Source organism: Shewanella sp. 10N.286.48.B5, from assembly GCF_002874355.2.
In the GTDB taxonomy this organism is placed as follows: Bacteria; Pseudomonadota; Gammaproteobacteria; order Enterobacterales; family Shewanellaceae; genus Shewanella.
The window spans coordinates 403,701-446,023 of sequence record NZ_MCVG02000003.1 but is presented as its reverse complement, the minus strand read 5'-3'; the positions used below and the strand labels follow the sequence as shown (position 1 = coordinate 446,023).

The 42,323-nt window shown below is 43.6% G+C and carries 33 protein-coding genes, 3 rRNA genes and 1 pseudogene (1 of these 37 only partly in view); 15 read left to right on the top strand and 22 right to left on the bottom strand.

All coding sequences use genetic code 11. From position 1 onward, the window contains the following. Window positions 1-419: 419 nt before the first annotated feature. The 3 genes from rrf to BCU57_RS18935 all read right to left on the bottom strand — a co-directional run bounded on the left by rrf (window position 420) and on the right by BCU57_RS18935 (window position 5,505). A 5S ribosomal RNA gene (rrf, locus tag BCU57_RS18945) occupies window positions 420-535 on the bottom strand. Window positions 536-693: 158 nt separating this feature from the next. After that, window positions 694-3,585: ribosomal RNA gene (locus tag BCU57_RS18940) — 23S ribosomal RNA — on the bottom strand. 377 nt (window positions 3,586-3,962) lie between these two features. Further along, a 16S ribosomal RNA gene (locus BCU57_RS18935) occupies window positions 3,963-5,505 on the bottom strand. The 16S, 23S and 5S rRNA genes sit together here, the layout of an rRNA operon. 617 nt (window positions 5,506-6,122) lie before the next feature. On the opposite strand from BCU57_RS18935, the gene BCU57_RS18930 reads away from it, so the two are divergent. Next, the gene (locus BCU57_RS18930) at window positions 6,123-6,674 is read left to right on the top strand and encodes a gamma carbonic anhydrase family protein (RefSeq protein WP_102436278.1); all 552 of its coding nucleotides are present in this window, start codon (window positions 6,123-6,125) and stop codon (window positions 6,672-6,674) included. Between the two features lie 74 nt (window positions 6,675-6,748). Here BCU57_RS18930 and BCU57_RS18925 read toward each other — a convergent pair whose 3' ends face one another. The 4 genes from BCU57_RS18925 to BCU57_RS18910 are packed head-to-tail and all read right to left on the bottom strand — an operon-like array spanning window position 6,749 to window position 10,577. Further along, complete coding sequence (locus BCU57_RS18925; protein WP_102436280.1) at window positions 6,749-7,027, bottom strand: DUF1488 domain-containing protein; 279 nt, start codon at window positions 7,025-7,027, stop codon at window positions 6,749-6,751. Between the two features lie 25 nt (window positions 7,028-7,052). After that, window positions 7,053-7,868, bottom strand: a complete 816-nt coding sequence (aroE, locus tag BCU57_RS18920) for a shikimate dehydrogenase (RefSeq protein WP_102436282.1) — start codon at window positions 7,866-7,868, stop codon at window positions 7,053-7,055. A gap of 46 nt (window positions 7,869-7,914) precedes the next feature. Further along, a complete protein-coding gene (locus BCU57_RS18915; RefSeq protein WP_102436284.1) occupies window positions 7,915-9,183 on the bottom strand; it encodes an amidohydrolase family protein in 1,269 nt (422 codons plus the stop codon). Window positions 9,184-9,194: 11 nt separating this feature from the next. Beyond that, complete coding sequence (locus BCU57_RS18910) at window positions 9,195-10,577, bottom strand: amidohydrolase (protein ID WP_102436286.1); 1,383 nt, start codon at window positions 10,575-10,577, stop codon at window positions 9,195-9,197. 186 nt (window positions 10,578-10,763) lie between these two features. On the opposite strand from BCU57_RS18910, the gene BCU57_RS18905 reads away from it, so the two are divergent. Then, window positions 10,764-11,201 carry a group II truncated hemoglobin gene (locus tag BCU57_RS18905; RefSeq protein ID WP_102436288.1) on the top strand — a complete coding sequence of 146 codons (438 nt, stop codon included), beginning with the start codon at window positions 10,764-10,766 and terminating at the stop codon, window positions 11,199-11,201. 177 nt (window positions 11,202-11,378) lie between these two features. Here BCU57_RS18905 and BCU57_RS18900 read toward each other — a convergent pair. From BCU57_RS18900 to BCU57_RS18870, 7 genes and pseudogenes are all read right to left on the bottom strand, one after another. Beyond that, a pseudogene (locus tag BCU57_RS18900) lies at window positions 11,379-11,539 on the bottom strand (coproporphyrinogen III oxidase); the annotation flags it as partial. A 198-nt stretch (window positions 11,540-11,737) separates the two neighbouring features. Further along, window positions 11,738-12,658, bottom strand: coding sequence for an oxygen-dependent coproporphyrinogen oxidase (gene hemF, locus BCU57_RS18895; protein WP_102475877.1), 921 nt, complete (start codon window positions 12,656-12,658; stop codon window positions 11,738-11,740). Window positions 12,659-12,697: 39 nt separating this feature from the next. Further along, window positions 12,698-13,264, bottom strand: a complete 567-nt coding sequence (locus tag BCU57_RS18890) for an L-threonylcarbamoyladenylate synthase (protein WP_102436458.1) — start codon at window positions 13,262-13,264, stop codon at window positions 12,698-12,700. Between the two features lie 93 nt (window positions 13,265-13,357). Further along, on the bottom strand, window positions 13,358-13,921 hold the full coding sequence (locus BCU57_RS18885; protein WP_102436456.1) for a type I DNA topoisomerase: 564 nt from the start codon (window positions 13,919-13,921) through the stop codon (window positions 13,358-13,360). Between the two features lie 132 nt (window positions 13,922-14,053). Continuing rightward, window positions 14,054-14,527, bottom strand: a complete 474-nt coding sequence (locus tag BCU57_RS18880) for a DUF494 family protein (RefSeq protein ID WP_076541718.1) — start codon at window positions 14,525-14,527, stop codon at window positions 14,054-14,056. A gap of 2 nt (window positions 14,528-14,529) precedes the next feature. Next, the gene (gene dprA / locus BCU57_RS18875; RefSeq protein ID WP_102436454.1) at window positions 14,530-15,543 is read right to left on the bottom strand and encodes a DNA-processing protein DprA; all 1,014 of its coding nucleotides are present in this window, start codon (window positions 15,541-15,543) and stop codon (window positions 14,530-14,532) included. 83 nt (window positions 15,544-15,626) lie between these two features. Continuing rightward, a complete protein-coding gene (locus tag BCU57_RS18870; protein WP_198589321.1) occupies window positions 15,627-16,730 on the bottom strand; it encodes a LysM peptidoglycan-binding domain-containing protein in 1,104 nt (367 codons plus the stop codon). 135 nt (window positions 16,731-16,865) lie between these two features. On the opposite strand from BCU57_RS18870, the gene def reads away from it, so the two are divergent. From def to BCU57_RS18845, 5 genes are read left to right on the top strand one after another with little or no spacing between them, the layout of a single operon-like run. After that, window positions 16,866-17,378 carry a peptide deformylase gene (gene def, locus BCU57_RS18865; RefSeq protein WP_206747546.1) on the top strand — a complete coding sequence of 171 codons (513 nt, stop codon included), beginning with the start codon at window positions 16,866-16,868 and terminating at the stop codon, window positions 17,376-17,378. An 8-nt stretch (window positions 17,379-17,386) separates the two neighbouring features. Continuing rightward, entirely contained in the window at window positions 17,387-18,367 is a 981-nt protein-coding gene (gene fmt / locus BCU57_RS18860) for a methionyl-tRNA formyltransferase (RefSeq protein ID WP_102436450.1), read from the top strand. Then, on the top strand, window positions 18,367-19,650 hold the full coding sequence (gene rsmB / locus BCU57_RS18855; protein ID WP_102436448.1) for a 16S rRNA (cytosine(967)-C(5))-methyltransferase RsmB: 1,284 nt from the start codon (window positions 18,367-18,369) through the stop codon (window positions 19,648-19,650). The genes fmt and rsmB overlap by 1 nt, the downstream gene beginning before the upstream one ends. A gap of 29 nt (window positions 19,651-19,679) precedes the next feature. Beyond that, window positions 19,680-21,089, top strand: coding sequence for a Trk system potassium transporter TrkA (gene trkA, locus BCU57_RS18850; protein ID WP_076541730.1), 1,410 nt, complete (start codon window positions 19,680-19,682; stop codon window positions 21,087-21,089). Window positions 21,090-21,108: 19 nt separating this feature from the next. Beyond that, window positions 21,109-22,551, top strand: a complete 1,443-nt coding sequence (locus tag BCU57_RS18845) for a TrkH family potassium uptake protein (protein ID WP_102436446.1) — start codon at window positions 21,109-21,111, stop codon at window positions 22,549-22,551. A 48-nt stretch (window positions 22,552-22,599) separates the two neighbouring features. On the opposite strand, the gene hemG (BCU57_RS18840) is transcribed toward BCU57_RS18845, so the two are convergent. After that, a complete protein-coding gene (hemG, locus tag BCU57_RS18840) occupies window positions 22,600-23,154 on the bottom strand; it encodes a menaquinone-dependent protoporphyrinogen IX dehydrogenase (RefSeq protein WP_102436444.1) in 555 nt (184 codons plus the stop codon). 172 nt (window positions 23,155-23,326) lie between these two features. Here hemG (BCU57_RS18840) and BCU57_RS18835 point away from each other — a divergent pair, with 172 nt between their 5' ends. After that, window positions 23,327-23,635, top strand: a complete 309-nt coding sequence (locus tag BCU57_RS18835; RefSeq protein ID WP_076541734.1) for an ArsR/SmtB family transcription factor — start codon at window positions 23,327-23,329, stop codon at window positions 23,633-23,635. A 6-nt stretch (window positions 23,636-23,641) separates the two neighbouring features. On the opposite strand, the gene hemG (BCU57_RS18830) is transcribed toward BCU57_RS18835, so the two are convergent. From hemG (BCU57_RS18830) to pepQ, 4 genes are all read right to left on the bottom strand, one after another. After that, entirely contained in the window at window positions 23,642-24,178 is a 537-nt protein-coding gene (gene hemG / locus BCU57_RS18830) for a menaquinone-dependent protoporphyrinogen IX dehydrogenase (protein ID WP_102436442.1), read from the bottom strand. Window positions 24,179-24,289: 111 nt separating this feature from the next. After that, a complete protein-coding gene (locus BCU57_RS18825) occupies window positions 24,290-25,747 on the bottom strand; it encodes a TrkH family potassium uptake protein (protein WP_102436440.1) in 1,458 nt (485 codons plus the stop codon). 183 nt (window positions 25,748-25,930) lie between these two features. Next, window positions 25,931-26,545, bottom strand: a complete 615-nt coding sequence (locus BCU57_RS18820; protein ID WP_102436438.1) for a YigZ family protein — start codon at window positions 26,543-26,545, stop codon at window positions 25,931-25,933. Further along, the gene (gene pepQ, locus BCU57_RS18815) at window positions 26,538-27,860 is read right to left on the bottom strand and encodes a Xaa-Pro dipeptidase (RefSeq protein ID WP_102436436.1); all 1,323 of its coding nucleotides are present in this window, start codon (window positions 27,858-27,860) and stop codon (window positions 26,538-26,540) included. Before pepQ ends, BCU57_RS18820 begins: the two co-directional genes overlap by 8 nt. 247 nt (window positions 27,861-28,107) lie before the next feature. Between pepQ and fadB the strand changes: the two genes are divergently transcribed. The 5 genes from fadB (at window position 28,108) to BCU57_RS18790 (ending at window position 35,968) form a co-directional block, all read left to right on the top strand. Next, the gene (gene fadB / locus BCU57_RS18810; protein WP_102436434.1) at window positions 28,108-30,258 is read left to right on the top strand and encodes a fatty acid oxidation complex subunit alpha FadB; all 2,151 of its coding nucleotides are present in this window, start codon (window positions 28,108-28,110) and stop codon (window positions 30,256-30,258) included. A gap of 22 nt (window positions 30,259-30,280) precedes the next feature. Beyond that, window positions 30,281-31,450, top strand: a complete 1,170-nt coding sequence (gene fadA, locus BCU57_RS18805) for an acetyl-CoA C-acyltransferase FadA (protein ID WP_102436432.1) — start codon at window positions 30,281-30,283, stop codon at window positions 31,448-31,450. A gap of 217 nt (window positions 31,451-31,667) precedes the next feature. After that, a complete protein-coding gene (gene tusA, locus BCU57_RS18800; RefSeq protein WP_102436430.1) occupies window positions 31,668-31,913 on the top strand; it encodes a sulfurtransferase TusA in 246 nt (81 codons plus the stop codon). 2 nt (window positions 31,914-31,915) lie between these two features. Further along, window positions 31,916-32,362: an MOSC domain-containing protein gene (locus BCU57_RS18795; RefSeq protein WP_102436428.1), complete on the top strand. Its 447-nt coding sequence runs from the start codon at window positions 31,916-31,918 to the stop codon at window positions 32,360-32,362. 408 nt (window positions 32,363-32,770) lie between these two features. After that, window positions 32,771-35,968: an amidohydrolase family protein gene (locus BCU57_RS18790; RefSeq protein ID WP_102436426.1), complete on the top strand. Its 3,198-nt coding sequence runs from the start codon at window positions 32,771-32,773 to the stop codon at window positions 35,966-35,968. Window positions 35,969-36,068: 100 nt separating this feature from the next. Here BCU57_RS18790 and BCU57_RS18785 read toward each other — a convergent pair whose 3' ends face one another. Further along, window positions 36,069-36,638, bottom strand: a complete 570-nt coding sequence (locus BCU57_RS18785; protein WP_102436424.1) for a DNA-3-methyladenine glycosylase I — start codon at window positions 36,636-36,638, stop codon at window positions 36,069-36,071. Window positions 36,639-36,757: 119 nt separating this feature from the next. Between BCU57_RS18785 and glyQ the strand changes: the two genes are divergently transcribed. After that, the gene (gene glyQ, locus BCU57_RS18780; RefSeq protein WP_102436422.1) at window positions 36,758-37,663 is read left to right on the top strand and encodes a glycine--tRNA ligase subunit alpha; all 906 of its coding nucleotides are present in this window, start codon (window positions 36,758-36,760) and stop codon (window positions 37,661-37,663) included. 11 nt (window positions 37,664-37,674) lie between these two features. Beyond that, complete coding sequence (gene glyS / locus BCU57_RS18775) at window positions 37,675-39,744, top strand: glycine--tRNA ligase subunit beta (protein ID WP_102436420.1); 2,070 nt, start codon at window positions 37,675-37,677, stop codon at window positions 39,742-39,744. Between the two features lie 117 nt (window positions 39,745-39,861). Here glyS and BCU57_RS18770 read toward each other — a convergent pair whose 3' ends face one another. Continuing rightward, window positions 39,862-40,965: an HDOD domain-containing protein gene (locus BCU57_RS18770; protein ID WP_102436418.1), complete on the bottom strand. Its 1,104-nt coding sequence runs from the start codon at window positions 40,963-40,965 to the stop codon at window positions 39,862-39,864. 114 nt (window positions 40,966-41,079) lie between these two features. After that, window positions 41,080-42,323, bottom strand: partial view of a DNA topoisomerase (ATP-hydrolyzing) subunit B gene (gene gyrB / locus BCU57_RS18765; RefSeq protein WP_102436416.1) — the 3' portion only. The gene runs 1,174 nt beyond the window's last position; 1,244 of the gene's 2,418 nt are visible here — the last part of the coding sequence; the start codon falls outside the window, past its right edge — the gene reads right to left on this strand; its stop codon occupies window positions 41,080-41,082.

Here is a 42,323-nt window from a genome sequence, read left to right as displayed (position 1 = left end):
CCAACTACGAAAAAAACCCTGACTGTTAAGTCAGGCCTTTATCGACTCTCTTACGAGAGATATTAGGCGCTTGGCAATGACCTACTTTCACATGGGCATTCGTCCACACTCACCGCTCACGCTGATATGTTGCAGCTAATAACTCAAATTATCAGCGTTAGGATTTATTCTTTTCCCCCAAACGAAAAAAGCCCTGACTGTTAAGTCAGGGCTTTATCGACTCTCTTATGAGAGATATTAGGCGCTTGGCGATGACCTACTTTCACATGGGCATTCTTCCACACTCATCGCTCACGCTGATATGTTGCAGCTAATGACTCAAGTTATCAGCGTTAGGATTTATTCTTTTTGCCCGAAACGAAAAAAGCCCTGACTGTTAAGTCAGGGCTTTATCGACTCTCTTACGAGAGATATTAGGCGCTTGGCGATGACCTACTTTCACATGGGGAGACCCCACACTATCATCGGCGCGATTGCGTTTCACTACTGAGTTCGGGATGGGATCAGGTGGTACCACAATGCTATTGTCACCAAGCAAATTCTTGCTTTATCTACCGCTATTGCAGTAAATAATAATTCGGAAATCTGATAACTCTTTCGAGATTTTTTTGAGTTCGCACTTCATTAAGCGCTATATATTCTTTCACTAAGTCTGTAATCACAGCTTGTATACAAAACCCATTAGGGGGTTGTATGGTTAAGCCTCACGAGTCATTAGTACAGGTTAGCTCAACGCCTCACAACGCTTACACACCCTGCCTATCAACGTCCTAGTCTCGAACGGCTCTTTAGAGAGATTAAATCTCTAGGGATGACTCATCTTAGGACTCGCTTCCCGCTTAGATGCTTTCAGCGGTTATCGATTCCGAACGTAGCTACCGGGCAATGCTATTGGCATAACAACCCGAACACCAGCGGTTCGTCCACTCCGGTCCTCTCGTACTAGGAGCAGCTTCCTTCAATCATCCAACGCCCACGGCAGATAGGGACCGAACTGTCTCACGACGTTCTGAACCCAGCTCGCGTACCACTTTAAATGGCGAACAGCCATACCCTTGGGACCGACTTCAGCCCCAGGATGTGATGAGCCGACATCGAGGTGCCAAACACCGCCGTCGATATGAACTCTTGGGCGGTATCAGCCTGTTATCCCCGGAGTACCTTTTATCCGTTGAGCGATGGCCCTTCCATACAGAACCACCGGATCACTATGACCTACTTTCGTACCTGCTCGACGTGTATGTCTCGCAGTTAAGCTGGCTTATGCCATTGCACTAACCGTACGATGTCCGACCGTACTTAGCCAACCTTCGTGCTCCTCCGTTACTCTTTGGGAGGAGACCGCCCCAGTCAAACTACCCACCAGGCACTGTCCCGAACCCCGATAAGGGGCCGCGGTTAGAACATCAAAACTACAAGGGTGGTATTTCAAGATTGACTCCACTCCATCTAGCGACGAAGCTTCAAAGTCTCCCACCTATCCTACACATGTAGGTTCAATGTTCAGTGCCAAGCTATAGTAAAGGTTCACGGGGTCTTTCCGTCTAGCCGCGGGTATACGGCATCTTCACCGCAATTTCAACTTCACTGAGTCTCGGCTGGAGACAGCGTGGCCATCATTACGCCATTCGTGCAGGTCGGAACTTACCCGACAAGGAATTTCGCTACCTTAGGACCGTTATAGTTACGGCCGCCGTTTACTTGGGCTTCGATCATGAGCTTCTCCGAAGATAACCCAATCAATTAACCTTCAAGCACCGGGCAGGCGTCATACCGTATACGTCATCTTGCGATTTTGCACAGTACTGTGTTTTTGATAAACAGTTGCAGCCACCTGGTATCTGCGACTGCCGTCAGCTTAGGGAGCAAGTCCCATCACCAACAGCAGCGTACCTTCTCCCGAAGTTACGGTACCATTTTGCCTAGTTCCTTCAGCCGAGTTCTCTCAAGCGCCTTGGTATTCTCTACCCGACCACCTGTGTCGGTTTGGGGTACGATTCCTACTAACCTGAAGCTTAGAAGATTTTCCTGGAAGCATGGCATCAACTACTTCATCACCTTAGTGACTCGTCATCAGCTCTCAGCCTAATGTAAACCCGGATTTGCCTAAGTTTACAGCCTACAACCTTAAACGCGGACTACCAACGCCGCGCTAGCCTAGCCTTCTCCGTCTCTCCATCGCAGTTAGCAGAAGTACGGGAATATTGACCCGTTTCCCATCGACTACGCCTTTCGGCCTCGCCTTAGGGGTCGACTCACCCTGCCCCGATTAACGTTGGACAGGAACCCTTGGTCTTTCGGCGAGGGAGTTTTTCACTCCCTTTATCGTTACTCATGTCAGCATTCGCACTTCTGATACGTCCAGTGTGGGTTACCCCTTCACCTTCAACCGCTTACAGAACGCTCCTCTACCGCTTGCTCATAAGAGCAAACCCATAGCTTCGGTGTATTGCTTAGCCCCGTTAAATCTTCCGCGCAGGCCGACTCGACTAGTGAGCTATTACGCTTTCTTTAAATGATGGCTGCTTCTAAGCCAACATCCTAGCTGTCTAAGCCTTCCCACATCGTTTCCCACTTAGCAATAACTTTGGGACCTTAGCTGATGGTCTGGGTTGTTTCCCTTTTGACGACGGACGTTAGCACCCGCCGTCTGTCTCCCGAGTAGTACTCACTGGTATTCGGAGTTTGCAAAGGGTTGGTAAGTCGGGATGACCCCCTAGCCTTAACAGTGCTCTACCCCCAGTGGTATTCGCTCGAGGCGCTACCTAAATAGCTTTCGAGGAGAACCAGATATCTCCGAGTTTGATTGGCCTTTCACCCCCAGCCACAAGTCATCCGCTAATTTTTCAACATTAGTCGGTTCGGTCCTCCAGTTGATGTTACTCAACCTTCAACCTGCCCATGGCTAGATCACTCGGTTTCGGGTCTACGCCTTGCAACTAAACGCGCAGTTAACACTCGGTTTCCCTACGGCTCCGCTATTCGCTTAACCTCGCTACAAAACGTAAGTCGCTGACCCATTATACAAAAGGTACGCAGTCACGGTCTCAAGAACCGCTCCCACTGCTTGTACGTACACGGTTTCAGGTTCTATTTCACTCCCCTCACAGGGGTTCTTTTCGCCTTTCCCTCACGGTACTGGTTCACTATCGGTCAGTCAGGAGTATTTAGCCTTGGAGGATGGTCCCCCCATATTCAAACAGGATGTCACGTGTCCCGCCTTACTCGTTTTCATCTATGGTTAGTTTTCATGTACGGGACTATCACCCTGTACCGTTAAGCTTTCCAACTTATTCCACTAACACCCCATAGACTTAAGGGCTAATCCCCGTTCGCTCGCCGCTACTAGGGGAATCTCGGTTGATTTCTTTTCCTCTGGGTACTTAGATGTTTCAGTTCCCCAGGTTCGCCTCATAACGCTATGTATTCACGTTATGATGACCACTTATGTGGCCGGGTTTCCCCATTCGGACATCGTTAGCTCAAATGCTTGTTACTAGCTCGCCAACGCTTTTCGCAAGTTACTACGTCCTTCATCGCCTCTGACTGCCAAGGCATCCACCGTATACGCTTAGTCACTTAACCATACAACCCAAATGAGTTTCACAAGGAAACTTAATCGTTGTTAGAGCGGGTAGCCCTAACAGCTGTATCGTAACTAGCTGGTTTATTACATAATTTGCATCTCTTGCGAGTACACAAATTCGCCTTAGTTTTTAGAATATTCAAGACACTTAATAAAGTGTTTTGAGAACTCAATGTATTATCAGAAAAGGATTAATTTCCCAATAATACGATTTGTAATTAATACAACGACAGACATCATCGTATTAAATACTATCAGCTTTCCAAATTGTTAAAGAACAATGCTAACCGGCCAGCGGCGCATTTCGCTCAACTTCCGAAGAAGTTAACAAGCAATCTGTGTGAACACTCAACAAACATTAAGTTAGTCGTATAGGTAAGGAGGTGATCCAGCCCCAGGTTCCCCTAGGGCTACCTTGTTACGACTTCACCCCAGTCATGAACCACACCGTGGTAAACGTCCTCCCGAAGGTTAGACTATCTACTTCTGGTGCAGCCCACTCCCATGGTGTGACGGGCGGTGTGTACAAGGCCCGGGAACGTATTCACCGTAGCATTCTGATCTACGATTACTAGCGATTCCGACTTCATGGAGTCGAGTTGCAGACTCCAATCCGGACTACGACGTACTTTGTGAGATTAGCTAGACCTTGCGGCTTTGCAACCCTCTGTATACGCCATTGTAGCACGTGTGTAGCCCTACTCGTAAGGGCCATGATGACTTGACGTCGTCCCCACCTTCCTCCGGTTTATCACCGGCAGTCTCCCTAGAGTTCCCGCCATTACGCGCTGGCAAATAAGGATAGGGGTTGCGCTCGTTGCGGGACTTAACCCAACATTTCACAACACGAGCTGACGACAGCCATGCAGCACCTGTCTCAGAGTTCCCGAAGGCACTAAGCTATCTCTAGCGAATTCTCTGGATGTCAAGAGTAGGTAAGGTTCTTCGCGTTGCATCGAATTAAACCACATGCTCCACCGCTTGTGCGGGCCCCCGTCAATTCATTTGAGTTTTAACCTTGCGGCCGTACTCCCCAGGCGGTCTACTTAATGCGTTAGCTTGGGAGCCCAGTGCTCAAGGCACCAAACTCCGAGTAGACATCGTTTACGGCGTGGACTACCAGGGTATCTAATCCTGTTTGCTCCCCACGCTTTCGTACATGAGCGTCAGTCTTTGTCCAGGGGGCCGCCTTCGCCACCGGTATTCCTTCAGATCTCTACGCATTTCACCGCTACACCTGAAATTCTACCCCCCTCTACAAGACTCTAGTTCACCAGTTCCAAATGCAATTCCCAGGTTGAGCCCGGGGATTTCACATCTGGCTTAATGAACCGCCTGCGTACGCTTTACGCCCAGTAATTCCGATTAACGCTTGGACCCCTCGTATTACCGCGGCTGCTGGCACGAAGTTAGCCGGTCCTTCTTCTGTAGGTAACGTCACAGCTAACGGTTATTAACCGTTAACCTTTCCTCCCTACTGAAAGTGCTTTACAACCCGAAGGCCTTCTTCACACACGCGGCATGGCTGCATCAGGCTTTCGCCCATTGTGCAATATTCCCCACTGCTGCCTCCCGTAGGAGTCTGGGCCGTGTCTCAGTCCCAGTGTGGCTGATCATCCTCTCAGAACAGCTAGGGATCGTCGCCTTGGTGAGCCATTACCTCACCAACTAGCTAATCCCACCTAGGTTCATCCAATCGCGAAAGGCCCGAAGGTCCCCTCCTTTCCCCCGTAGGGCGTATGCGGTATTAGCAGTCGTTTCCAACTGTTATCCCCCTCGACTGGGCAGATCCCTAGGCATTACTCACCCGTCCGCCGCTCGTCAGCGAATTAGCAAGCTAATTCCTGTTACCGCTCGACTTGCATGTGTTAGGCCTGCCGCCAGCGTTCAATCTGAGCCATGATCAAACTCTTCAATTAAAGTTTTGTTGAAACATTCGAAAATGTTTCGGCTCAATGAATTCTGATTTCGATTTAAAGACTCGTAAGAATCTCTAAAACGTTTGTTACATATTGCTATGAACACTCATCGTTACATTGATAATAATTTTGATTGCTTCACTCTTTACGAGAAAGAATGAGCAATTTCGATTAACTCAACACCTGTGAGTGTCCACACAGATTTCTTGTTTGATTTGTTAAAGAGCGTTGCTAATTATGTAAGAAATAATCTTTCATATCAGCGGCCATTTGACGCTAGGTCGTTGGCTTAGGGATGCGTATTCTACACTTCCCGTTGTTGGCGTCAAGTCATTTTTAACGTTAATTTAAAATGCTTTTCAACCGGTTAATTATGACGCTTTAAAAGCAGCTTAATTAACGCTAACACCTTGAGGCTATTGGCCTGTCGCCGTGTCAGTGGATGCGCATTATAGGCAAGTTAAGATTTAGCGCAAGGGCTTTTATGCATAAAAATGCCTTTACCTGTTTGCTTGCTGGGATTTTAAACTAATCAGCTAGTTTTTATGCATTTTTAGCCCCCAACAGCGACTTTTTGGCTTTATACTGGGTGCAATTAAACAAATCAGGGATTTTATATGTTTAGCTCTATTCGTTGTTATCAAGGTATTCATCCTCAATTGGCAGATAATGTCTATGTAGATAGTACAGCTGTTTTAGTGGGTGATATCGCCCTAGACCATGATGCGAGTATTTGGCCTATGGTCGCTGCCCGTGGTGACGTGAACATTATTCGTATTGGCAAGCGCAGTAATGTGCAGGATGGTTCAGTTCTTCATGTGACCCGCAAGTCTCCATCAAAGCCTGAGGGTAATCCGCTGATCATTGGTGATGATGTCACTATTGGTCATAAAGCTATGCTGCACGGTTGCACGGTTGGTAATCGGGTCTTGGTTGGCATGGGAGCCATTTTATTGGATGGCGCGATTGTTGAGGATGATGTGATTATCGGCGCAGGTTCTTTAGTGCCACCAGGGAAAGTACTGCAAAGTGGTTTTCTTTATGTAGGAAGCCCTTGTAAACAGGTTCGCCCCTTAACTGATAATGAAATAGCTTTCTTACCACAATCAGCTGATAACTATGTCAGATTGAAAAATGAATACTTAGTAGATCTGCAGACTACAAGATAATTATAATTGTGCCCTACTGTTATGATAGAAATAGCTAGTAGGGCTATAATTGATTGTGTAAAGCGATAAGACTCTTATATAGTAATGTTTCCCTGCGGATCAAATTCTTCTGCTTCTATCATCTCTTCGGCTATATCTTCTAGATCAAAACGTACTCGTTCGAATATTGCTAATGCCTGTTCTGCTTGCATAGGTTGTTCAGCTGCAGTTTGTTCACTGCTTATTAGCTGTAACAACTTTTCCTTGCTAACAATGCAATTGATATTCATGCCTTGCACTTGAGCACTAAACAGCATTGTTTGTTGTTGAGTATTCCATTCAACGAGATCGGTAAATATTACACTTTGGTTCATCTTGAGTACTCGGTGTTTTATTGGTTTATTTAAGTTGTGCTCTTAGCGTTTGATGAATAGCCTGAGTAGCCGGTTTAACACCGCGCCAAATATAAAAGCTTTGTGCAGCTTGTCCCACCAGCATTCCTAAACCATCGGCAACGGATTGCGCGCCGTTTGCTAAAGCCCATTGGTTAAATAAGGTAGTGTCAGCACCATATGACATGTCATAGCAGTTGGTGTGACTTGCTATGATCTGTTCAGGTAATTTAATCAACTCACCGGCTAATCCGGCTGAAGTCGAATTAATCACAATATCAAAGCTGTTATTGAGCTCATCGATGGGAGTTGCCTGCACACGTCCATACTCAGCGAAAATAGCTTGCAAGGTTTGTGCTTTAGCAAAAGTCCGATTACATATGGTTACTTGAGCCTGTGATTCTAGTAATGGTTTAAGGCAACCCCGTGCTGCGCCACCCGCTCCGATTAACAATACACGCTTACCCTTTAAAGCACCAAAGTGCTGCATGACATCGTTTACTAAGCCAATACCATCGGTATTGTCACCACGAATTCGTCCATCAGCTAAATAGATAAGGGTATTCACGGCTCCTGCCAGTTTTGCAAGATCACTTAACTCATCACAAATGGCATAAGCTTGCTCTTTAAAAGGCGCGGTTACATTGGCGCCTTTGCCACCGTCATTGAAAAAAGCCATTAGGGACTGAGAAAACTGATCCACAGGTGCAAGAATTGCTTGATAGCTAATGTCCTGTCCAGTTTGACGCGCAAACTCAGTATGAATGAATGGCGATTTACTTTGTGCAATTGGATTGCCAAATACTGCATACTTATCGGTCATTAACTTTCTCTATTCCCTAATTATTAATTCAACTTATGAGCATGGCTTATTGAGTATAAGCTTGTGGCATAGTCGACTTCTGAATATAGCGGTCGCGTAGCTCATCTTGGCGACTTTGCATGTTTTGCACTTCACCGTTAATCCACATTGTTTGAATCGCACTACTGTACTCAAATGGATCACCGCTCCAAAGCACCATATCTGCAGGTTTTCCTGTGGCAATGCGACCAGCATCTAGATGGAAGATATCAGCAACATTAGCGGTTATTGACGCCATGGCTTGATTATAATCCATGCCATTGGCAACCGCATTACCTGCTGCGTAACGTAAACCATAAATGCCATGGGCATCACCCGGTGTCGCCAGTATCACTTTGACCCCAGCTTTACTTAATTTTCCGGCGTTATCCAGTGAATTATGTAAAGAGTCAAAACTTTCAGGTAAATTGCGCATCGCGTCCATCACCACAGGTATGTTTGCGGCGGCCAATTGCTCTGCAACCACAATAGCATCGGCAGCTTTAAGTAATACCAAATCAAGGTTAAAGCGAGCTTTTAAGTTAATTAGTTGCAAGATGTCACTGGCTCTGTCGACATCAACCACCATAGTGATATCACCTGCAAGTACAGCATTGAGTAGTAACTCTTCTTTGCTTGGCGGTTTTGTCGCATCGGCTTTTTTAGCATCAGCTTGTTTATCCGCAGCTAAAGCTGTTTGTCTTGCTTCAAGTTTATTAATCAGTTGTTGCATACCGATAATACGTGAGCCTTCATGCACTGCGCCTAACTGCACCAATACGGCTTTTTCAGTTGCGACCACACTATCCCAGTGTCCTGTTAGCTCGACTTCAATAGCTTGGCCTGAAAAAATTGATTCTCCACCACCTGGTACCACGATATTGCGGCTAATGCCGCCTTTGCGGGCAAAGGCAATTGCGCTACTTTTAGGGTTAAAGGCTAAGCTTGGGTCGAAGCTGATATCAGCGTCTTTAGCATTAACATCACGGGTTATTTTTTCTTGACCGATTTCCACCAAACCTAAGTAGTTCATTGAGCCAATAAAGCCTGGGGTTAATACACTGCCTTTTGCATCAATAATATTATCCGCAATAACTGCTGAGTCATTTGATTGCTTGGCATTTACAGCGATGATGTGGCCATCTTCAATGACAACCGTAGCACTATCAAGTACGCCCTGTTCAGTTGAGGTATATACCTTAACATTAGTAATTGCCGTGGTTGCAGCAGACGCGATGATTGGGGTCAAACTCGCGAGCATAGCGCCAACGACCAGTGATTGGTTAAACTTTTTCATTGTATTGCTCCTTATTGTTGACCTAGCATGAAATCACTTTTAGCGCGGTAAGCATCGTCTTGATGATCAAACATTTTGGCGCCATCGATAAACACTTGCTCAGCTTTGGCATACACACTAAATGGATTGCTATTCCAAATTACCACATCGGCGTTTTTACCCACTTCAAGGGAACCGGTTTTATCTGCAATACCTAATGACTTGGCCGCATTCGAGGTGATCCAACCAATAACGTGTTCTTCTTTTAGATCAAAACCGTTTTGATTAGCACTATGCATAATTTTGGCGGTTTCTTGGTTAAGGCGCTGAATGGTCACGCTAGAGTCGGAATGCACCACAGCGCAGGAGTTGTTAACCGCATCTACGATGGCTGCATTTTCAACCACCATGTCATAGGCTTCCATTTTAAAGCCCCACCAATCAGGCCACATTGCGGCGCAGTTACCATTTTCAGCTAACAACTCAGCTATTTTATAACCTTCAATTGCATGGTGGAATGTACCGGAGTGATAGTTAAACTCTTTGCCTAAATCCACCATCATCGCCATTTCTTCCGCTTTATAACAATGGTTATGAATTAAAATGTCACCCTCTAACACGCCGCGTAAAGTGTCTTTGGTAAGATCTCGCTCTGGCGCTGATGGGTTTAAACCCGCAGCATAATCCGCATCATATTTATCCCAAGCTCGCTTGTACTCAGTGGCCTCAATGAAAGCTTGACGATAACCCGCCATATTACCCATTCGGGTCATGGGCGCTTCTTTACGCTTTCTGCCATAGGCACCTTTAGGGTTTTCACCACAGGCCATTTTCAATCCATAAGGGGCTTGGGGGAACTTCATGCCTTGCATGGTGGTTGCTGGGATGTTTTTTAAGGTCACCCCGCGACCACCAATTAAATTGGCAGAGCCAGGTAAGATTTGTAAAGTGGTGATACCACCTTCACGGGCACGATTAAACCCCGGATCTTGCGGCCATACGCTATGCTCTGCCCACACTTCAGCGGTATTGGGAGAGGTCACTTCGTTGCCATCGCCATGGGCATCTGCGCTAGGGCTTGGATACACGCCAAGGTGGGAGTGAACATCTACAATACCTGGGGTTATCCATTTACCGCTAGCATCAATCACAGTGACATTGTCTTGACTTAATTGCCTGCCAACCGCATTAATTTTGCCATCCACCATTAGGACATCAGCGCCGTCGATTCTTTCACCTGTACCTGTTAGCACAGTAGCGTTAATCAGCAAGGTCGATGTTCTTGGCATCACTTGGTAAGTACTTGGGTAGGGATTTTTATTAATACTAACTTTAGGGTCTTGCTGGGCTGAGTTACAGCCAAGCAGGGCTGTTGAAATCGCAATTACAATTAATCTTGGTGCCATCTTGGCCATGATCTCGGTCCTCGTTATTATTGTTATTAGAACGCCTAAGTTATCCGATAAGCATCTGACATCACAACAGATAAATTTAGCAAAACATTAACAAAATATGTTTATGGCTTAGTAAAGCGAGAGATATAAACGGGATTAATCGTTATAATCAAGCCACTTTCATTACTTGTACTCAGTGTCGATACCATGAATTGGTTAAAAAAACTTTTTAGCAATAAGGCGCAACCTGATGACCGAGATCCAAATCAGTCCAATGCCTATGATTTAATTGGTGGCGAGAAGACCATTCGCTTAATTGCCCAAAACTTTTACCAGCAGATGCAAAGCCGTGAAGACACACAGCCGCTACTAGCTATTCATCGCGCTCCAATTAAAGATTCACAACAAAAGTTATTTGAGTTTTTAAGTGGCTGGTTAGGTGGCCCACAGCTTTATCAGCAAAAGTATGGCCACCCGGCATTACGGGCACGGCATATGCCGTTTGATATTGACCAAACGATGGTTGATCAATGGTTAACCTGTATGGAGCAAGCCATTGCTGAGGCAATAAAAAAGCCTGAACATCAACAAGTGATATTTCAGGCCATTTCGCAGCTTGCCAATAATATGCGTAATAAAGATTAGCTTTCGAGCTTCAACCAATCTTGTGGTTTAAGGTAGCGCTCGTATAGCTCCGCCTCTTGGGAGCCTTCTTCTGGGGTAAAGCCATATTCCCAGCGAGCTAATGATGAAGCATAGACATTAGAATCGATTCCGCACCGACACCAACCTGTCGACTAAATTATACCGACTCATTTAAAGCTAGCTTTCCAGCTTCAACCAATCTTGTGGTTTAAGGTAGCGCTCATATAGCTCCGCCTCTTGAGAGCCTTCTTCTGGGGTAAAGCCATATTCCCAGCGAGCTAATGATGAAGCATAGACATTAGAATCGATTCCGCACCGCCACCAACCTGTCGACTAAATTATACCGACTCATTTAAAGCTAGCTTTCCAGCTTCAACCAATCTTGTGGTTTAAGGTAGCGCTCGTATAGCTCCGCCTCTTGGGAGCCTTCTTCTGGGGTAAAGCCATATTCCCAGCGAACTAATGATGAAGCATAGACATTAGAATCGATTCCGCCCCACCAATCTGTCGACTAAATTATACCGACTCATTTAAAGCTAGCTTTCCAGCTTCAACCAATCTTGTGGTTTAAGGTAGCGCTCGTATAGCTCCGCCTCTTGGGAGCCTTCTTCTGGGGTAAAGCCATACTCCCAGCGAACCAAGGGCGGCATAGACATCAAAATAGACTCAGTGCGACCACCGGTTTGTAAGCCAAATAAAGTGCCACGGTCATAAACCAAATTAAACTCAACATAACGGCCTCGACGGTACAGTTGGAACTGGCGCTCATCATCGTTATATTCAAGATCTTTATTACGCTCAACAATCGGCGAATAAGCCGTTAAGAAACCATTACCCACGGCTTGCATAAACTCAAAACTCTTATCAAAACCAGGCTCATTGAGATCATCAAAGAATAATCCACCGACCCCACGGGTTTCATTACGATGAGGCAAAAAGAAGTATTCATCACACCACTTTTTATATTTGGGATAAACCTCATCACCAAATGGGGCGCAAATATCGGCCGAGGTTTGATGCCATGAAACCACATCTTCTTCAAATGGATAGTAAGGAGTTAAATCAAACCCGCCACCAAACCACCATACGGGATCAGCGCCATCTTTATGGGCAATAAAAAAGCGCACATTCGCATGAGTTGTAGGAATAAAAGGATTTTTAGGATGGATAACCAATGACACGCCCATAGCTTCAAAGCTACGTCCAGCTAGCTCTGGACGATGCGCGGTGGCTGATGCCGGCATTGCTGCGCCCATCACATGGGAGAAGTTAACACCAGCTTGTTCAAATACATGGCCTGCGGTCATCACCTTACTGGTGCCACCACCACCTTCGGCGCGCTCCCACGATTCCGCTTGAAAGCTGGCCTTTCCATCTAACGCTTCTAAACCAGCACAGATATTGGCTTGTAGGGATAACAGGTACTGCTTTACGACTGCGGCATCAGGCATTGCCATATCAAATTCCTTATTGTTTATTCGATTATTTTTATTAAATTACTGTCCGTTACGTAATATTTTGCCGCTACGAGCATCGATAATGGTTGAAGGCTGGCGCTGAGCACCAAGATCACCAGTTATCACAGCCGCAACAGTAGTGGAAAAAGTATCTTGAATTTCTGCTATGGTCAGTGCGGGCGCATGACCCGCTAAATTAGCACTAGTTGAAACAATGGCTTTATTAGTGGCGTCACATAATGCTTTTACCACTGGATGAGCCGAAACTCGCACCGCAATGGAATCAAACTCGCCACATAATAATTGGCTAACCTCTGACTTAATTGGCATCACAAAGGTAAAAGGCCCTGGCCACTTACTAAAGGCAAAGGCAAGTTGTGCCTCTGTGAGTTGTGATTCATCAATATAGGGCTGCAGTTGTTTATAGTCGCTGGCAACTAGGATAACGCCCTTTTGCCAAGGACGTTGTTTGATTTCAAGTAACTTTTGAATAGCTGATAGGTTATCAGGATCGCAGCCAAGGCCATAAACGGCTTCAGTGGGATAAGCAAACACCTCTCCTTGCTCAAACACTTCAGTAACATCTGTTGGATGCAACAATTGCATGAAATACCCTTTAATCTTATAAATTATCGATAAATTATACAGACAATAAGGATATGAACAAATACTGAGATAAGGCGAATAGAGTCAAAAAAGTTATATTGGACGCTTATATTTACATGATTTCTGCGGGCATTCTAAACGGCTTCCAGCTGCGCCCTTACGCTCAACTAAAATACCAAAATTACATTCAGGGCAAGATTCATTATGGGGCGGAAAATTCACTAAGTACTTACATTTAGGGTAAGTATTACAGGCAAAAAAGGTTTTACCAAAGCGACTGGTACGAGATTCTAAATGGCCTTTTTTACAATGGGGGCAGTTGATAACCTCTGCATTTTCATCGTGATCGTGTTTTTCAATGTGAGTACATTCAGGATAGTGAGTACAGCCAATAAAAATACCAAAACGGCCAGACTTAACTGCCAGCTCATTGCCACACTCTGGGCATTCAGAGCCTTCTATCACTTGAGTTTCAATGGACTCATGTTGAACTAGAGGCCGCGTAAAGTCACAAGTAGGATAATTATTACAGCCTATGAATCCACCATGTTTACTATTTTTAACTGACAACTCACAGCCACACTTTGGGCAGAGTTCAAACTCTTTCTCCAAAGCATGCTCGTGCACAGTAAACAATTGCTGATCGATTTTAGACATTTTACTCTCAATATTACATAAAGGTGTCACCCTATTCAGGTTACACAGGGATGACAAAATAGCCAAGCTGACGATCAAAAAAGGAGGCCTAGCCTCCTTATTTAGTTAACTCATGACAATAGGTTTAAAGACTTAAGAATGTAACCGCCCATCAGGCTGTTCAAAAATAAGATCTTCCATTTGCTCATAAGCAGACTCGTTGCCTGGTACATTAAATAACACCATCAACACCACCCACTTTAAATCTTCCAAGATTAGGGTGGTTTCATCTAGCGCCATCACCCGTTCGATGACCATTTCACGGGTTTCAACACTGAGCACTTGGATTTGTTCAAGAAACAATAAAAACCCACGGCACTCAACATCCAATTTATCCATTTCATCTTTGGTATAAATACGGAATGACTGCTGGGCATGATTGCACAAGTAAGGTTTATCACCTTCTTGTAAATCAGCCAATCTTTCTAGCCAAGACAGGGCTTTCAAAATATCTGCTTGATGAAAACCTGCTCGGGTTAACTCTTTGGTAAGCTCATCTTCGTCAACTAATAGCTCTACTTCGCTATGAACATAGTTTTCAAAAAGGTACATGAGGATATCAAACATGGTTATCTCCTCTCTAATCTGACGTAACCACCAGGCACTTGTGCCACCTGGCCCTGTAATTCAAGTTCAAGCATTTCAACTAACACCAGATCTATCGACTTTCCACTATGCTCGACTACTGCATCTAAACTAGTAGCCTCATAACCTACACTAGCTAACAGCGCAGAAAATGGCAAATTTGTTGTATTATCTGCTATATGGTGACGATTAGCGACATTTTCAAGGTGAAACTGCGTCAATGCGGACAATTCTTCAACAACATCTGTTGCACATTCTACCAATTTAGCGCCATTTTTTAACAAGTCATGGCAACCTTGGTTATAGCCACCGAGCACCGAGCCGGGCACTGCAAACACTTCTCGATTTTGCTCCATCGCCAAGCGCGCACTGATCAACGAGCCACTTTTGCGCGTTGCCTCCACAACAATCGTGCCCAGTGATAAACCACTAATAATGCGATTTCGCCGAGGAAAGTTACCTGCATAGGGGCCAACCTGCGGCCAAAACTCACTCAGTACACAACCTTGATGCTGGATTTGGTGATACAAATTGCTATGGCGTTTAGGGTAAATACATTCAACACCAGTACCTAATACCGCAAGGGTTACGCCATTACTGTCTACTGCTCCTTTATGGGCTGCACCATCAATCCCAGCCGCCATACCGCTGGTTATTGAAAAGCCCATCTGAACCATCTCTGTGGCTAACGCCTTTGCCATATTCAAACCACCAACGGATGCATTGCGACTCCCCACCATGCCAATTGAAGGTCGTAGCAAGGCTTCGAGTTGGCCTTTAATAAATAACACTCCGGGAGGATCTGATATTTGTTGCAGTAATGCGGGATAGTCAGGGTCTGACAAAGTAACAATGTGATGTTGCGGGGATAGATTAAGCCACTCAATGGCCAAATCAACTTTATCAAAATCAATTTGGCATTGAGACAGCAGCTTTGCCGATAATGGCAAAGACTGCTTTTCAAACTCTAAACGTTGCCGTAATTCCTCAACATCCATTTGAGTTAATAATTGTTGAATCCGGGCGGGTCCTAGCCCGGATACTGCACAAACAACTAGCCAGTCGACCAGTTTATTATCGATTACTCGCCTTTTAACTCAGTCGTCTTAGGGGTGACTAACTTATCGTCAACTCGCACAGGACGTTCATTGGCAATAATAATCGCCATACTGGTCTTTTCGAAAACTTTAAACACCATTAACTTGCCATGGAAAATATCAGGCATGGTAATAGCATTATCGTCAGATATTTTGGCTTTTAAGTTGTCGTAAGCACTACGATCAATGGTTGATACCGGCATGCCGTCACTATTGATGACAATGGTTTCACCATTGCGATAAATACCAAACACATGACCGGTGTCGATACCATCAACAGCCCCTTTATCAAGATAAACGATATCTAGCTTGCCAACTTCACGAATATCTTTCTCAATGGCTAACACGTTAGCAGGCACAGACTCTGGCGCCGCTTTAGGAATAAAGTAAGCTGACATCAGCGCTTCATCTTCTACCGGTGCAACTTTAAAACCGGCTTTCGATTCGCGTAAGTTACTCAGTAATTGTACTTTTGAAATGTCGCCAGATTCAATCACTCGACCACTGGCAGTCAAAATAATTTCTTGCCCTAGTAACTCGCTATTTTCTTTATCAAAAAACTCTCTACCTTCTTGGTATACCGCCAGCTTTTCACCAACAGGTAAATTGGCATTAATATAAACCACATCTCCTACTGTATGATGACGAGATGGACTTTCACCAGCAAGGATCATTGGCAAGCCATCAAGCCATTCTGGGTCTACGATTCGGTTTTGCACCAAATAAGGCTGGATCAGTGATAAATCAATAGCTGGGATTGGACCACCTTTGTCGCTAATGCGCCCTTCAGGGCCTTTTTTGATATGCTGCTTTAATACTAACCGTGGTTGTCCATCGATAAACACTAAGGTGAGTCGATCGCCAGGATAAATTAAATGCGGGTTCGCAATCTGTGGATTTGCGCCCCATAATTTAGGCCAACGCCAAGGATCGTCTAAGAAAAAGGCTGATATATCCCACAGCGTATCGCCTTTTTTAACGATATATGAATCGGGGTGACCAGACTTTAATGTTAATTTATCAGCCAAAACCAAGGTTGAGGCTATGGTACTTAGTGTCAAAAACGCGAGTAAAAATATCCGTTTCATGGTTCATTCCATGTGTTTAGCTCTTTATTAGAGCTTTTGCTGTTATTGATAGTCAGTAAGGATTAAAATTAACCCATTAACCAAGCCAGTATAGCTAACTGGCTGAAATTTGACAGACTTGTTAAGAGTTTATATATGCCATTATTAAAAGTTTTACGTTTTCCAGATGAAAGATTACGCACAGTTGCTAAGCCTGTCACCGATTTTGGTGAGGTTTTGCAAACCCAAATAGATAACATGCTTGAAACAATGTACGAGGAAAAAGGCATTGGACTTGCGGCTACTCAGGTAGATTTCCATCAACAATTAATTGTGATGGACCTGCAGGATGAAGTTGAGCGTCCGACCATTTTCATTAATCCTGAGATTGTCAGCAAAAGCGGCGAGCTCACTAATGAAGAAGGCTGTCTTTCGGTTCCGGGCATTTACGCTAAAGTTGATCGTGCTGAATTTGTTACCTTAAAAGCCCAAGATCGTCACGGTAAAGAGTTTACGGTTGAAGCGGATGAGCTATTTGCCATCTGTCTACAGCACGAAATGGATCATTTAAAAGGCAAGTTGTTCGTCGATTACTTGTCAAAAATGAAACGTGACCGTATCAAGACTAAACTTGAGAAAGAAGCCCGTTTAGAAGCAAAAGAAGCATAGGACTCCATTTGAAACCGTTAAATATTATCTTTGCTGGCACGCCAGACTTTGCCGCTTTACATTTGCAGGCACTTATTAATTCCGACCACAATGTGATTGCGGTGTATTCGCAGCCAGATAGACCTGCGGGCCGTGGCAAAAAACTGCAAGCAAGCCCGGTAAAGCAGCTTGCTGTTGCCAACGATATCCCTGTATATCAGCCGCCATCATTACGCAAAGAGGATGCCCAAGCAGAGCTTGCTGCCTTAAACGCTGACATTATGGTCGTCGTTGCATACGGATTAATCCTGCCAAAGATAGTATTAGATACGCCAAAACTGGGTTGTATTAATGTACACGGTTCTATATTGCCTCGCTGGCGTGGCGCCGCGCCAATCCAGCGCGCGCTTTGGGCTGGTGACAGCGAAACTGGCGTCACGATTATGCAAATGGATATCGGTTTAGATACTGGTGACATGTTACTTAAAACGTCGCTTAAAATTGAAGACACCGACACTTCTGCAACCTTGTATAGCAAATTAGCCGAACAAGGACCGCCAGCGTTAATAGAAGCGCTTGAAGGTTTAAGCAAAGGCACCCTCGTTGCTGAACAACAAGATGAATCTTTAGCTAACTATGCTGAAAAGTTATCTAAAGAAGAAGCTCAAATAGATTGGACTAAGCCTGCGAAACAATTATGGCAAGAAATTCGCGCCTTTAACCCTTGGCCAGCTAGTCATTTTAGCCACCAAGGCAATACCATCAAGGTATGGCAAGCGAGTTACAATAATGCTGTTGATAGTAATGCCACACCTGGTACCGTACTAGACAGCAATAAGCAAGGTGTCACCGTCGCTACAGGCGAAGGCTCTTTGCAGCTACAAGTCATGCAATTACCGGGTAAAAAGCAAATGCCTGTCGCAGATATTCTTAACTCACGCGCAGACTGGTTTGCCCCAGGGGTAAACTTTAACCCAGTCGCGAAAGAAGACAATGAGGCACAGCCATAATGAATGTTAGAGCGCTCGCAGCCAAAGCCATTTTCAATGTACTTGAGAAAGGCATTTCACTATCGGTGGCCTTGCCAGATCAACAACAACATCTCGAAAATGGTAAAGACAAAGCCCTATTAGCAGAACTTTGTTATGGCGTAATGCGTCAACTGCCACAACTGGATAAATGTGTCAGTGACTGCTTAAGCAAACCCTTTAAAGGTAAGCAGCGTATATTGCACCAATTATTATTGGTGGGTTGTTATCAGCTTTACTTCACTCGAATTCCTGCTCATGCGGCCATTTCAGAAACCGCTGAAGCCTGCCGCCAAATGAAATTTGATGGTTTAGTTAAAGTGGTTAATGGTGTTCTTCGTAATATTCAACGTAAAGAAGCACCACTAAATACTGACAACGACACCCTGAAATACAATACTCCTGCTTGGTTTATTAAACGCCTAAAATCGGCCTACCCAGATCAATGGCAACAAGTTATTGAGCAAAGCCATCAACGCCCACCAATGTGGCTGCGCAACAATCAGCTATCACAAACCCGTGAGCAATACTTAGCGCTACTTGCTGAACAAGAAGTAGAAGCCAGTGCCGGTGCGAGTGATGATGCGATTTTACTTGCTAGTCCAACAGATGTAATGCGATTACCCGGTTTTGCTGAAGGCTCAGCCTCAGTACAAGATGGGGCCGCGCAGTGGGCAGCAACGCTATTAGCACCAGAAACTAATGAACTGGTTCTTGATGCCTGTGCTGCACCCGGCGGAAAAACCTGCCATCTAATAGAAACTGCGCCAAACATTAGTCTAGTCGCGGTAGATTTTGATGAAAAACGCTTAGAGCGTGTGCAACAAAATCTGGACAGATTACAATTAAAAGCGCAAGTTATTCATGGTGATGCAGCCAATATTGATACTTGGTGGCAAGGTGAAAAGTTTGACCGGATCTTATTAGATGCCCCTTGCTCTGCAACCGGTGTCATTCGTCGCCACCCTGACATTAAGTGGCTACGTAAAAACAGTGATATTGATGAACTGGCTTTACTGCAACAACAAATCATTGATCATTGCTGGAAATGGCTGAAACCCGGCGGCACCATGCTTTATGCCACTTGCTCAATTTTGCCAGAAGAAAACAGCCAGCAAATAGAGCAATTTTTACAAAGAACAAGCGATGCGACATTAGTACCAATCGCCCAACAATCATCTGCTGATGATATTGGTTGGCAATTGCTACCAGGCCAAAACAATTGTGATGGCTTTTACTACGCACGTTTAGTTAAAGCGCTTTAAGCTCGTTTAGTAGGGATACCCGCACAGCAATGAAAATTATTATTTTGGGCGCAGGCCAAGTTGGCGGCACACTGGCTGAAAACCTCGTCGGTGAAAATAACGACATCACCTTAGTGGATAATAACCGCGCCAGAGTTAAATACTTACAAGATAAATTCGATTTGCAAACCGTCATCGGCCATGGTGCTCACCCGAGCACCTTAAAAAGGGCCGGCGCAGAAGATGCCGATATGCTAATTGCAGTCACCAATAGTGATGAATGCAATATGGCTGCATGCCATATTGCATACAGCTTATTTGGCACCCCAACCAAAATAGCCCGGATCCGCTCAGAAGCTTACCTTGAGCAGCGCGACAAATTGTTCATCAATACCGAAGTTAAAAACAGTGACACCAAATTACGTGGTGGCTTTGTTATTGATGAATTGATTGCCCCAGAGCAACTTGTTACCGCCTATATTGAACGTTTAGTGCAATACCCTGGCGCACTGCAAGTACTCGAGTTTGCTAAAGGCAAATTAAGCCTAGTGGCCATTAAGGCTTATTATGGTGGGCCATTAGTGGGTAACGCGCTGGCAACGCTGCGTGAACATATGCCGAATATTGATACCCGGGTCGCGGCTATTTTCCGTAAAGGCAAAGCGATTATGCCCCGCGGTACCACCATTATCGAAGCCGATGATGAAGTGTTTTTCGTTGCCGACACCCGCCATGTGCGAGCGGTGATGAGTGAAATGCAAAAGCTGGATAATTCTTACCGTAATATCATGATCGCCGGTGGTGGTAATATTGGTTATGGCCTTGCAAAAAGATTACAAAAAAAGCACTCAGTCAAACTCATTGAACACAGTTTAGAGCGCGCAGAAAGCCTGTCAGAAAGGTTAGAAAACTGCACAGTATTTAACGGTGATGCATCGGATCAAGAGTTACTGCAAGAAGAGCACATTGACCAAACAGATGTGTTTATAGCTGTCACCAATGATGACGAAGCTAACATTATGTCGGCGCTATTAGCTAAGCGAATGGGCGCCAAAAAAGTCATGGTGCTTATTCAACGTGAAGCCTATGTGGATATTGTCCAAGAAGCCAATATCGATATTGCAATTTCGCCGCAGCAAACCACCATTTCAGCCTTACTGACCCATATCCGCCAAGGCGATATTTGTAATGTTTACTCATTACGTCGCGGCGCAGCTGAAGCTATCGAAGCCATTGCCCATGGCAGTTCTTCCACCTCAAAAGTGGTCGGCAAGCAAATCAGCGACATAAAATTACCCCCAGGAACGACCATTGGCGCTATCGTTAGAAATGATGAAGTGATTATGGGTCATGATAAAACCGTCATTGAAGAAGGAGATCATGTGATTCTATTTTTAGTAAATAAAAAGTTCATTGGCGATGTAGAAAAGCTGTTCCAACCGAGCGCGTTTTTCTTCTAGCGTCACCATTAATGGCACTATGCTGAATTTAAAACCGCTACTGTTTGTCATTGGCGCTTTTTTATCTATTCTCACTGGCTTCATGCTGGTGCCAATGGCTTTTGCGCTGTTTTATCATGAAGAAACTATCGGCGCATTTATGATGTCCGGGTTGTTTAGCGGCCTCGTTGCGATTTTATGTATTCAAGCTGGCCGCAGCAGCGACGTTAACCTTAATATCCGCGATATGTTTTTTCTCACCAGCATGACTTGGCTGGTAGTCAGTTTATTTGCCGCCTTACCTTTCACCCTTTACCACGGTATTAACTATACCGACGCCTTTTTCGAAACCATGTCCGGCATCACCACCACAGGCTCAACTGTGCTGTCAGGCTTAGACGACATGGACCACAGCATTTTAATTTGGCGATCCCTATTACAATGGCTTGGTGGGATCGGTTTTATTGTCATGGCGGTAGCCATTCTGCCTTTTCTCAATGTCGGTGGTATGCGCCTGTTTCGCACCGAGTCGTCAGACTGGAGCGACAAAACCACTCCGCGTACCCAACATATGGCCAAGTACCTTTTTGAAGTCTATGCCGTGCTTACTGTGTTATGTGCCTTGGCCTATCACTTGTCTGGGATGCATTGGTTTGAAGCTATTAACCATGCAATGACCACACTGTCTACTGGCGGCTATTCAACGTCTGACAGCTCAATGTCAGCTTTCACTCCAGCAGCCCATTGGGTAGCAATTGTGTTTATGGCCGCGGGAGGTTTACCACTGCTAATGTTTGTGCAAAGCATTCAACAAAAAACCTTAAAGATATGGAATGACGAACAAGTTAAGGGCTTTGTTAAATTTATTGTACTGGTGTCGGTAACCCTTGGGGTTTGGTTATGGTTGAAGTCAGATATGGCATTTATCGATGCTATTCGTTTATCCAGTTTTAATGTCATATCAGTGGTTACAACGACTGGCTATGGCTTAACCGATTATCAGGCATGGGGCGCTTTTGCCAGTATCAGTTTTTTATTTCTGATGTTTGCTGGTAGCTGCTCCGGCTCGACCTCTGGTGGGATTAAAATATTTCGCTTTCAGATTTCACTTAAAGTCATGCTCCAGCAATTAACTCAACAAGTCCATCCTCAAGCTGTAGTCAGTAAGCGCTATAATCATCGCGTCATTGATAATGATATTATTCGCTCAATTATGGCCTTTATCATGCTGTTTTTGATTGTGATTATATTACTTGCGGTGACCTTGGTGCTCACAGGCTTAGATCCTGTAACCAGTATTTCAGGCGCCATTACTGCGGTAACTAATGTCGGCCCAGGTCTTGGGCCTGTTATTGGGCCTGCGGGTAATTTTGCCAGCTTACCGGATACCGCTAAATGGGCGCTGGCTTTTGGAATGTTATTGGGGCGATTAGAAATCATTACCGTGGCGGTACTGTTCGCCCCCAAATTTTGGAAGTACTAATTAGACGCACTAGCTTGAAGTACTAACGTAACAAGCTAACTCAAAGAGCTAGCTCGCGACCGCTGTAACCCCAAGGCTGACTACATGATCGGCATACACTTTCACATCTTCCCAATCAGTGTAATCAATCACGCTCTTAGGATCAGTCGGGCCGTCAGTCATTTTCATAATTAAGCGAATCGCCAAGCTGTCATACCAAGTCCACGATGGGTAATTCACTTTACCTGCAATGATTTTGACATCTTGTGGCTGCCAAGGTGAAAGCTCAATAAACTTTTGTAGGTATTTATTATTTTCTGGAATGCGTTTTTCAGGCTTACGTGCCACAACGTTGACACAGAAAAAGCTATTGGGCTTGCTGCTCAGCTGTTGTTGGTAACGATTAACAAATTCAAATACCGACTTATGATAAGAACCATATAAAACACAAGCCCCTAACGCAATAACATCATAGCTTGCCCAATCAATGTCAGCATGGTTATTATCAAGAATATTGACCACATCACACTGATGACCGTTATGGACAATCTGCTCTGCAATTGCACGACTAATTTGTGCAGTATGCCCACCTCTTGAATAATAAATAACTAAAGTTTTTGCCATTTCAACACCGATTGTTGCTTGAATAAGCAGCCATTGTTACAAAAAAGGCTATTATAATCGTGCTCTTTGATCACAAATTAGAAACGTCTCATATAATTAGATGATAAAATTGAGATCTAAGTTCGCCAGCAGTATGATGAATCTGAGTATTAAATCAGTAATAGGTAAATAAATGTCTAAAAATATTGATGTAGAGTCGATGCTAGGTAATGCCGAGATGGCAGCCAAATGGCTAAAAGCGATTGCTAATCCTTATCGATTGATGATTTTGTGTTTACTGCTGGAAAAAGAACGCAGTGTCACTGAATTAAATGAAACGGTGCCATTAAGCCAATCAGCATTATCTCAACACCTTGCAGTCATTCGAGCCCAAGATTTAGTCAATACTCGTAAAAGCTCACAGAACGTGTATTACACCCTAAAAAATGCTGAAGTGACTGAAGTTATCTCAATTTTGCATCGTTTATATTGCGCAGCTTAATAAGCCTTAACGACTATTAAGCTGAATAAAGTCATTGGCAAACTCATCGACTTTATTCCAATCGGTAAACTCATAAGTACCTGTGATATCTGTTGGCCCTTTGGTCATCCACATGATAAAGCGGATCATCACTCTATCCATGGTGCTATATTTAGGGTAATCAATTTTGCCCGCAAACACGCCCAGCAGTTTAGGGTGCCACTGAGAAAGCTGCAAAAACTTTTGCATATAAGGATTGGTTTCAGGGGTATTTTTAAGGGGTTTTCGAGCGACGACATTCACCGTAAAAAATGCACTCTTCATCGAAGATAATACTGTCAGGTTAGCTGTTATAAATTCATATAACTCAGGGCGGTGTTTGCCATAACGAATACTGGCACCGATCAGCACTTTATCAAAATCTGTTAACGATAATTCCGCAGCCTCAGCTAAGGAGACTAAAGTCACTAGCTCTCCAGCATCTTGCAATCGCTGTTTAATCTGCTGACAAATGGCCAATGTCTGCCCATCAACCGTTGAATAGATCATGATACTTTTAAGCATTTATCTTCCTTTGATGTCACCCTTAGCTAAAACTATGTGTCGACCGTTCGTTGCCAGAGTTCATTGTAAAAGTTGCGCAGTATTGCTCCACTTTTAAAACAAGCCGCGCAACTAGTTCTTCCAAAACGTCGGCGTAAATAATACTAACAAGGTAAACACTTCTAAACGGCCAAATAGCATGGCCAGTACCAACACCCATTTAGCCCCATCAGTCACGCTGGCATAGTTACTGGCCACCTCTCCTAAGCCTGGGCCTAGATTATTAATACTGGCAGCTGTTGCACTAAAGGCGGTAATGGCGTCCATTTCCATTGCCATTAATAGCACCATACAAATGACAAACACTAAGGCATACGCAGAGAAAAATCCCCATACCGCATCAATGACACGATCAGGCAAAGCAGACTTACCAATTCGAATCGAATACATGGCCTTAGGGTGTATTAAACGCTTCATTTCACGAGAGCCTTGTAGCAACAAGAGCACAAAGCGGATCACTTTCATGCCGCCCCCGGTAGAGCCAGCACAACCACCAATAAAACTAGAAAAGATTAATAATATAGGCAAAAACAATGGCCAAGAGTTAAAACTTTCGGTGCCAAAACCAGCCGTAGTGGATATCGACACCACCTGGAAAAAAGCATAATCTAAGGTCTGCTCTGGCGAATCATATATGCCAGCATTATATAAAGTCGCGAAACAAATAGCGGTTAATACCAATTGAATACCAATTAAGGCTTTAAATTCAGCATCACGAAAATAGACTTTAAAATTAATCCCCCGCCAACTGAACGCGGCGAAATGCAGGCTAAAGTTAACAGCCGCAATCAGTAAAAACACCGCACAAATAACATTGATCAGCGGGCTATTAAAATAGCCAATACTGGCATCATGAGTTGAGAAACCACCAATAGCAATGGTCGAGAATGAATGACAAATAGCATCAAAGGCGCTCATGCCAGCAAAATAAAATGCTGTCGCACAAGCCACAGTTAATAATAAGTAGATATACCAAAGCGCCTTGGCGGTCTCGGCAATTCGCGGTTTCATCTTACTGTCTTTTACCGGCCCGGGTATTTCAGCTTTATAGAGCTGCATACCACCAATACCTAACAGCGGCAAAATGGCTACCGCGAGCACAATGATCCCCATGCCACCCATCCACTGCAGCAGATGTCGATAAAACAATATCGCTTTGGGTAAATCATCGAGGCCGACAATCACGGTGGCCCCTGTGGTAGTCAACGCTGAAAAGGATTCAAAGAAGCTGTCTGTCCAACTTAAGTCGGGCTCGGTAGAAAAGATAAATGGTAGTGCCCCGATGGAGCCCAGTACCGTCCAAAACATCACCACAATCAAAAAGCCTTCGCGGGTGCGCAAATCGCCTTTTTGAGCCCGGTTTGGATACCAAAGTAAAAAACCTAAAAATAAACTGACGCAAAACGCCTGTATAAATGCAGTACCGCCGCCATCTTTATAAAAAATGGCGACTAATGCAGGTGGCAGCATAGTGATAGAAAATAATCCCATCAGCAGGCCAGTGATTCTAATAATTGTTTTATATTGCACTGTGTTTATATCGCATAGGTTTTATTTTGCACTAATTTGAGAGCATCGTTGTTAATGCCGCCCAAGACTCGGGCGCGCTAATAAGCCATAACACCTCAGCTAATCACATCTTTAAAGATCAGCGATTAACAATTGAGCTTATTATCGTTATGACTTTGTATTTTGGCATACTTTTTACACTCATCAAACGTTAAACTTTGCCTTAAGCTGACCTTGGGTTTGGGTGGCCAGCTCACGATTAAAGTCATCATGAAATGCTTTGGCAATTTCAAATTCAATTTCGATAACATCAGTAAAGACTTTATTGCTGATAACACCATCAAATTGATTAACCAAATATTCAATTTGATTAAGTTGCGGGTAACTGCAACTCAGCTTAGTACTATAGCGAATATATTTAGTTTTGGTCTCAAGTTCGGTTAAACCAGACTTGATCCCCGATGAGTAAGCCCGCACTAAGCCACCCACGCCTAACTTAGTGCCGCCAAAGTAGCGCACTACAATAGCGCCAATCTCACCAATATTTGAACCTTGTAACGTTGCTAACATCGGCCGACCAGCACTGCCTGCAGGCTCGCCATCGTCGCTGCTGCCAATGGCAATACTATTTTGCGGATCGGACGCCACAAAAGCATAGCAATAATGGTTAGCGCCCGGGTATTCCAGCCTCATGTTAGTAAGCGCACACTTCAACTCTAATTCACTACTACAGTGAAACAGCACAGTGATAAATCGACTGTGCTTGATATCTTCTTCGATGGTGAGTGTTTGATTGGGTATTTGGTATTGTTCAGTCAATGAGACCTAGCTCTCGGGTCATGTTTTCGTTTCTATCTTGGTGCACAATAACATTATCTTCAATTCGAATGCCGCCAAAAGGTCTTAATTCGTCGACTTTATCCCAATTTATTTGCGATTGTCGCCGATCGGCTTTTAGTCCTGCCAGTAATGAGTCGATAATATATATCCCCGGTTCAATAGTAAAAACTTGGTTAGCGGCGATTTCACGGGTGCAACGTAAAAATGGATGCCCAGCTGGTGTCGGAATATGGGTGCCTGCTTCATCACCTAAAAAGCCGCCCATATCGTGTACTTGTAACCCCAGCATGTGGCCTAAACCATGGGGGCAGAAAACACTGGTAATCCCCTGCTCGACCAAGCCTTGAGCATCACCTGTTGCCAAATTAAAGTCCAACATCAAATTAGCCAGTTTTGCATGAAAACGTAAGTGTAAATCAGGGTATTTAACCCCAGGCTTCATCATATCGACTAGTGACAACTGCAACTTGTTCATCTCCACAATCAACTCGTAGAAACTATTTTTCTCAAAAGAGTAAGTACGGGTAATGTCAGATGCATAACCATTATAGTTAGCGCCCGCATCGATTAAGAATGATAACCGTGGTGACGGGATTTGATGCTCTAATACGGTGTAATGCAATATCGCCGCATTTTGGTTAAGGGCAACAATATTGCCATAGGGTACTTCGTTTTCAGTTTGGCCAATGGCGGATAAATACTGCTGCTGAATTTCAAACTCGCTGCCACCATTATAAAAAGCATTCTTAGCCGCTAAGTGGCCTTTTATTGCAGTTTGGTTAGCGCGGCGCAAACATTCCAGTTCGTACTGGGTTTTATCGGCGCGGTGATAATGCAGGTAATTCATTACCGCATCAGGATTACAGCAACTGATGCCGAGCACTTCAGCCACATCAATATGCTCACCAATATATGCCCAGTGCGATAAATCAGCCGGTAATAATTGCGCCACTTGGTCTGCTTTAGTCAGCAATTTAATCTCAAAATGTTCAGCCCAAAAATCATTGGGCTCATCACTGACTTTATGCCAAAAATCCACCGGGCGATAAAATATCAGCTGCGGTTTATCAACTCCGTTAGCGACAACCCAACAATTGGGGTTATCAAGCACAGGTAACCAGGCTTTAAACTGTGGATTAACTTTAAATGGGTAACTTAAATCATCAAGAAACTGGCGATGAGCCTGGCCTGAATGAATAACTAACCCATCAAGCTGTTCACTTTGTGTTATTTCGGCAACACGGCGATTTAGTTCTGCAATGTGTGCATGATAAAAATGAGCAAGCTGATCCATTATTTCAGTCCCTGTAATGATTTTTTGTTATGAAAGAACTTGTGAAGTGTATCACAAAGGGCAAAATTGACTCTAGCTGCCAATTATTTAAACGGACGTTTAAATTGGGTGTTGTATTTTATTTCATTTCGTCGCACACTGTTTGGCAACTGGTCAAATGATGGCCGTCGCTGCTGTGAAAACAAAGCTAGATAACAACACAGTGATTGTGATGTAGAAGTCGCTTTTAGCAAAAAGGAAGCAAGCAATGATCTACCAAAGTCCTACGATTCAAGTTGAGTTATTAGAGGATAATATTGCCAAGCTGTGCTTTAACGCACCGGGTTCGGTAAATAAATTCGATAAAGAAACTCTTTCTTCATTAGATGCTGCATTAGAAAGCATCAAGCAAAACACCAACATACAAGGCCTACTGGTTACCTCTGGTAAAAGTACCTTTATCGTTGGCGCTGATATCACAGAATTTTTAGGTTTATTTGAGCAAGATGATGCCACCTTATTATCTTGGGTCGAACAAGCCAGCGCAGTATTTGATAAACTTGAAGACTTACCATTCCCAACAGCTTCTGCTGTAAATGGTTTTGCATTAGGTGGCGGTTGTGAAGCTATCCTTGCGACTGACTTACGCATCGCTGACACCAACGCCCGTATTGGCTTGCCAGAAACCAAGCTTGGTTTAATCCCAGGTTTTGGTGGTACTGTGCGCTTACCTCGTGTGATTGGTGCTGACAACGCACTAGAATGGATCACCACAGGTAAAGATCAACGCCCAGAGGCTGCTTTAAAAGTTGGCGCTATTGATGCGGTTGTTGCACCTGAAAATTTAGAAGCTGCTGCTCTACAAATGCTAAAAGATGCCATCAACGAAAAGTTAGATTGGCAGTCTCGCCGCGCACGTAAACTTAAACCACTTACATTGCCAAAGCTTGAAGCTATGATGTCGTTTGCGACAGCTAAAGGCATGGTCTTTAAAGTTGCAGGTAAACATTACCCTGCACCTATGATGGCGGTTAGCGTTATTGAACAAGCTGCAACACTTGATCGCGCTGAAGCACTTAAAGTTGAAAACAAAGCTTTCATCAAATTAGCGAAAACGGAAGTAGCCACTGCATTAATTGGCATTTTCTTAAACGACCAGTTCGTTAAAGGCAAAGCTAAAAAAGCCGGTAAACTGGCTAAGAAAGTAAACAGCGCTGCAGTATTAGGCGCTGGCATCATGGGTGGCGGTATCGCTTACCAAAGTGCAAGTAAAGGTACACCGATTGTCATGAAAGACATCGCCCAGCCTGCATTAGATTTAGGTTTAGGTGAAGCGGCTAAATTACTGACAGCGCAAGTTAAGCGTGGCCGTTCTACGCCAGCTAAAATGGCTGCAGTTTTAAACAACATCACTCCAGCATTAGATTATGCACCAATTAAAGATGCTGACGTTATCGTTGAAGCTGTAGTTGAGCATCCTAAAGTTAAAGCGTCTGTATTAGCTGAAGTTGAAAATTATGTTGCAGATGATGCCATCATTGCATCAAACACCTCGACAATCTCAATTAACTTATTAGCGAAGAGCATGAAGAAACCTGAACGTTTCTGCGGCATGCACTTCTTTAATCCAGTACATAAAATGCCATTAGTTGAAGTCATTCGTGGCGAAAACAGCTCAGAAGAAACTATTGCTTCTGTTGTGGCATATGCCAGCAAAATGGGCAAAACTCCAATCGTTGTTAATGATTGTCCAGGCTTCTTTGTTAACCGCGTATTGTTCCCTTACTTTGCCGGCTTCAGCGGCTTACTTGCTGACGGTGCTGATTTTGCCAAAGTCGATAAGGTAATGGAAAAACAATTCGGTTGGCCAATGGGCCCAGCATACTTACTTGACGTTGTTGGTCTAGATACAGGTCATCATGCACAAGCAGTTATGGCTGAAGGTTTCCCTGACCGCATGGGTAAAAATGGCAAAGATGCTATCGACATCATGTTTGAAAGTGAGCGCTTTGGTCAGAAGAATACTAAAGGGTTCTACTCTTACTCTGTTGACCGTCGCGGTAAGCCAAAGAAAGATTTAGATCCAACAAGCTATGAATTGTTAGGTAAAGAATTTGGTGAGCTAAAAGAATTCGAAGCAGATGAAGTTATCGCTCGTTGTATGATCCCAATGATTATCGAAACGGTTCGTTGTTTAGAAGAAGGCATTATTGCTTCTCCTGCTGAAGGCGATATGGGTCTGGTTTACGGTATTGGTTTTCCACCATTTAGAGGCGGTGTATTCCGTTACCTAGATACCATGGGTGTTGCTAACTTTGTTGCACTTGCTGACAAGTTTGCTCACTTAGGTGGTTTATATCAAGTGACTGATGCAATGCGTGAGCTTGCAGCCAATAACGGTACATACTACCCAGCCTAATTAGCAGTAAAGGAATAACATCATGAAAAACGCTGTAATCGTCGACTGCATTCGTACTCCGATGGGCCGCTCTAAGGCTGGAGTATTTAGAAATGTACGTGCAGAAACTTTATCTGCAGAGCTAATGAAATCATTATTAGCACGTAATCCAAAACTTAATCCAACAGATATCGAAGATGTTATCTGGGGTTGTGTGCAACAAACTCTTGAGCAAGGTTTCAACATTGCTCGTAACGCGGCGCTTTTAGCTGGCATTCCAAAATCAGCTGGCGCCGTAACGGTTAACCGCTTATGTGGTTCATCAATGGATGCCTTGCATCAAGCAGCCCGCGCAATTATGACTGGCCAAGGCGATACCTTTATCGTTGGTGGTGTTGAGCACATGGGTCATGTACCAATGAACCATGGTGTAGACTTCCACCCAGGTCTTGCTGCTAACGTGGCAAAAGCATCTGGCATGATGGGCTTAACCGCTGAAATTCTAGGCAAAATGCACGGTATTACTCGTGAACAACAAGACGCTTTTGCTGTACGTTCTCATCAACGCGCTCATGCTGCTACTGTTGAAGGTCGTTTTGATAATGAAATCGTTCCTATCGAAGGACACGATGCAAACGGCGCGTTAATTAAAGTGACTCACGATGAAGTTATTCGTCCAGAGACGTCATTAGAGTCTTTATCAGGTCTACGCCCAGCGTTTGACCCAGCTAACGGCACAGTAACAGCGGGGACCTCTTCTGCACTTTCTGACGGCGCTTCAGCTATGTTAGTGATGGAAGAAGAAAAGGCTCGCGAATTAGGTTTACCGATTCGTGCTCGTATCCGCTCTATGGCGGTTGCTGGTTGTGATGCAGCAATTATGGGTTACGGCCCAGTTCCTGCAACTAACAAAGCCTTAGCTCGCGCTGGATTAAACATAGATGATATGGACGTGATTGAATTGAATGAAGCATTCGCTGCGCAATCATTACCATGTGTTAAAGATCTTGGTTTAACTGATGTTGTTGACGAAAAAGTTAACTTAAATGGTGGCGCGATTGCATTAGGTCATCCATTAGGTTGTTCAGGTACGCGTATCTCAACAACACTGATTAACTTGATGGAAGCAAAAGATGCTAAATATGGTTTAGCCACTATGTGTATTGGTTTAGGCCAAGGCATTGCAACTATCTTTGAGCGCGTTGATAGCTAAATCTAATTTACTATTACAGCTACATTAGTAGCATCAAAATTAAAAACCGAGCTATCTAGCTCGGTTTTTTTATCCCTGCTTTTAAAGCAATGTTTCACGTGGAACATCATATTTCGGTGAGCATAACATCACGCTTTACTAATAAAGCTAGCATCAGTGTTGCATCAAACTTTAACCAGAGTAAAATTAGCGCAATTGTTGAGTAAGAAGAATTGATATGACTAAAGATTTTACTGCCGCAGACCACCACTTAGATGCGCTTGGTTTACGTTGCCCAGAACCTGTAATGATGATCCGTAAAACTGTGCGTAAAATGGCAGAAGGTGAAAGCCTATTAATTACTGCTGATGATCCAGCAACCACCCGTGATATTCCAAGCTTTTGTGAGTTTATGGATCATACTCTTCTAGCAAGTGATACTAACCAAACACCATATAAATACCTGATTAAAAAAGGCCTCTAATCATGATTTCGTTACACGCTATTGCTTACAAAACTGCTAAAAAAGGGCCGATGAAGCCAGTATTTTGTGCCAAGGTAAGTTTATTAAAAGGCGTTGAAAACGATATTTTTGGAAAACCCGGAAAACGGCAAGTGACCGTCATGTCGCAGCAACAGTGGCAATTAGCCTGTAATGAAATTAATGCCGATTTAGACTGGTTAACCCGAAGAGCCAATATATTAATTGATGGCTATAAGTTTAGCGCCGCAGATGTTGGTAAAGTCATTAAACTTGGTAATGATGTTAGCTTACTGATTACCGGTGAAACCGACCCATGTAAAAAAATGGAGCAGTCACAGCAAGGTCTTGAAAAAGCCCTCACCCCAGATTGGCGTGGTGGCGTAACCTGTAAAGTGATAACTGAAGGCCTGATCCAAATTGATGATCAGGTTTCAATAATAACCATATAAGTGTGCCTATTGAGTTTTATCTTTAATGACCGTTGCACTGAGCAAAAATGAATAACTATTCAGTGCTGTATTACACTAAACAAACTTGCAAAATTAGATACATACTCACGTATTTTTATACGACTTAATTAAAACTCAGCTCAAAGCCCCCCCCACAATTTAACCAACATACAGCAATTTATCAGATTGAAATAGCTAAACACCCAGCTTCATATCGCTGAGCTGCAAATAATTATTCTACAGCCTAGCAGTCACCCGATAGCTGTCATTATTTGAAACAGAATATCTATTTAGTTATTGGCTAATATATGCGATAAATGTCATCAGATTTGTAACTCGCCAATAACACTAAGAAACATAAAAGTGTTAACGCGACCTATAACAATAATGACAACAAATGGACTGTGCATGCTAACTTCAAAAATAAAACCTCTCTACACTGCGATAGCGTTAAGCTTAGCAAGTGTTTCTCTTGCTGCTAATGCCTCTGATGATGCTTCTAAAGAAACAGAAAAATGGCAAGTTAATGCGCCTGCGAACGCGCCGCTAGAAAAACTCTCTATTGATGTCACCGAAGGCACATGGATGAATGTCAGCGTTTCCCCTGACGGTAAGACCATAGTGTTTGACTTACTCGGTGATATTTATCAAATGCCAATAAAAGGTGGCGAGGCAAAAAAACTCGCTTCTGGCATCGCTTGGCAAATGCAACCGGTATATAGCCCAGATGGCAAATATATTGCCTTCACCTCAGATGAAGATGGCGGTGATAATATTTGGGTAATGAATGCTGACGGTTCGAACCCACATCCTGTAACCAGTGAAACCTTCCGCTTGCTCAATAGCCCAGCTTGGAGCCCTGACTCACAATACTTAGTGGCCCGCAAACATTTTACCGGTAGTCGCAGTTTAGGTGCTGGTGAAGTGTGGATGTATCACGTCGCTGGCGGCGAAGGGGTAAAATTAACTGAGCGTCCGAACGAACAAAAAGATTTAGGCGAGCCTGCCTATTCACCTGATGGCAGATATATTTATTTCAGCCAAGATGCTACCCCAGGCAAAACCTTTCACTACTCAAAAGATTCAGTAAAAGGTATTTATAAAATTAAGCGCTACGATACTCAGTCTGGTGATATAGAAGTATTACTTGAAGGCACTGGCGGCGCCATTCGCCCAACACCTAGCCCTGATGGCACCAAGTTAGCTTATATCAAACGTGATGGCTTCCAATCTTCGCTGTATTTACTCGATTTAAAATCAGGGGCGCAAACTAAGCTTTATGGTGATTTAGATCGTGATATGCAAGAAACATGGGCAATTCATGGTGTGTATCCGACCATGTCTTGGACCCAAGACAATGAACAAATTGTTTTTTGGGCCAAAGGTAAAATTAATAAATTAACCCTTGAAGACAAGTCTGTTGAGAATATTCCTTTCAGCGTTAAAACTGAATTAGAGGTGCAACCATCAGTACGCTTCACTCAAAATCTAGATAAGGATAATTTCGACGTAAAAATGCTGCGTATGGCACAAGTCTCACCTAACGGTGAAAAAGTGGTTTTTGAAGCATTAGGCAAACTTTGGATCCGTGATATTGAAGATGGTAAACAAAAGCGTTTAACTCGACTTGATGATGACGTTAATGAACTATTCCCGCAATGGTCACGGGACGGCAAGAATATCGTCTTTACCACTTGGAATGATCAAGACCAAGGCACCGTCAGTATTGTGAGTAGCAAAGGTGGTCGCAGTAAACAACTGACATCACTGCCAGGTAAATATGTCGAACCAACCTTTTCACCAGATGGTAAAACCGTTGTCTACCGTAAAGCGAAAGGCGGATATGTCACTCCTAGAACTTGGTCCCAAGAACCGGGTTTATATAAAGTTGATCTAAAGAATAAGCAAAATATCAAAGTTTCAGCTAGCGGTTATCAGCCACAATTTGGCGCTGATAATAATCGTGTCTTTTTTATGGATCACGGTAAAACCCCAGAACTGGCATCAATCAGTTTAGACGGCTTTGAAAAACGCACTCACTACACTAGCGAACATGCTACCGAATTTAGAGTATCACCAAATGGTGAGCACCTTGCCTTTGCTGAACGCTTTAGAGTTTATGTCACCCCTTTTGCCAAGCATGGCGAAACCATCAAAATCAGCCCGAAAGCGAAAAACTTACCAGTAATGCAATTAAGTGCCCGCGCAGGTGAAAGCATTAGCTGGAACAGTAACAATGAAGAAATTTATTGGACTTTAGGCCCAGACCTTTATCAAGCCAAAGTGGATACTGACTACAACAGCGATGAGGAAGCTAAGCCTGAAGTTACTGCTATTGGTTTCACTAAAAAAGCAGATGTTCCACGTGGAACAATCGCATTTGTTGGTGGCAAAATCATTACCATGGAAAATGACCAAGTTATTGATAATGGTGTTGTCATCGTTAAAGATAATAAAATTGTCAATGTTGGCGATGCTAACTTAACCATTCCAACTGATGCACAAGTCATCGACATTAAAGGTAAAACTTTAATGCCAGGTTTATTTGATGCCCATGCTCATGGTAGCCAAGCAGATGATGAAATCACGCCACAGCAAAACTGGCAATTATACTCAGCACTGTCATTGGGCGTGACTGCAATACATGATCCGTCAAATGACACCACTGAGATTTTTGCAGCATCAGAGCAACAAAAAGCCGGTAATATTGTGGGTCCGCGCATATTCTCAACCGGAACTATTTTATACGGCGCTAATGCACCAGGTTACACATCCCATGTAGATTCACTGGATGATGCAAAATTCCATTTAGAGCGTCTTAAAAAGGTAGGCGCTTTCAGCGTGAAAAGTTACAACCAACCACGTCGTAACCAACGCCAACAAGTGATTCAGGCTGCCCGTGAATTAGAAATGATGGTGGTTCCTGAAGGTGGTAGTTTGCTGCAGCATAACTTGTCGATGATTGCTGATGGCCATACCACTGTCGAACACTCATTACCCGTTGGTTCTATCTATAGCGATATTAAACAGTTCTGGAGTCAAACCAAAGTCGGTTATACCCCAACACTGGTTGTCGCATATGGCGGTATTTCTGGCGAGCATTACTGGTACGATAAAACTGATGTTTGGGCACACCCTCGCTTAAGCATGTATGTTCCGTCTGATATTCTTAATGCCCGCTCAATGAGAAGAACAACTGCACCGGATGAACATTACAATCACTTCAATGTGGCACGGGTTGCCAATGAGCTAAATGATATTGGCATCAAACCCAATATTGGTGCTCATGGTCAACGTGAAGGTTTAGCGGCGCACTGGGAAATGTGGATGTTTGCTCAAGGTGGTATGAGCAATATGGATGTGCTGAAAACAGCAACCATAAACCCTGCAACCACCTTCGGTATGGATCATCAAATAGGCTCAATTAAAGCCGGTAAACTAGCTGATATTATTGTGATTGACGGCGACCCATTAACTGATATTCGTGTGACTGATAAAGTGTCTTACACCATGGTCAATGGTAAGTTATTTGATTCAGAAACCATGAATCAATTGAATGGCGAAGAAGTTAGCCGTAAACCATTTTTCTTTGAGAAAAAAGATTAATACTGAGGCAACAAGCTTAGGCTAATCGAAAATGATTTAGCAAAAAAAGAAAAGGATGTTCCACGTGGAACATCCTTTTTTTATTTGCTAAAAAACTGCGTTAAACAAAATCGCTTCCATAACAAAAACAATCTGTTGTATGGTCATTAACCATACCTACCGCTTGCATAAAAGCATAACAAATAGTTGGCCCTACAAAGTTAAAACCGAGCTTTTTAAGTGCTTTAGACATGGCCTCAGATTCTGCTGTTTGAGCAGGTAAATCCGCCGAAGTTAAATAATGATTTACGACAGGCTTACCGCCAACAAACTGCCAAAGAAATTCAGAAAAATCATTACCCTGCTCAACAAAGGCTAAATAGGCTTTGGCATTTCGAATAATAGAATTAACCTTTAGACGGTTCCTGATAATTCCAGGGTTTAATAGTAATTCTTCGACTTTGGCATCATCGAATGTGGCAATCACTTTTGGATCAAAATTGGCAAACAAAGCTTGGTAATTGTGTTGCTTCTTTAAAATGGTGATCCAAGATAATCCTGCTTGCTGACCATCCAAGCAAAGCTTTTCAAATAACTCGATGGGATCATAAACAGGCCGCCCCCAAACATTGTCATGATAGTCTTGATAAATAGGGTCATCACTGACCCAACCACAACGTTGTTGAACCATTTATTGAGTCCTTTACTATTTTTAATCTCTACGTTAAAAAATAACCTACATAAGCCTTTATCTACAAGGTATAATCAAAACCATTTTCTATTTATAGCCTAACCAGTAGATAAGCGGACATGACGACGAAACACGACGTAAAAACATTCCAGGGCTTTATTATGACCCTGCAGGAATTCTGGGCGCAGCAAGGTTGCGCAATAGTTCAACCATTAGACATGGAAGTTGGCGCTGGTACATTCCACCCAATGACATTCTTGCGCTCATTAGGCCCAGAGCCTATGAGTAGTGCTTATGTTCAGCCATGTCGTCGCCCTACCGATGGCCGTTACGGTGAAAACCCTAACCGTCTACAACACTACTATCAATTTCAAGTAGTGCTTAAGCCTTCTCCTAGCAATATTCAAGAGCTATACCTTGGCTCTTTAGAAGCACTAGGCGTAGATATGGGCGTCCATGATGTTCGCTTCGTAGAAGACAACTGGGAATCACCTACATTGGGTGCTTGGGGTCTAGGTTGGGAAGTTTGGTTAAACGGTATGGAAGTATCGCAATTTACCTACTTCCAACAAGTGGGCGGTTTAGAGTGTAAGCCTGTAACTGGTGAAATCACTTACGGCCTTGAACGTCTTGCGATGTATATCCAAGAAGTTGATAGCGTATATGACCTAGTATGGACAGACGGTCCAATGGGTAAAGTGATGTATGGTGATATTTTCCATCAGAACGAAGTTGAGCAATCAACCTATAACTTTGAACACGCCAATGTAGAAGTACTATTCAAGCAGTTTGATGATTGTGAAGTCGCTTGTCAGCATTTACTTGACCTTGAAAAGCCATTGCCTCTTCCTGCATACGAACAAGTAATGAAAGCATCTCATGCCTTTAACTTACTTGATGCTCGCCACGCGATTTCGGTTACTGAACGTCAACGTTATATTTTACGTGTACGTACTATGGCCAAAGGTGTTGCAGAGTCTTACTACCAAGCCCGTGAAGCGCTTGGTTTCCCAATGTGTAAGTAGAGGTAAATAGAATGAATGTTGAAAACTTACTCATTGAAGTGGGTACTGAAGAATTACCGCCAAAAGCATTACGTAAATTAGCTGAATCATTTTTAGCTAACTTCAGCGAAGAGCTAACCAAAGCTGAGTTGGCCTTTGAAAAAGCCACTTGGTACGCTGCGCCGCGCCGTTTAGCTATTAGCATTGAACAACTTGCTGTAGCTCAAGCTGACAAAGTCGTTGAAAAACGTGGCCCTGCTGTTGCCCAAGCATTTGATGCTGATGGCAACCCAACGAAAGCAGCTATGGGCTGGGCTCGTGGTAACGGCATCACTGTGGAACAAGCTGAGCGCTTGAAAACAGATAAAGGCGAATGGTTATTACACCAAGCTAAAGTGGTTGGCGTAGAAACTAAATCACTGATCGCAGCCATGGCGCAAAAAGCATTAGATAAGTTACCAATTCCTAAGCCAATGCGCTGGGGAAGTAACACCACACAATTTATCCGTCCGGTTCATACCGTTACTATGCTATTAGGTGATGAGTTAGTTGATGGTGAATTGTTAGGTATCAAATCAGCACGTACTATTCGTGGTCACCGCTTCATGGGCGTTGATACCTTCGAGTTAGATCATGCTGACAACTACTTAGCCGCTCTTGAGCAGCAAGGTAAGGTTTTAGCTGATTACCAACGTCGTAAAGATATAATCAAGACTAACGCTGAAGCTGCAGCCAAAGACATTGGCGGTGTTGCAGAACTTGAAGATGACTTACTTGAAGAAGTCACCTCTTTGGTTGAGTGGCCTGTGGTACTCACCGCTAACTTTGAAGAAAAGTTTTTAGACGTACCGGCTGAAGCCTTGGTTTACACCATGAAAGGCGATCAGAAATACTTCCCTGTATTTGATAAAGCCGGCCAGTTGCTACCAAACTTTATCTTCGTGACTAATATCGAATCTAAAGATCCACAGCAGATTATTTCAGGTAACGAAAAAGTAGTTCGTCCTCGTTTAGCTGATGCTGAGTTCTTCTTTGAAACAGATAAGAAAGAGTCATTAGAAGCGCGCCTTGCTAGCTTAGAAACGGTTGTATTCCAAAAGCAATTAGGCACGATTAAACAACGTGTTGAACGTATCTCTGCAATAGCCGGTTTTATTGCCACCAGCATTGATGCCAACAGCGAAGAAGCGAGCCGTGCAGGTTTACTGTCTAAGTCAGACTTAATGACCAATATGGTGATGGAGTTTACTGATCTTCAAGGCACTATGGGCATGCACTATGCACGCTTAAATGGTGAAACTGAAGCTGTCGCAGTTGCTTTAGCTGAACAATACAAGCCAAAGTTCTCTGGCGATACCGTGCCTACTGCACCTATTTCAATCTGTGTCGCGCTAGCTGAAAAGCTTGATACCTTAGTGGGTATTTTCGGTATTGGCCAAGCCCCTAAGGGTGCTGCAGATCCATTCGCACTGCGTCGTGCAGCGATTGGTATTATACGTATTTGTTTAGAAAACAACTTGCCATTAGACTTAGTTGATTTAATTGATAAAGCAAAACAATTACACGGTGAAAACCTCACTAACGACAATGTGTCTGAGCAAGTGCTTGAATTCTTCATGGGTCGTTTCCGCTCTTGGTATCAAGATCAAGGCGTCAGCGTTGACGTTATTCTTGCAGTGCTGGCACGTAAGCCTACTGCACCGGCTGACTTTGAAAGCCGTATTAAAGCTGTGGCGCACTTCAGAACGTTAGAGCAAGCCTCTGCTTTAGCTGCAGCTAACAAGCGTGTTTCTAACATTCTAGCCAAAGTTGAAGGCGAGACTGCCACTAGCATTGATGCCAGTTTATTGGTTGAACCTGCTGAGAAAGCATTAGCTGAAAAGTTAGCTGAACTGCAACCACAGCTTGCGCCATTATTTGCTGCGGCAAACTACCAAGAAGCGTTAGCATTACTGGCGAACCTGCGTGAAAGCGTTGATGCCTTCTTTGAAGGTGTCATGGTAATGGCTGATGATGAAGCCCTTAAGAATAACCGCTTAGCATTACTAAATAGCCTGCGTGAGCAATTCTTACATGCTGCAGATATCTCACTACTACAATAATAGTTAACCCTATTAAGTTGTAAAAAAAACGCGCTTTAACATCAGTTAAGCGCGTTTTTTATTGGCTGATTTTTAAAGCCTCATGATTAATTTTAAATGAAGACTTCGAATCAAATATTAAAAGCTAATCAGTTTTAGATGGAAAACATCAAACTCAGATTGATTCAAACCGACTTGCTGCAATAGCTGCTGTAAATCATCTTGTTCAAGTTTATCTTTTTGCCGCAACATAGAACACTCACTGATGATATTTGCCCGCCATACAGCCAATGCCATCATGTCTGTTGGACGATAATCAGAATTAGCTAATTGTGCTAGCTGAAACTCAAACTGTGCTGGCAGCTGCCAATGCTTCGCCAGTAACGCACTTAGCCCTAACGACTTAGTGGTCATCACTTGCTTAAACAATGCCGAACTTGGCTGTTCACCCGGCTCGGCTTTTTCAAAGGCATCCAGCAGCATTTTGAAAATGGCGATTTTGCCAACATCATGAAGTAATCCCAGTAAAAACACCGTATCAGCATCTTCTTCAGCTAAGTCACTGGCAATAAAAGCCACTTGCATTGAATGACGCCAAATTTCAGCGCCAAAACGCCTAAAGTAAATCGGCTTAATATCAATCATTTCTTTCACTAAACAACTGCGAACAAACTGACGTAATTGCACTCGCCCTAACTGCACAATAGCTTGGTGTAGATTAGTAATATCTTTGCCTGAACGCTTAAAAGCACTTGAGTTGCATAACTTTAATACTTCGACGCTCAGTACCGGATCTTGCTCAATTAACTGCAGTACTTGTTTGGTTTCAATCTCATCTTGGGATAGTTTATGGTCAAGCTCGGTTATGCGCCTTGGCAGTTTTAACACCTTGGCAGCAATATCTTGAGGTGCACTAAAAGCGATGTCGATTTCGGCTAATATGCTACGTTCAAGATTATTAGCCATGCCACCAGTTTTATGGCTACTCATAGGAAAAAGTAGACTATAAAACAGCGCCGACAAATCTATTTGTTGCGCCTCTTCTGGTGTTTCACTTGAGTTGCTTAAGTATGATTTAGTTTGCCTTACATATGAGTTACTAGAGCACAGTTTCGAGTCTGTAGCGCTTGACTCTTGGGTGTTAGCCGATAGCAATGAATGCTGCTCATTTAATGCTTTGGCTTGTTTGACCTCAACGGCCGGTCTTAAATTAAAAATCTTATTGAATAGCTTTTTAAACACAATAAATTACCTACACTTCAGGTAAATAGACAACAGTGACAAGATGAGTTTGTAGAGATTACCGATAAAAAAATGGGCGCCTTAAGGCACCCATTTAATGTATTTTAAACTCGACTACACGTCTAAGTTAGCAACGTTTAGCGCGTTAGTTTCAATGAAGTCACGACGCGGTTCAACTTGATCGCCCATCAAACAAGTAAACAATTGATCAGCGCCTACGGCATCTTCAATGGTGACTTGTAGCATACGACGAGTTTCAGGATCCATTGTAGTTTCCCACAATTGCTCAGGGTTCATTTCACCCAATCCTTTATAACGTTGGATGTACAAACCACGTTTAGCTTCAGACATAGTCCAATCAAGCGCCTCTAAGAAGCTATCAACTTCTTTCATACGCTCGCCACGTTTAACATAGCCGCCTTCTTCAATCATACCGTCTAATGCTGAGCCTAACTTAGCAATACGTTGGTAATCATTTGATTGGAAGAAGTCGTAACTAAATACGTAGTTAGTATCAATACCATGCTTACGGATTGTTAGGCTTGGTAGGTATACCTGACGTTCAGGATCTAATTGTGGTTCAATGTTATAAATAACGCCGTCAGTTTCAATCTCAATAAGGTCAGCGACAAAGGCATCACACCACTGCTTCATTTGTGCTTCGTCAGCCAGCATTTCATTGTTCAGTGCTGGGTGGTAAAGCATACGGTTACAAATAACCGTTGGGTAACGCTTAGTTAAACGCTCAATAACCGCTTCAACCTCACGATACTGGCTCACTAAACGCTCTAGTGGCTCACCTGTCATACCTGGTGCACCCGCAGAAGGGTAAATATGAGTACCATCTAACGCTTGAGTGGTTAAGTATTCCGTTAGTGCTGGCTCATCTTTTAGGTACTGCTCTTGCTTACCTTTTTTAACTTTAAATAAAGGTGGTTGAGCAATATAGATGTAACCACGTTCAATCAACTCTGGCATTTGACGGAAGAAGAAAGTCAACAGCAGCGTACGAATGTGCGAGCCATCGACGTCAGCATCGGTCATGATGATGATGTTGTGATAACGGGTTTTCTCAGGATCATAATCATCACGGCCAATACCACAACCTAATGCAGTGATCAGCGTCGCGACCTCTTGAGAAGATAACATTTTATCGAAACGTGCTTTTTCAACGTTAAGAATTTTACCTTTTAGCGGAAGAATAGCTTGGTTTTTACGGTTACGTCCCTGCTTGGCTGATCCGCCAGCAGAGTCCCCTTCCACTATGTATATTTCAGAAAGCCCAGGGTCTTTCTCTTGGCAATCAGCAAGCTTACCTGGCAAACCACCTAAATCTAATGCGCCTTTACGACGGGTCA

Bases quoted from the DNA above. Each gene is read 5' to 3' on its own strand.
- BCU57_RS18930 (WP_102436278.1), top strand. From the start codon at position 6,123: ATGTTTAGCTCTATTCGTTGTTATCAAGGTATTCATCCTCAATTGGCA.
- BCU57_RS18925 (WP_102436280.1), bottom strand. From the start codon at position 7,027: ATGAACCAAAGTGTAATATTTACCGATCTCGTTGAATGGAATACTCAA.
- aroE (WP_102436282.1), bottom strand. From the start codon at position 7,868: ATGACCGATAAGTATGCAGTATTTGGCAATCCAATTGCACAAAGTAAA.
- BCU57_RS18915 (WP_102436284.1), bottom strand. From the start codon at position 9,183: ATGAAAAAGTTTAACCAATCACTGGTCGTTGGCGCTATGCTCGCGAGT.
- BCU57_RS18910 (WP_102436286.1), bottom strand. From the start codon at position 10,577: ATGGCCAAGATGGCACCAAGATTAATTGTAATTGCGATTTCAACAGCC.
- BCU57_RS18905 (WP_102436288.1), top strand. From the start codon at position 10,764: ATGAATTGGTTAAAAAAACTTTTTAGCAATAAGGCGCAACCTGATGAC.
- hemF (WP_102475877.1), bottom strand. From the start codon at position 12,658: ATGGCAATGCCTGATGCCGCAGTCGTAAAGCAGTACCTGTTATCCCTA.
- BCU57_RS18890 (WP_102436458.1), bottom strand. From the start codon at position 13,264: ATGCAATTGTTGCATCCAACAGATGTTACTGAAGTGTTTGAGCAAGGA.
- BCU57_RS18885 (WP_102436456.1), bottom strand. From the start codon at position 13,921: ATGTCTAAAATCGATCAGCAATTGTTTACTGTGCACGAGCATGCTTTG.
- BCU57_RS18880 (WP_076541718.1), bottom strand. From the start codon at position 14,527: ATGTTTGATATCCTCATGTACCTTTTTGAAAACTATGTTCATAGCGAA.
- dprA (WP_102436454.1), bottom strand. From the start codon at position 15,543: ATGGATGTTGAGGAATTACGGCAACGTTTAGAGTTTGAAAAGCAGTCT.
- BCU57_RS18870 (WP_198589321.1), bottom strand. From the start codon at position 16,730: ATGAAACGGATATTTTTACTCGCGTTTTTGACACTAAGTACCATAGCC.
- def (WP_206747546.1), top strand. From the start codon at position 16,866: ATGCCATTATTAAAAGTTTTACGTTTTCCAGATGAAAGATTACGCACA.
- rsmB (WP_102436448.1), top strand. From the start codon at position 18,367: ATGAATGTTAGAGCGCTCGCAGCCAAAGCCATTTTCAATGTACTTGAG.
- trkA (WP_076541730.1), top strand. From the start codon at position 19,680: ATGAAAATTATTATTTTGGGCGCAGGCCAAGTTGGCGGCACACTGGCT.
- BCU57_RS18845 (WP_102436446.1), top strand. From the start codon at position 21,109: ATGCTGAATTTAAAACCGCTACTGTTTGTCATTGGCGCTTTTTTATCT.
- hemG (WP_102436444.1), bottom strand. From the start codon at position 23,154: ATGGCAAAAACTTTAGTTATTTATTATTCAAGAGGTGGGCATACTGCA.
- BCU57_RS18835 (WP_076541734.1), top strand. From the start codon at position 23,327: ATGTCTAAAAATATTGATGTAGAGTCGATGCTAGGTAATGCCGAGATG.
- hemG (WP_102436442.1), bottom strand. From the start codon at position 24,178: ATGCTTAAAAGTATCATGATCTATTCAACGGTTGATGGGCAGACATTG.
- pepQ (WP_102436436.1), bottom strand. From the start codon at position 27,860: ATGGATCAGCTTGCTCATTTTTATCATGCACACATTGCAGAACTAAAT.
- fadB (WP_102436434.1), top strand. From the start codon at position 28,108: ATGATCTACCAAAGTCCTACGATTCAAGTTGAGTTATTAGAGGATAAT.
- fadA (WP_102436432.1), top strand. From the start codon at position 30,281: ATGAAAAACGCTGTAATCGTCGACTGCATTCGTACTCCGATGGGCCGC.
- tusA (WP_102436430.1), top strand. From the start codon at position 31,668: ATGACTAAAGATTTTACTGCCGCAGACCACCACTTAGATGCGCTTGGT.
- BCU57_RS18795 (WP_102436428.1), top strand. From the start codon at position 31,916: ATGATTTCGTTACACGCTATTGCTTACAAAACTGCTAAAAAAGGGCCG.
- BCU57_RS18790 (WP_102436426.1), top strand. From the start codon at position 32,771: ATGCTAACTTCAAAAATAAAACCTCTCTACACTGCGATAGCGTTAAGC.
- BCU57_RS18785 (WP_102436424.1), bottom strand. From the start codon at position 36,638: ATGGTTCAACAACGTTGTGGTTGGGTCAGTGATGACCCTATTTATCAA.
- glyQ (WP_102436422.1), top strand. From the start codon at position 36,758: ATGACGACGAAACACGACGTAAAAACATTCCAGGGCTTTATTATGACC.
- glyS (WP_102436420.1), top strand. From the start codon at position 37,675: ATGAATGTTGAAAACTTACTCATTGAAGTGGGTACTGAAGAATTACCG.